This window comes from Pseudomonas indica NBRC 103045, assembly GCF_002091635.1.
In the GTDB taxonomy this organism is placed as follows: domain Bacteria; phylum Pseudomonadota; class Gammaproteobacteria; order Pseudomonadales; family Pseudomonadaceae; genus Pseudomonas_M; species Pseudomonas_M indica.
In genome coordinates this window covers 1-51,551 of the sequence record NZ_BDAC01000032.1, presented here as the reverse complement: position 1 = coordinate 51,551, position 51,551 = coordinate 1, and the positions used below count along the sequence as shown (strand labels likewise).

The window sequence follows — 51,551 nt, the reverse complement described above, 5'->3', positions numbered from 1 at the left end:
TTGCCCTTTCACTTTAGAGTGCCTGAGGAACATACAAGCCTGGATAAGCCCCAGCGCAATCCGGGAGCGCGGTGAATCCCCGGATTGCGCTCCGCTTATCCGGGCTGCAAATCCTGTGTAGGGGCGAATTTATTCGCCCGTCGGTGATGGGGTTGGTCGAATGAAGTCGGCCTACTGGGCCGAGGCGTAACTGGCCAGGACCATGCGATCGCGGCCGGTGGCCTTGGCCTTGTACAGCGCATCGTCGACGCGTTTGAAGAAGGATTCCGCGCTGTCCTGGCCGGGCTCGAAGCAGCCCACGCCGAGGCTGGCGGTCAGCGGCAGGGTGCGCCCCTGCACCTCGAAACCCCGGTGGATCAGGTTCTGCCGGAAGCTTTCGGCCAGCGACTGGGCCTGCTCCAGGCTGGTGTCCGGCATCAGCACGCCGAACTCCTCGCCGCCCAGGCGCAGCAGGGCGTCGCTGTCGCGGCGGAACACCTGGCGCATGCGCTCGGCGAAGTGTTGCAGGCAGAGGTCGCCGGCGGTGTGGCCGAAGTTGTCGTTCACGTGCTTGAAGTAATCGATATCCAGCAGCACCAGCGCCAGCGAGCCGCGCTGGCGCTGGGCTGCCGCGACCATGGACGGGAACAGGTTGTTGAACTGGTAGCGGTTACCCAGCTGCGTGAGGCTGTCAGTGCGGCTGAGGGTGTCGAGGCGGTCGCGCTGCTCGATCAGTTGCAACTCCAGCGCGAGGTTGCCGTGGTAGTCCGTATGGCTGCGGTTGAGCGCCAGCAGCAGGTAGCTGAAGTAGAAAGTCAGGGTCACCAGCTCGCCGAGATTTCCATCGTCCCGGCTCAGGCTGATCAGCCCGGGCAGGTACAGCAGCAGGATGGCCAGGGCGCAACAGCGGCGATTCATGGCGAAGGTGGAGACCATCGCCGTGCTGAAGGCGATGGTGCTGAGCGTGGCGATCAGCCGCGTGTCCCGGTAGGCCTCGTCGAGCAGCACCCAGGCCTGGACCAGGCCCCAGGCCAGCGAGGTGAAGTGGATCAACTGCCAGCGGCGCTTCATCCAGTGCCGCAGCAGATCGGGGTCATGGCTCGTCGGCAGGTCGTGCAGCCAGCGCAGGGCCAGGGTCAGGCCGAACAACAGGCCGAGCCCGAGGCCCGCAGGCCAGTTCGCCATGGGCGCCGCACTGAATCCCCAGACCAGCAGCCAGGCGAACAGGTAGTAGAAGCCGCCCAGGCGCGAGCGCGAACGCATGTCCACGGCTTCCCGCCACAGGGTAAAGGCGTCCAGCTGACGGGGAATCTCGGCGTCGGTCATCGGAATTTGTGATCACAGAACGGCAGGGTTGAGCATAGGCGCTTTGTATCACGCTAGATGCAAATTGCCACCATGTCATTTATCCGAAAGCCTGATTTTGACGGCCGGCGTCGGTCGCTCGTCAGGCTGAAACATAACTCGGACAGACTGCCTTCCACCCCAAAGCGCGAGAACCGCCGATGTACGCTGCCGCCAAGGGGCTGCTGGGAAAGCTGCCTGTCCTCGGTCCATGGAAATGGGCGCTGCTGCTCTTCGGTCTGCTGTCGTTCTATCAGGTGCGCCTCCTGCACCTCGACGAGCGGGTCTACTTCTGGCTGAGAACCGCCTGGCACTCGGGCGCTGAGGCGTCACGCGGTCTGCGCCTGCCGGAGTACCGGGTCCTCACTGAGGCGCTGGCGGTGGAGACGGTGGACAAGAACCTTTCCGGGCTGGCCTATGACGAGCGGCGCGACCGCTTCTGGGCAGTGGTGAACAACCCGGAGGAACTGATCGCCCTGGGCAAGGAGGGCGAATTCCTCGGACGCTATCCGCTCAGCGGGTTTTCCGACGTCGAAGACCTCACCTACCTGGGCGACGACCTGCTGCTGGTGATCGAGGAGCGCAGCCAGGCGCTGCTGGTGGTCCCCGTGCCGGAGCGCCCCGGTCCGCTGTTCCGTAGCGATGCGCGCAGCCTGACACTCAGCCTCGGCGAGGTCGACAACAATGGCTTCGAAGGCGTCGGCTACGACCGTGCCGGCGATCGCCTGTTCGTCGCCAAGGAACATTCGCCGATCAAGCTCTACGAGATTCGCGGGCTCAAGGCCAGCCTCGACGGCGCGTTCGGCCTGCAGGTGATCGATCGCGAGGCGTGGGTGAAGGACCTGCCGGCCCGCGACCTGTCGGCGGTGCATTTCGACGCGGGCAGCGGGCATCTGGTGTTGCTCAGCGACGAATCGAAGCTGCTGATGGAGCTGGACCGCAACGGCCGTCTGATTGGCCTGCGCTCGTTGTTCGGCGGTTTCGCCGGGCTCGACAACGGCGTGCCGCAGGCCGAAGGCATGACCTTCGACGAGCGGGGCAACCTTTACCTGGTCAGCGAACCCAATCTGTTCTACGCCTTCGGCCGGGGCGGCCGGTCAGCGGATCAGCCAGATACCGGCGCCGATCGGTAGCAGCCCGGCGAGTTTGCTGGGGCTGATCGGCACCGAAGTGGTCGAACATATCCGCATCAGGGTAACGATGCGCGGCCCCGCGCGGATGGCGATTTGCCAATTCCCTTGTCTTGGCTAGGGTTATGGGTTGAGCGGGCTCGCTTGTACCCGCTCCAAGCCTGATGCAGGAGAACAACGATGGATATGAACCGTCGGCAATTCTTCAAGGTCTGTGCGGTCGGCCTTGGGGGATCGAGCATGGCGGCGCTGGGCATGGCTCCACCGGCTGCCTTCGCCGACCAGGTTCGCCACTTCAAACTGGCGAGCACCCGTGAGACGCGCAACACCTGTCCTTATTGCTCCGTCGGCTGCGGGCTGATCATGTACAGCCAGGGCGACGGCGGCAAAAACGTGGTCCAGGAAATCATCCACATCGAGGGCGATGCCGACCATCCGGTCAACCGCGGCACCCTCTGCCCGAAAGGCGCCGGCCTGCTGGATTTCGTGCACAGCCCCAACCGGCTGAAGTACCCGCAGATTCGCGAGCCCGGCTCCAACGAATGGAAGCGCCTGGAGTGGGACGACGCCCTGGACCGCATCGCCAAGCTGATGAAAGAGGACCGCGACGCCAACTTCATCGAGCGCAACGAGCAGGGCCAGACGGTCAACCGCTGGCTGACCACCGGATTCCTCGCCGCCTCGGCATCCTCGAACGAGGCGGGGTACATCACCCACAAGGTGGTACGTTCCCTCGGCATACTGGGGTTCGATAACCAAGCGCGTGTCTGACACGGCCCGACGGTGGCAAGTCTTGCCCCGACGTTTGGCCGTGGCGCCATGACCAACCACTGGGCCGACATCCAGAATGCCGACCTCGTGCTGATCATGGGCGGCAACGCTGCCGAAGCCCACCCCTGCGGCTTCAAGTGGGTGACCGAAGCCAAGGCGCACAACAAGGCCCGGCTGATCGTGGTCGATCCGCGCTTCAACCGCTCCGCCTCGGTGGCGGACCTGTACGCGCCGATCCGCACCGGGACGGACATCGCCTTCCTCGGCGGGCTGATCTACCACTTGATCAGCAACGACAAGATCCAGCACGAGTACGTGCGCAATTACACCGATGCGTCGTTCATCGTGCGTGAAGGCTTCACCTTCGAGAACGGCCTGTTCAGCGGCTACGACGCCAGCCAGCGGCGCTACGGCGACAAGTCAGCCTGGGGCTACGAGATCGGCGAGGACGGCTTCGCCGTGGTCGATCCGACGCTCAGCCACCCGCGCTGCGTGTTCAACCTGCTCAAGCAGCACTACAGCCGCTATACCCCCGAGGTGGTCAGCAGCATCTGCGGCACGCCGAAGGAGCTGATGCTCAAGGTCTGGGACACCATCGCCGAGGCCTCCGCCCCGGACAAGGTGATGACCATCATGTACGCCCTCGGCTGGACCCAGCACTCGACGGGCTCGCAGATGATCCGCACCGGCGCCATGCTGCAACTGCTGCTCGGCAACATCGGCATGCCCGGCGGCGGCATGAACGCCCTGCGCGGCCACTCCAACATCCAGGGGCTGACCGACCTGGGCCTGCTCTCCAACCTGCTGCCGGGCTACCTCACCCTGCCCGGCGACGCCGAACAGGACTATGCCGCCTACATCGCCAAGCGCACGCAGAAACCGCTGCGGCCGGGGCAGCTTTCCTACTGGCAGAACTACGAGAAATTCCACGTCAGCCTGATGAAGGCCTGGTACGGCAAGAACGCCACCGCCGAGAATAACTGGGGCTACGACTGGCTGCCCAAGCTGGACACCCCCGGCTACGACGTGCTCAAGGTCTTCGACCTGATGTACCAGGGCAAGATCAACGGCTACTTCTGCCAGGGCTTCAACCCCATCGCCTCGTTCCCCAACAAGGCCAAGGTCGGCGCCGCGCTGGCCAAGCTCAAGTACCTGGTGGTGATGGACCCGCTGGCCACCGAGACCTCCGAGTTCTGGCGCAACGCCGGCGACTACAACGACGTCGACACGGCGGCGATCCAGACCACGGTGATCCGCCTGCCCACCACCTGCTTCGCCGAGGAAGACGGCTCCCTGGTCAACAGCGGGCGCTGGCTGCAGTGGCACTGGAAGGGCGCCGAGCCGCCCGGCCAGGCGCGCACCGACATCGCCATCATGGGCGGGCTGTTCCATCGCCTGCGCGAGCTGTATCGCAAGGAAGGCGGCGCCTTCCCCGACCCGATCCTCAACATCGACTGGAGCTACCTGCGCCCGGACGAGCCGGGGCCGGACGAGATCGCCCGCGAGTTCAACGGCAAGGCCCTGGCCGACGTCACCGACCCGGCCACCGGCGCCGTGCTGGCCAAGGCTGGCGAGCAACTGGCTGGCTTCGCCCAGCTCCGTGCCGACGGCTCCACCGCCAGCGGCTGCTGGATCTTCTGCGGCTCCTGGACCCAACTGGGCAACCAGATGGCGCGGCGCGACAACGCCGACCCCTACGGCATGGGCCAGACCCTCGGCTGGGCCTGGGCCTGGCCGGCCAACCGACGCATCCTCTACAACCGCGCCTCGGCCGACCCCTCGGGCAAACCCTGGGACCCACGGAAGAAGCGCCTGGTGTGGTGGAACGGCACGGCCTGGGGCGGCACCGACGTGCCGGACTTCAAGCCCGACTCGCCGCCGGACGCGGGCATGAACCCGTTCATCATGAACCCGGAAGGCGTGGCGCGGCTGTTCGCCGTGGACAAGATGGCCGAAGGCCCGTTCCCCGAGCACTACGAGCCGTTCGAAACCCCCATCGGTCGCAACCCGCTGCACCCGGACAAGCCCGGCGTGACCAGCAACCCGGCGGCGCGGGTGTTCCAGAACGACCTCGAACTGTTCGGCAAGGCCGACGAGTTCCCCTACGCGGCGACCACCTACCGGCTGACCGAGCACTTCCACTTCTGGACCAAGCACAGCCGTCTCAACGCCATCACCCAGCCGGAGCAGTTCGTCGAGATCGGCGAGGCGCTGGCCAAGGAACTCGGCATCCAGGCCGGACAGCGGGTCAAGGTGTCCTCCAACCGTGGCTTCATCAAGGCCGTGGCGGTGGTCACCAAGCGCCTCAAGCCGCTGACCGTGGACGGCAAGACCGTGCACCAGGTGGGCATCCCGCTGCACTGGGGCTTCACCGGCGTGGCCAGGAACGGTTACCTGACCAACACCCTGACCCCCTTCGTCGGCGACGCCAACACCCAGACGCCGGAGTTCAAGTCGTTCCTGGTGAACGTGGAGAAGGTGTGACATGGCCACTCAAGACATCATCGCCCGTTCCGCCACCACCACACCGATGCCCTCGGTGCGCCAGGTCGGCGAGGTGGCCAAGCTGATCGACACCTCCAAGTGCATCGGCTGCAAGGCCTGCCAGGTCGCCTGCTCGGAGTGGAACGACCTGCGCGACGACGTGGGCTCCAACCTGGGTGTCTACGACAACCCCATCGACCTCACCGCCGACTCTTGGACCGTGATGCGCTTCGCCGAGTACGAAAACCCGGCCGGCAACCTCGAATGGCTGATCCGCAAGGACGGCTGCATGCACTGCGAGGACCCGGGCTGCCTCAAGGCCTGCCCGAGCCCCGGCGCGATCGTCAAGTACGCCAACGGCATCGTCGACTTCAACCAGGACAAGTGCATCGGCTGCGGCTACTGCATCACCGGCTGCCCGTTCAACATCCCGCGCATCTCGCAGAAGGACCACAAGGCCTACAAGTGCACCCTCTGCTCCGACCGCGTGGCGGTGGGCCTGGAGCCGGCCTGCGTGAAAACCTGCCCGACCGGCGCCATCGTCTTCGGCAGCAAGGAAGACATGATCGAACACGCCGACGGCCGCATCGCCGACCTCAAGGAACGCGGCTTCGAGCACGCCGGCCTGTACGACCCGGCCGGCGTCGGCGGCACCCACGTCATGTACGTGCTGCACCACGCCGACCAGCCCTCGCTCTACAGCAGCCTGCCGGACGAACCGGCCGTCAGCCCGCTGGTGAGCCTGTGGAAAGGCGTGACCAAACCCCTGGCCCTGTTCGCCATGGGCGCCGCCGTGCTGGCCGGCTTCTTCCACTACGTGCGCGTCGGCCCGAACCGCGTCGAGGAAGACCCGGAGCCGGGAGAACCCATCGTCCACGAGGTCGACCCGTCGGTGCATGTGGTGGACCCGAAGGGTAGGGAGTGAGGAGTCGGGGCGTGATGGGTGAGGCGTGATGGGTGAGGGGTGAGGGGGAAGAGTGGGGCGTATCGGAGTCGGCGCCTGCACGGTCCGCCCCCTCTCCCATTCATGGGAGAGGGCCGAGGAGAGGGCGAAACGGACCTGCACCCAGCCATGAAGTACAGCCGGAAGCAGGCCCAGCGGCCTGAACGATTCGGGAGACCGCAATGAACGACGACATCGAACGCTACACCCCCTCCGAACGGAGCAACCACTGGGCCGTGGCGGTTCTCTTCATCCTCGCCGGCCTGTCCGGGCTGGCGCTGTTCCACCCGGCGCTGTTCGGCCTCTCCGCGCTGTTCGGCGGCGGCACCTGGACGCGCATCCTGCATCCGTTCCTCGGCCTGGCGATGTTCCTTCTGTTCCTGTGGCTGGCGATCCGCTTTGCCGGACACAACCGCATGAACGACAGGGACGCCCGCTGGCTGCGGCAATGGCGCGACGTGGTCGGCAACCGCGAAGACCGCCTGCCGGAGGTCGAGCGCTACAACGCCGGGCAGAAACTGCTGTTCTGGGTGCTGGTGCTGAGCATGCTGGTACTGGTGGTCAGCGGCGTGATCATCTGGCGGCAGTACTTCAGCGCAATGTTCGGCATCGAGACCCTGCGCTGGGCCAGCCTGCTGCATGCGGCGGCGGCCTTCGTGCTCATCCTCAGCATCATCGTCCACATCTATGCCGCCATCTGGGTCAAGGGCTCCGTGGGCGCCATGCTCTACGGCCGGGTCAGCCGCGCCTGGGCGCGCAAGCACCACCTCGGCTGGTACAAGGCGGTGGTGCGCGAACGCAAGTGAACGGGCCGGCGCGACAGCGGGTCGCGCCCATCTCCGAGCGGAACGGCGAATCGGCGTCTACGCTTTAGCCGGGGTGCATGAAGTAAGGAGTCCTGCGTGTCAGGCACCATTCTCGAGCCGGGCCAGATCGAAGCCGCGGCCAGCAAGCCGCCTTTCGTCCAACTGCCGCCGCGCAACCTCTTCGAGCTGCGCGCCGCGCGCCTGGACACGCTCGCCCAGAACCATCCGCTCTCCGCCTACCTGGCCCTGGCCGCCGCGATCTGCCGTGCCCAGCAGGCCGTGCTCGATGCCCCGCCGGATGTTCCCGCGCCGAACGCCCACCGCATCCGCGAATCCCTGGTCCACGGCCTGCCGCCCTTGGCCGCCGACACCCTGGTGCGTGACGACGGCTGGCTCGCCTTTCTCGACGCCGTGCTGCGCGCCTTTACCCTAGCGGCCGCCAATCCGGCCCTGGACGACGCCCTCGACCACTTGCGCAAAACCGGATCGAGCCAGCGCAAGGCCTGGGGCGTGGCCCTGGTCAGCGGCCAGTACGACCTGCTGCCGGCCGCGCTGGTGCCCTTCGTCGGCGCCGGCCTGCAGACCGCCTGGAGCCACTGGCTGCTCGGCCTCGACCTCGGCGAACTGCGCGAGCGCGAAGACCAGGCCTATTGCCCGTGCTGCGGCGCGCCGCCCATGGCCGGGGTGATCCGTCATCGCGGCCAGGTCAACGGCCTGCGCTATTTGGTCTGCTCCCTGTGCAGCGTCGAATGGCACTACGTGCGCCTGAAATGCAGCCACTGCCAGAGCACCAAGCGCCTCGACTACCTGCACCTCGACGGCTCGCCCCATGGCGTGCGCGCCGAGGCCTGCCCGAGCTGCAAGACCTACCTCAAGCAGCTCTACCTGGAACACGCCCCCGACGGCGAATGCCTCTCCGCCGACCTCGCCAGCCTCGACCTCGACCTGCTGCTGGCCGAACAGGGCTACCTGCGCCGGGCACCCAACCTGCTGCTGGCGCCGGGAGGGGAGGGATGACCAGCGCCCGCCTGCCCTCGGTGGACCGCCTGCTGCGCGCGCCGGCCTGCGCCCCGCTGCAACAGCGCTACGGCCGCGAAGCCCTGCTCGCCACCCTGCGCAGCCTGCTCGACGAACTGCGCGAGCCGGCGCGCCAGGGCCACCTGGCCAGCCTGGAACTCTCCGAAGCCGTGCTCGCCGGGCGTGCCGGCGAACGTCTCGCCGCCCAACACCGCAGCCGCGTGCGGCGGGTGTTCAACCTCACCGGCACCGTGCTGCACACCAACCTCGGCCGTGCCCTGCTGCCGGAAGAAGCGGTGGAAGCGATCTGCACGGCGGCGCGCTACCCGCTCAACCTCGAATTCGACCTCGCCACCGGCAAGCGCGGCGACCGCGACGACCTCATCGCCGGGCTCATCCGCGAACTGACCGGCGCCGAAGCCGTCACCGTGGTCAACAACAACGCCGCGGCCGTGCTGCTCGCCCTCAACAGCCTCGGCGCGCGCAAGGAAGGCATCATCTCCCGCGGCGAACTGATCGAAATCGGCGGCGCCTTCCGCATCCCCGACATCATGGCCCGCGCCGGCGTGAAGCTGGTGGAAGTCGGCACCACCAACCGCACCCACCCGCGCGACTACGAGGCCGCCATCGGTCCGCGCAGCGGCCTGCTGATGCGCGTCCACACCAGCAACTACAGCGTGCAGGGCTTCACCGCCAGCGTCGCCACCGCCGACCTCGCCGCCATCGCCCATGCCCATGGCCTGCCCCTCTTGGAAGACCTCGGCAGCGGCAGCCTGGTCGACCTCAGCCGCTGGGGCCTGCCCAAGGAACCCACCGTGCAGGAAGCCCTGCGCGACGGTGCCGACCTCGTCACCTTCAGCGGCGACAAACTGCTCGGCGGCCCCCAGGCCGGCCTCATCGTCGGCCGCAAGGACCTCATCGAACGGATCAAGAAAAACCCGCTCAAGCGCGCCCTGCGGGTGGACAAACTGACCCTCGCCGCCCTGGAAGCCGTGCTCGGCCTCTACCGCGACCCCGACCGCCTCGGCCAGCGCCTCACCAGCCTGCGCCTGCTCAGCCGGCCACAGGCGGACATCCGCGCCCAGGCCGACCGCCTCGCCCCGGCCCTCGCCGCCGTGCTGGGCGACACTTGGCGCGTCAGCGTGGAAGACGCCCTCGGCATGATCGGCAGCGGTGCCCAGCCGGTGGCGCGCCTGCCCAGCGCCGCCCTCTGCCTGCGCCCGCAGCAGCCCAGGCGCCTGCGCGGCCGCGCCCTGCACCAACTGGAAGAAGCCCTGCGCCTGCTGCCCATCCCGGTGCTCGGCCGCCTCGACGACGACGCCCTCTGGCTCGACCTGCGCCAGCTCGACGACGAACCGGCATTCCTGGCGCAACTCGCCGACCTCCGCAGGGAGGTACCGTGATCGTCGGAACCGCCGGCCACATCGACCACGGCAAGACCGCCCTCCTGCGCGCCCTCACCGGCCAGGAGGGCGACCGCCGCCCGGCCGAGCGCGAACGCGGCATCACCATCGACCTCGGCTACCTCTATGCCACCCTCGACGGCAACGAGCCCATCGGCTTCATCGACGTCCCCGGCCACGAACGCTTCGTCCACAACATGCTCGCCGGCGCCTGCGGCATCGACCTCGTCCTGCTGGTGGTGGCCGCCGACGACGGCGTAATGCCGCAGACCCGCGAACACCTGGCCATCGTCGAACTGCTCGGCATCCGCCGCGCCCTGGTCGCCCTCACCAAGATCGACCGGGTGGACGCCGCGCGCCTTGCCGAGGTCCGCGCCGAGATCGCCGCGCTGCTGGCGCCGGGGCCGCTGCACGGCAGCCCGATCCATGCCGTCTCCAGCCTGAGCGGGGAGGGCATCGACACCCTGCGCCAGGCCCTTATCGACCAGGCTCGCGCCTGCCGCCAGCGCAGCGACAGCGGCTACTTCCGCCTGCCCATCGACCGCGCCTTCAGCCTCACCGGCGCCGGCGTGGTGGTCACCGGCACCGCCTTCGCCGGCCGCGTGCGGGTGGGCGACGAACTGCTCCTGAGCCCCTCCGGGCGCCCCGTGCGAGTGCGCGGCCTGCACGCGCAGAACCGCGAAGCGAGCGAAGCCCACGCCGGCCAGCGGGCGGCCCTCAACCTCGCCGGCGAGCGCCTCGCCGTGGAGCAGATCCACCGTGGCGACTGGCTGCTGCACCCCGTGCTCCACGCCCCCACCAGCCGCATCGACTGCCTGCTACAACTGCTCCCCGGCGAGCCCCGCGACCTCAAGCACTGGACCCCGCTGCACCTGCACCTCGGCGCCCAGGACCTGACCGGCCGCGTCGCCCTGCTGGAAGGCGAAAGCCTCGCACCGGGCGGGCGCATGCTCGCGCAACTGCTGCTCAACGCCCCGGTGCATGCGGTACACGGCGACCGCCTGGTGATCCGCGACCAATCCGCCCAGCGCACCCTCGGCGGCGGCCTGGTCCTCGACCCCTTCGCCCCCAGCCGGGGCCGCCGCGCGGAAAACCGCCTCGGCCAACTGCGCGCCCTGATCGACGCCAGCCTGGAAAGCGCCCTGCCAACCCTGCTCGCCGAAGCCGAAAGCGGCCTCGACCCGGCCCTGCTGGAACGCCAGTTCAACCGCCCGCGATCCGGCTGGCACCTGCCGGACGGCCTGCTGGAAATCTCCACCCGCCTCGGGCCGCGCCTGTTCGACCGAACGCGCTGGCAAGCGCTGGGCGACCACCTGGTGGCGCGGCTGGCGCAATTCCACAGCGAACAACCCGACGAACTCGGCCCCGACCGCGACCGCCTGCGCCGCTACGCCTTGCCGCAACTGGAACGCCCCGTGTTCATCGCCCTGCTCGACGCCGCCATGGCTGTCGGCCGCATCGAAGCCAGCGGCCCCTGGCTGCACCGCCCGGACCACCGCGTGCGCCTCAGCGACGCAGAAGAAGCGATCAGGGAACGCCTCTGGCCCCTGCTCGAAGCGGGCGGCTTCGACCCACCCTGGGTTCGCGACCTTGCCCGCGAACTCGGCCAGGACGAAGCCTCCGTGCGCCTGCTCCTGCGCAAACTCGCCCGGCTCGGCCTGCTGCAACAAGTGGTGAAAGACCTGTTCTACCCGGATACGACCATCCGCCAACTGGCCAGCGAAGTCCTGCGCCTGGAAGATCAGACCGGCGTCATCCGCGCCGCTGCCTTTCGCGACCGCATCCACCTGGGCCGCAAACGCAGCATCCAGATACTCGAACACTTCGACCGCATCGGCCTCACCCGCCGCTTCGGCAACGAACGCAAAGTCCGCCGCGACAACGCCCTGGCCCACCCGGCCCCGGCCTGACGCAACGGCACGAACAAGGAAGGCACTCGCGCCCGGTGGCGCGGCCGGGCTTCAAACCCGGTGGGGGACGGCAGCCGTTCCCGGGTGGGTTCGACCCCCACTGCCTTCCGCCAGTTTTTGGGGAGCTTGAAGGAGGGCAGTTGCTGGTGTGGGTGGGGAAACCTGTGTTGTGGTGAGACGGGCTGAAAACGGCCAAGAGCAGTCATCGCCATGGCGCAATTTTCAGGCTCTAACTTTTGCCCTAATGTCGCAAGACTAGGCTCACCGTGGTATGGTCTGCGCTCTTTCCTGCTCTGACTGCTCAATACCTGACAGCATGAACGCCTCGAAAATTTCTGCCTGGCTGCCTACGCCGCCATAACGCTTAGCCCCCTCCCTGAGTCAGCTCGGCTTACCGACTGATTCGTCTTGCTGCGCCTGTAGCAAATCTGCCGTTCCACACGGCGCCACGTGACTCCTACAACTTGAACCTGACGCTTCCGGCACGCCGTCCTGGCATCGTGCTGTCGCGTCCATTGCCTTGGATTTACTGATGTTGCAGACAATCAAACAGAATTGGTTTTCGAATCTGAGAGGCGATGTGCTCGCCGGTCTCGTCGTAGCGCTTGCGCTGATTCCGGAGGCCATCGCCTTTTCCATCATCGCGGGTGTCGATCCCAAGGTCGGCCTGTATGCGTCGTTCTGTATCGCCGTTGTGATCGCTTTCGTTGGCGGTCGACCCGGCATGATTTCGGCGGCGACCGGGGCGATGGCGCTGCTGATGGTGACCCTGGTCAAGAACCATGGCTTGGAGTACCTGCTGGCAGCCACGCTGCTGTGTGGCGTGCTTCAGATCGCCGCCGGGTACCTTAAGCTCGGCTCGTTGATGCGCTTCGTGTCTCGTTCGGTGGTGACCGGATTTGTCAACGCGCTGGCGATTCTGATCTTCATGGCACAGCTACCTGAACTGACCAATGTCACCTGGCACGTTTACGCCATGACGGCTGCCGGCCTCGGTATCATCTACCTGTTTCCCTATGTACCCAAGCTCGGCAAGGTGATTCCCTCACCATTGGTGTGCATCCTGGTCTTGACCGCAGTTGCCATCTATCTCGGGCTGGATATCCGCACCGTCGGCGATATGGGCCAACTGCCGGATACGCTCCCGATCTTCCTGTGGCCTGACGTGCCACTGACCTTCGAGACCCTGGCGATCATCTTCCCTTACTCGGCAGCACTGGCTGTGGTCGGTCTGCTGGAGTCGATGATGACCGCGACCATCGTCGATGACCTGACCGATACCACCAGCGACAAGAACCGCGAGTGCAAAGGCCAAGGCGTGGCCAACATCGCTTCGGGCCTCATGGGCGGCATGGCCGGTTGCGCCATGATCGGACAGTCGGTGATCAACGTGAAATCCGGTGGCCGAACCCGCCTGTCCACCTTGATCGCGGGCGTCGTGCTGCTATTGATGGTGGTGTTTCTCAGCGACTGGGTCAGCCAGATTCCCATGGCCGCGCTGGTGGCGGTGATGATCATGGTGTCCATCGGTACCTTCAGCTGGGACTCGCTGCGCAATCTGCGCAAATTCCCGCTTTCCACCAACATCGTGATGGTGGCAACCGTGGTCGTGGTGGTCTTCACCCACAACCTCGCCTATGGCGTTCTGGTTGGGGTTCTGCTGGCTGCGATGTTCTTCGCCAACAAGGTCGGTCATTACATGGCGATCAGCTCAGAGTTGAATGAAGCCGCTGATCATCGAATTTATAAGGTGATTGGCCAAGTGTTCTTCAGCTCGGCCGACAAGTTCGTTGCGGCGTTCGATTTCAAGGAAACGATTAGCAAGGTGACCATCGACCTGAGTCGCGCTCACTTCTGGGATATCACTGCCGTCGCTGCTCTGGACAAGGTGGTGGTCAAGCTGCGCCGCGAAGGCACCGAGGTCGAGGTGCTGGGCCTCAATGAGGCCAGCGCCACTATCGTCGACCGTTTTGGTGTGCACGACAAACCCGATGCCATCGACCAACTCATGGGCCACTGACAAGGAGAACAACGATGACCTACGTTACCGCTTGCATTGACGGCTCCGCCTCCGCCCCTGCTGTTTGCGACTATGCGGCCTGGGCCAGCCAGCGCCTGGATGCCCCGCTCACCTTCCTGCATGTATTGGATCAACGCCAGTATCCGGTGTCCGCCAATTTGAGCGGCAATATCGGTTTGGGCAGTCGAGAGCATCTGCTGGATGAACTCGCCGCGTTGGACGAGCAACGCAACAAGCTGGCTCTGGAACAAGGCCTCGTCATGCTCGCTGCCGCGAAGGAGCGGGCCATCGCCGACGGCGTGAGTTCGCCGGAAACCAGGCAGCGCCATGGCGATCTTCTGGAAAGCCTGCGCGAGCTTGAAAACGACATCCGCGTGCTGGTGATCGGTCGCCAGGGCGAGTCCAGTGACGGTGCCGAACTACACGTCGGCAGCCAGTTGGAAAGTGTCATTCGCATCATGCACCGCCCCGTACTGGTAACACCGACCCGCTTCAAGCAGCCGGAAAGCGCGATGCTGGCCTTCGATGGCGGTGCGACCACGCGCAAGGGAGTAGAGATGCTGGCTGCTAGCCCTCTGCTGAAGGGATTGCCTATTCATCTGGTGATGGTCGCAACTGAGACGACAGAGAATGCAGTGCAGATGGAGGCGGCCTGTTCAACACTGACCTCGGCAGGACACAAGGTGCATACAGCCATCCGGACTGGGGAGGTTGAGCCCGCACTGCATGCCTACCAAGAAGAGCACGGTATTGATCTGCTCGTGATGGGCGCCTACGGGCATTCTCGAATCCGGCAATTCCTGGTGGGGAGCACCACTGCCCACATGCTGCGCACTACTACCACTCCGTTGCTTCTGTTGCGCTAGGTCGGTGAAGGGGGCAGCGCGCACTTGAAGGTGCGTGCCAATTTTCCTCATTTGCTGCCTGTCCCGACAGGCAGCTTATGGCCGGTTTGTGCCGGTTGCAACCGGCAGCCTTGAGCCGATCTCTGCCTGTGACGTATCTACCGCCCGCAGGCCAAATCGGATGCAAGTAGTGGTCAGTACCAATGCAATTGGCCGGTCAGATAAGTGCAATTGTGCAAATAACCAACTCAACCATCCCCCGATCCATCCTTATCCCCACGAACAGCCGGCACCCAATCGTCTCCGGGCATGATCCTGCGCATGAACTTGTCGAACATCGGTACGGTGAAGGCCGTGTCGCCGTGGTTCGGGCTCCAGATCATTCCTTTTGCAATCAGGCTGCTGCGGATGGGACCTAGCGATTGGACTTTTCGGTTGAGGACGGCGGCGATATCGCCTGAGCGGTGCGGCCCCGGCCCCAGCTCGGCCATGGCGCGCAGGTAGATCTTCTCGGCCAGGGTCATTCGGTCGAAGCGCACGCGGAAGAAGCTTTCGTCCAGCGATGCGATGACTTGGGCTGACGCGGCGTCTATGTCCTGTTCGGTGATTCTGGCGTCGTTGGCCAGGTCCCAGGTGTTCTTGCCCCACTCTTGGATGAAGTACGGATAGCCCTCGGTCAGATCGACCACCTTCTGTGTCGCGGCGGGTTCAACCCGGACGTGCTCGTCTTCCGCGGGTTTCGCAAAGGCGATACTGGCTTGTGGTGCGGGCAGGGGGCCTACATCCGGGTAGGTAAAGAGCCGCTCTGCATACGACTTGGCGTTTCCCGCCCGTCCTCGGAGCTGGGGGAGGCCGGCACCAATCAGGGTTACGGGTAAGGGAATCTGGGAGACGCGGTGCAGGGCGGTGATCAATGCCGCGAACTGGTCTTCGTCAACATACTGAAGTTCGTCGATGAAGAGGGCCAGGACGGTGCCCGAGGCTTTAGCCGCTTCACCCACCTGTTGCAGCAGGTCGATCAGGTCCCCTTCAAGATCGCCGTTGTCGGCCAAGCCGGGTTCGGGTTCGTAATCGATCCCGACTTCGATGTCTCCGAACTTTACGCGCAGGGCACCGACGAAGCCTGCCAATGCCCGAAGCCCCTTTATCGCTGCCTCCTTTGCCGCGTCTATCCGGCTCATGCGGATCAAGGCTACGCGAAGCTTGGGAGCCAGGATGGCGGGTAATGATCTGGATTCGGGAGCCTCGACGTAGACCGTTTGGATGCCGGCAGCTTCCGCGTCACGTTGCATTTGATTCAGGAGGACCGTTTTCCCGACACCGCGAAGGCCAACCATGATGACGCTTCTGGCTGGTCGGCCAAGCCGAATGCGCTCGAGTGCAATGCGGACCGTTTCGCGCAGTTCGTCGCGGCCAGCAAGTTCCGGTGGTCTGGTACCGGCCCCAGGGGAGTAGGGATTCCGGATAGGGTCCATTTTTATCTCTTTATGGTGAATTTATCTTTAATGGATAAACTATCCATAAATCGATAGCATTGCAAGGATCAAAAATGGCCTCAGGAGACATTCAACCGCTCTCTTCACAGGCCCTTAACCCCGCAACAAGCCGCCGCAAAGGCGGCTTCCAATCATAAACCCGCAAGCGTGCTCCCAGCACATCGGCCCGGTGCTGTCGGCGGCAGCGTGCCAGTGCTTCGGGGCTTGGTGCGGTGGCGCGGGTGTCTCGGAGGATGAAGCCGGCAGGCAGCACCCGTGTCCATTTATGGGAGACGGCAGCCCAGGGGACTTGCGGGCGGTAGAGGGTGTGGATGGGGAGGCAGAGGACGCGGCCGTCCGGTGCCTGTTCCACCAGGCAGAGCAGCCGGAGTTCGCGGCGGGTGGAGGTTTGGGGGTGTGGGGATGGGCTTCCCTGTCGCATGCGTTCACTCCTGTTCCATGAGCTGGCGCGTCAGCAGCGCCACGTTGACCATCAGGCGCCTGCCGACCTTGAGGCTGGGTATGTAGCCGCGTTCCAGCCAACTTCGTACGACGATGGGTTCGTCGCCCATGCCGATCCATTCGGCGAAGGACTGCCAGGGCATGAGGGGTGGGCATCCGATGAGCTTTTGCGGGTCCAGGCCTTCCGTATCCATCTGCTTTAATCCACTATATTCTGCACTAGTCATATTTCACTGCATTTATTGCAGTGCAATATATCCAAACAATGCCTGATCCTCAGGATCACTGCAATAATTGCAGTGCAAATTATTTAGAACGAAATGGAATCGATGCAGGCAAGAGCCCGGCTTCTTATAGATAAGGCCGGCTTCGAACAGTTGATCAGAGAGAGCGACATCGGTTTGGTCCGCTGGCAAACCGTGCGCTACAAGAACATCCGGATGAGCACCCAGGAGCTTGAGGTGCTGGTTCGGTTTTACCCGCAGTACGCCTTTTGGCTGGCCAGTGGCCGGATCGCTCCGGAGATTGGACAGACGAGTCCGGAGTACGATGCGGCGGCGGGCCTGTCGGGACAAGACTGATCGTTGGTGAGACGGGAAAAGCTCCTCCAGCTGGATATCCATTGGGCGCTGTTCTCAGGCATTGGAAATATTTACTCGTGGGAAATTATTTCCCATTTCCCTTAAAAGGGAAAGATATCCTTTGGTGAAAATTTATCCATTATGACGACGTCTGCTGATAGAGCTCGCCTATTGATCAAAAAAATAGGCCCGAAAAAGGCCAGCAATCATGGCGGGGATTACGAGCGCTGGAGAAGCGTCAGCAAGGGAGCGGTCCGGGTCAGCACGGAAGAAATCGATATTCTGGTAAATATTTTCCCGAAGTACGCACTCTGGCTCGCCAGTGGCAGGATTGCTCCAGAGATCGGGCAGACGAGCCCTGAGTACGATGAGACGCAGCGTGAACCACTCGAGCCAGTTTCCAGCCCGCATGAATCCATGGGATCGACGCGAGACAGGGCTCTCCCATTGCTTCGGATGATGGGCCCCAAGAAACTCAGTCAGCTTGGGGGGCCGAATTACGAGCGTTGGAGGAACATCAGCAAAGGCGCGATCCGAATGAGTACCGAAGAGCTTGGTGTGCTGGTCAAGATTTTTCCCCAGTACGCTCTCTGGCTGGTTAGCGGCCAAGTTGTCCCGGAGATTGCGCAAACCTGTCCTGAGTACGATGGGGCTCATCTTGAGCCATCATCACAAGATGATGGCCGAGGCTGAATCGTGGATGAGATCCTGGATAGGGCAATACGATTGCTCCGAATGGTGGGGCCAAAGAGGCTCAGTCAGCTTGGCGAAACAAGCCATGAACGGTGGAAAACCATCAGCAAGCGCGCCGTCAGAATGAACACCGAAGAAATCGATGTGCTGGTGAAGATTTACCCGCAGTACGCGCTCTGGCTCGCCAGCGGCCAGATCGCCCCGGAAATCGGGCAGACGAGCCCCGAATACGACGAAGCGCACCCAGGCGTGCCGGCATCCGGCAAGGCCCCCGGGAAATCACCGAGCTGAGGTTTGCCCGGAACCGGTAGGGGCGGATTTATCCGCCCGCGGTGCTTCGTTGGGCGAATGAATTCGCCCCTACACCTGGGCCATTCTTGTGGGAGCGAATTCATTCGCGACTGACGCGGCAGCATCGTCATCCCATCGCGAATGAATTCGCTCCTACGGTCGAGGTGTGGTGCATGCGCACCGATTCGGCCCGCCATTCGGAAACTTGACCGTTATGGCCGCCACGGCGGTATCCGTGACGAGAAAGCGGCCATCTTAAAGGGCGCTCCTGTAAAGCGGTTTAAGAAAGCCGTGCCGCGCAAGGCCTTGTGCCAGGGCCGATGGAATGACTGTGTAGGCTCGCTCCCCGTTGCGGGAGATGAAGATGAAATCCCATGAAGTGCTCTGTGCGGCCATGTCGTGCAGCAAGCGCAAGAAGGGTTTGGGGAAAGTATCCGGAGAATATTTGAAGCTGGTCCCGAAGGCCTTTCCCTCAAATGTGCATTCAAGTTTGAAGCTGCCTTGGGTCCCCGCCTTGGGGGCATACCGGATATCTCCCAAGGGCATACCCGAGTAGTGTGCGATCTGCGCGAGCGCGTGGCCGTAGCCTTTCTTGTCCGCCTCGTAGATGTAAGGGGCATAGCTGGTGATAAGGGTATTGTGATCTTGAAAAAGATTTGCAATGTCCCATGCCGATCGGGGGGCGAGAGGGCCACGAGCCTCTACGGGAATATCTTTTGCGCGGCGATATTCACGGAATTTGGCGGCTACCGTGGGATGCCATTCTCGGGCGTTATCCAGCTGAACTTTGTAATAGTGCTCATTGAGGTAGCCATTTGTCCGTAGTAGTGCGATGAGTTCCTCGCGGACTTCACTGGGCAAGGTGGTTACAGCCTTGTCCTTGGGAGGGAAGCAATATTGATAGGCGATGATCGGCGCATCCGGTGTTTCGGGTTCGGCTGCGCCAGTATCGACGGAGAGCGTATCGCCACCCGCAAGAACATCCAGCAGCTCGTCTTCTTCCATGATCCTTATGCCCAGGGATTCAGCTTTGCCGGTCTTATCGGCCCCTGGTTTTGCGCCCATCACTAAGAGCGTGGTTTTGCCATTGACCGATTTCTGAACCTTGCCGCCTTTCTGGCTGATCAACTCTTCCAGCGCCGGGCGGGTGTAGTCGGCGAAGGTTCCAGTGACCACCACGTACTGCCCCACAAACCCCGAGTTGGGGGCGGGAAGCCATTTCCAGGAACCGGCGGCGTAGTCGTCCAAATACTCGCCCTGACCATCCACGTAGAAAGTTCCGCCAGAGCTGGAGTCGAAAGCGCTGATCTCGACCCCGACCGCGCCGAGGTAACGGAAAAAATCCACCAGTACCTCGACCTCGAGTGAACTGGATGATTCGAATATCAGATGGAGTACGCCGTTCTGGTCGCGTAGTTCGATGGGGGAGGCCAGGATGTCGTCGACGTCATACAGTTTCTCCTCGGCATCCATGGCCTCGACCGCCTCGTAATCCTGTGCATTCACATAGTCCACGAACTGGCGAATGGCTGCTTGGGAAGTGGCGTTGTCCGACTGTACATACACATTCAAATAGAGCGATGACATAACGGTTCATCCTTGGGAAAGAGCCATGCAGGGGTGAGATCATAAAGCCATCACAATTTAACAGGCCGCGTGTAGGCCCAGCATGACGAAGCGCACACGGACGTGCCGACGTCCGGCAAGGCCCCAGGGAAATCACCGAGCTGAGATCGAATGAATTTGCCCTACAGAAGAAGTGTTCGCCGTGTGTCTGCGGGTGGCGCCTGTTCGCGAGCAGTGCTCGCTCCTACGGTCGAGGTGTGGTGCGTTTGCTTGGTTTCGGTGGTGAAGCCGGCCCAGGCCGTTATCCCGGTAACTCGGGCAGTGCACTGGCCATCAGAAGTCCTCCGACCGGCTCTTGGGCAGGCGGACGCGTTTGTCCCCGGCCGTGTCCAGGAATCGGGAGGTGAAGGCCGGGTCTTCATTCAGGCTCTGGAAAACCCGGTCGGTGATGCCCAGTGTGAACAAGGCCATCATGAAGTCGCGCAGGGATACACCCTCGGCATTCCCTGCCTCGATATGCCGTACGGCACGCAGGGAGATATCTGCTTGTTCGGCCAGATCGACCTGCCGGATGCTCAGGCGAAGCCTGGCTTCTTTTACCAGAAGGCCGATTTTGTGCAGGGTCGTGGTGCACTGGACAGGAAAGAAGCCTTTCATAAGGTTGCCTGTGGTGGTGCCTTAGGCTGGATAACGGTATCCAGAATAGCACCTTATGAATTCGCTCGAAATTTAAGGTGCTGTTAAATACGATCTTATCTTGGATAGGATCTCATTGGATGAAACCTTAAACTTGGACTTCTATGGTCGATGCAGCCTCAGGCGAACGCTTGGGCCAGCTAGGCGAATGAATTTGCCCCTACGGGAGAGGTCGGGGCATGCTTCGGTGACATAAACCGGTTCGGTCCAGGCTGTGGTTTCAGCAATCTCTGTTATCCGTTTTGTCTGATCTTCGAGGCCGGCCGTGTGCCGCGCTTTTTGGTTATGGTGCGCGTCTCTGTCGGAATGATGGGGGCGCTCCTGATCGAGCCGAGCGTCATCTTCATACCGAACAGTCGCAGAATGCCGTTGAGGGTGTTGAGGGTCGGGTTGCCTTTGTCGCTTTCCAACTGGTAGAGCGCTCTCGTCGAGATTTTGCACATGGCGGCGAAGGTTTCTTGATCGAGGCCGGTCATCTCTAGGCGCAGACGACGTATCGACGTTCCCAGCGTCTCCTTGCCCAGTGTGTTCTGCAGTTGGATGTCTTCGAGCAGTTTCTGGCGCTCTTCGGGCGTGAGGATATTCATAGCAGGCCCCATTCACCCAGGCGGGTATCCAGGTTGTTGAGGGGGATCGAACGAGCCTTCAGTACTTCTTCCGGAAGGTCCGTCAGAAGGCTGGGAAGGGCTCGAAATTCCTGGGCTGCGCCTTTCAAACGACGCATCAGGGTATCCGGGGCGATCAGCCCCTTGAGGGCCGCAGATACAGCTTCCCAGTTGGGCGAGCCTTGCCGCTCGCTCTCCCATTTGGTGACCCGCGTGACGCCCTCCGGATCAAGCACCATCGGAGCGAGGTCGTAGATGGGCGCCAGCTGGAAACGTTGTTGGTAACGGATGACCGAGGTATTCCGGCCATGGTTATCCGAGTTACCCAGGATGCGGTTGAGCAGGTCGCGCCGCACGTACTCGAATACCAAATCCTCGATTTCGTCGGTTTGCTGGTTTTCCCGCCAAAGGTTGGCCAGGCGATACAGCACCTCTTCATGCTTCATCGGGGAGCCTGGAACGGTGTTCCCGCAGATCGAGTAGATCGACTCCATGGGAAGGCGTTCTACCCTGCCATTGATGATGCGTCTGTCGAAGCGGGGCATCCAAAGGCTGGGTTTTTCAGCCTCTTCGAGCGCCAGCCCGTCCGTTGAGAGGGTATTCAGTCCCAGCGTCGAGATCGCTTTGTAGTAGTGGTATTCGGCACGCAGGATGTTCTTGTCACGCTCGGTCACTCGGTTGCGGGCGAATTTCACGAGCCAATGGCGTTTGACGTGATCATCCGGCAACACGGCATCGGCATGCAGCCCACCGTTGGCATCCTCGGCCATGAGCAGCTTCGGCGCTTCGCCCTGGGCGCCGGTGGCGCCGCCGATAGCCGCGCCCAGCTCGTAGGCGTATTCCAGAAATTCGTTCGTTCTCTCTACGACCTCCGCGCGCGAAAAAGCGATGGTCCGCCCCTGGTCTATATGCTCGAAGGATTCCTTTACCCGCAGATGTCCGATGGGCGCGGGAGAACAACGCTTCAGGAGAAAAAACTCCATGTCCATCCCCTCCGGCTTTTCGTTGGAAAAGCGGGCCTCCAGCGATCTCCGGGCGGCACCGGCAGGCACGATGTCATAGACGAACGCCGGGTAGCCGATGCCGCGAGCGATCGTCCAGTTCATCGGCACGTTCACGCTAACAGCGTTCTCGAAAATCGAATCGATTTTGTCGAGGAATTGCAGGAGATAGGCTTGGTGGTAGGCGACCGAGCAAGCCCCCTCGGCGACCTTTCTGGAGTTTTCTACAGTGAGCACCAGAGCGTCGTGCCATTGGCCGTCGACGTAGGTTTGTATTGTGAGTTGTTCGGGCATATCGCGGATTTTTGAGTCAGAACTTTAATGCTGAAAAGGTATCTCGTTTTGCCAATATCAGCAATAAAGTGCCGGAATTATGCTGATAGAGTATTTTAGTCAGCATTATAGTGCTGGTTATAAGGGGTTTCGAAAGCCTCCCCGTATAAGGCTGAGCAATGCAGGTTCCGAATCGCTTTAAGGCGGACGAATGAATTTTCCCCTACGGTAGGGCAGCGGCGTTGTAGTCCGGATAAGCCCCAGCGCAATCCGGGATTGGCCCGCGCCGGACTACGGCTGGGCGTCGGGTATCACCGGGCCGCCTTGGTCCGGGGCGGACATGGCGGCTTGTTGGCGGCCGAGGAGGGTGGCGACGAAGGCGTCCTTGCCGCGTGTGTAGGCCTCGCGGTCGTGGGGATAACGTTCGGCCAGTTCGTGCTTGAGGCAGGCGTAGGCCTGGGCGTCTTCGGGGTGGGTGCGCAGATAGTCGCGGAACAGCAGGTGGCGGTCGGCTTCGTCCAGGCCCATGACGTGGACGTGGTGGGTGCGGCCCTGGCCGAAGGGTGGCATGCCTTTGACGAAGAACATCCGCTGGGTCGCCGGGTTGCTGCGCCAGAACTGGTAGCCAAGCGCCTCCAGTGGTTCGACCAGGCGCTGCCAGTCGGCGTCCAGCGGGGGAATGAGCAGGATGTCGATGATCGGCTTGGCCGCCAGGCCCGGCACGGCGGTGCTGCCGAAGTGTTCCAGGCGCACGCCGGCGATGCCGCGCTCGGCCAGGGCGTCGCGGATGCGGGCGGCTTCTTCGTCGTAGCGCTGCGGCCACTCTTCGCGGGGGGCTTCGATGCGGATCGGGTCGTCCGCAGCGTTGCTCCACTGCTGGCCATCGAAGGTAGGGGGCGTCAGGTCGTTCATGGGCGTAATACTGTCCACTTAAGCGTGATTAGTCCCTCGCCCCTTTGGGGAGAGGTGAGCCGGCAGTTTCTCGGTGTTTTCGACCCTCTCCCCCAGCCCCTCTCCCGTAAACGGGAGAGGGGAGCAAACGTGCATGACTTAACGTGACCAGCATTACGTTCATGGGGGCGTCCTTGATGGTGGGCAGCCCCTTTACTGACCGTGTCGGAGGCTAGTCGGTTCGCAGCGCTTGCACGCCGTTGTCGGCGGGGTCGAAGCCGTCCTGGCGCATGCGTTCGGCGAAGGCCGCCACGGCTGCTTCGCCCTGGAGGAAGGCGGAGCGCTGGGTGGGCCAGTCGTCCGGGCGCAGGCGCACCATCCAGCCTTCGCCGTAGCAGTCGCGGTTGATCAGGCCGGGGCGTTGCAGCAGGGCGTCGTTGGCTTCCAGCAGTTCGCCGGCCAGCGGGCTGCGCGCCGAGGCGGCGGCCTTGGCGAATTCCACCACGCCGAAGCTGCGCTCCGCCTCGATGCGGGTGCCGGGGCGCTTGGCGGTGAAGGCGAAGATCTGCCCGTAGAGCGCGCAGCCGTAGGCGGTGAGACCGAGGGTGACGCTGCCGTCCGCCTCTTCGCGCAGCCAGAGGTTGTGAGCGGGGGCGTAGAGCAGCCCCTCGGGGAAGTCCAGGCCGTGCAGGTTCACAGGCTGAGCACCTTGTCGCATTCGAGGATGAGTTGCGCCAGCTCGCCGCCGCTGGCGATTTCATCCAGTTCGTCGATCAGCGCCTCCGGGTCCAGGGGCACGCCGGGTTGGCGACACATCAGCAGGCGGGCGCCGGCGTGCTTCGCCTGCTGGATGAAATGCAGCACGGGCTCGCCGCCTTCCACGGCGCGCAGGCTTTCCGCGACGGTTCGGTGGGCCAGTTGGGTGGCTTCGCCGGTGAGGTAGAGGGTGACGTTGGCGTCCATGCAGGCGAGCAGGGTGGCGACGTGGAAGGGTGCGGCGCAGCGCGCGGGCGTGCTCGGGCCGCTGGCGACCAGAATGAGGACCCGCTGCGCATCAACCAAGGGCTTTCTCCAGGCGGATCAGGGCGACCCGCTGGCCCTGCGGGTCGCTGCGTTCGACGACTTCCTTCGGCGTATAGCCGAGCCGGGTGTAGAGCAGCAGCCCGGCGGCGTTGGCGTTGAAGCAGGAGATGTCCAGGCGGCGGGCATCGAAGTGCTCGCGGGCCTGTCGCTCCATCACGCCGATGAGGTAGCGCGCCACGCCCCGGCTGCGGGCCCAGGGGGCGATCATCAGGTTGCCGAGGGCGCAGCTTTCGCCGGGATGCCATTGGTAGAAGTTGGCGTAGCCGGCGGGGCGGCCGTCGAGCAGTGCAAGGGTACTGCCGCGCCGCTCGGCGCGGGCGGCGGCGAGCTGTTCGACGGTGAGTGGCCAGGTGCCCTTGGGGTAGGCGAAGAAGAGTTCGTCCGGTGTCTGCACGAAGTCGACCACTTGGCGTAGGTCGTCGTCCGTGGCGGGGCGGTGGGTGAGGTTGGGCGTGTCCACGGCGGCCTCAGTGCGGCGGGTATTGGGAGAGGACTTTCGCCACCGTTTCGCGGATGGCGGCGGCGCGCTCGTTCGGGTTCGGCTGGGCGCTGCGCATGATCTGCTCGCCGCTGCCGCGCCAGACCAGCTTGCCGTCCTTGCCGTCGTAGAGGTCGATCTGCAGGGTGCCGACCTGGTAGTCGAGGGTACGCGTCTCGCTGTAGCCCGGTCCGCCCCAGTAGCCGTTCCACGGCCCGCCCCAGAAGCCGCCGTAGTGGGTGGTGACTTCGTCGCGGCGCTTGTCGACGATCAGCCAGACCTGCACCTTCACGTCCCCCGCCCTGCCGGCCTGTGCCGGGCGCAGGCCGCGCTGGTCGAGTTGCTCGGAGACTGCCTCGCGGATGCGTTGTTCGGTGAGATCGCTCTTCAGGCGCGGGTCGTCGGGGCGGTATTGCAGTGCGGGTTCCTGCCAGCTCCAACTGCGGTAGGCGGCGAAGTCGCGGTTGGGGTCGAAGTCCCGCTCCAGCCGGGTGGTCTGGCAGGCGGCCAGGAGCAGGATGAGGGGCAGTAACAGCAAGCGGGAAAACATGGTGCTTCTCCGGTGACGTCTTTCCCTATCCAAGCGCAAGGCGCTGGAGCGGGCAAGGGGAAAGTGGAGAAGCGGGGTACCGGTGTTTCGTTCAGAACACCGGCGCCCCGGTGTGTTAGAGCGTGGGCGTCCAGGTGAGCGACAGCAAGCCGGTGCGGCCTTCTTCGCGGTAGCCGTAGCGGCCGTCCATCCGGCCGTAGGTGGTGCTGAAGTAATCGCGGTCCAGGAGGTTGTCCACCTTGGCTTCCCAGCGCAGTTCCGGGGTCATCTGCCAGCCGGCGCGGACGCCCAGGACGCCGTAGCCCGGTACTTCGATGGTGTTGGCGGCGTCATCGAAGCGCTGGCTGACCAACTGCCAGCCGAGCCCGGCCGAGAAGTCGCCGAACTCGCGGTCCAGGTAGAGGCTGAAGGTGCGTTTGGCGCGGCGTTGCAGCGTGTGCCCGCTGTCGCGGTCGCGCGGGTCGATGAGGCCGGCGCTGAGGCGGGTGTGCCAGCCGAACAGCGTCTGGTTCCAGCTCGCTTCGAGGCCGTTGATGCGGGCGGTGGCGACGTTCTGCGGGATGAAGTTTTCATCCAGGGTGATCATGTCGCGGATGTCGGTCCGGTACAGCGAGACGTCGAAGCTGCCGTCGTTGGCGAGCTGATGGCGCCATTGCAGTTCGTAGGTCTTGGAGCGCTCCGGTTTCAGGTTGGGGTTGGCGCTGGCGAAGCAGCCGAACGACGAGCAGAAGTCGGGGAAATACAGGTCGTTGAAGGTCGGCGCGCGGAAGCCTTCTCCATAGGACAGCATCACCTCGTCCAGTGTGCCGACCGGTACGCGCAGGGCGGCGTTCCAACTGTTCTCGCTGCCGAACTGCTCGTTCTTGTCGTGCCGCAGGCCCAGTTCGGTGCCGAACCACTCGTCCTGGTAACGGTGCTGGATGAAGGCCGCCTGGTTCCAGCGCTCGGTCTCGTTGAAGGCCGTGGTGCTGTGCAGTTTGTCTTCGTACCAGTCGAGGCCGGCCAGCAGTTGGTGCTGCTCGGTGAGCTGCAGGGTGTTCTGCCAAGTGGCGGAGTCGCGGTAGGTGTTGAAGGTGAAGTTGCCGAAGGGGTTGGTCGGGTCACTGGTGTCGCGCTTGTCTTCGCTGTGGCCGAGGGACAGCTTGCTGGTCCAGACGTCGTTGAACCGTGCCTGGAGATAGCCGGACGCGCTGCTCAGCAGGAAGTCGTCGCTGGGCTGGCCAGAGGCGAAGGCGTTGGCGTCGTCGTATTCGGCCTGGCCGCGCTGGTCGAGCACAGTCAGGCCCGCTTCCAGGCTGTCGTTGAGCTGGTGGCTGAGGCTGAAGCTCAGGGCGCGGTTGCGGAAGGCATCGCGGTCGGCGTCGCCGCCGAGGTTGTCGCGGGTCCGGTCGATGCCGCGGGTGTCATCCATGCTGGCGCCGAGGTTGAAGGTGGTGGCGGCGTCGCCACCGGAAAGCCCGAGGCTGCGCTCGAAGGTGTTGTGGCTGCCGGCCGCGATCCGCAGGCGGGGCTGCAAGCCGGGTTCGCCCCGGCGCGTGAAGATCTGCACCACGCCGCCGATGGCATCGGAGCCATAGAGCGACGAGCGGGGGCCGCGGGTGACTTCGACCCGCTCGATCTGGTCGATGGCGAGGAATTCCAGGCTCGGCGTACCGCTGGAGGCGCTGCCGATCCGCTGTCCGTCCACCAGTACCAGGGTTTGCGCGGGTGAGGTGCCGCGCAGGAACAGGCCGGTCTGGCTACCGCGTCCGCCGCTCTGCACCAGCGACGAGCCCGGCACCCGCCCCAGCAGTTCCGGCACGCTGCGCACCTGCAGGCGCTCGATGTCCTTGCGGGTGAACACGGTGGTGGCGGCGGTGGCCTGGCGCTGCGGCTCCACCTGACGGCCGGAGGTGACCACCAGGGCGGGGAGCTTGAGGGCGTCGTCGTAGGTTTCGGGTTCGGCAGCGAAGCCGGTGACAGGCAGCAGCGCAACGGCCAGGGTGAGTCGGGACAGTTTCATGGATCAACCTCAAAAGTGGGAAAGACTTTCGAGGAGGGCAGGCAAGGGCGGACGCAGGGCGCCGACGCTTGACGATGCTGCCCTCCGCAACATCGTTCGCAGTCGATCGAGGCAGGTCTCCGGGCTGCCGGCGCCTACGCTCCCACCTTCCCGAGCGGCGTGCTCAGTGGCGATCGGGAGCGCAGCGATCCTGGGGATCGCGGCCGGTTACCGTTGCGGGGGCAGCGCAGGCATCGCCGGATGGCTCACCTGCTTCCCTTTTCACGCCTTTGGCCTTTGCGGCCTAGGGCGACCTCGGTCAATCACGCCCGCCGCCTGGATGGTGGCGGGTAACGCACAATCAATCGTTCGATCTGGCCAGGCGCGCGCGCACCGCAGCTTCGATGCCGACGGCGTCGAGGCCGCACTCGGCGAGCATCTGGGCCGGCTTGGCGTGCTCGACGTAGTAGTCGGGCAGGCCCAGGTTGAGCACCGGGACGCGCAGACCCTCGCGGGCCAGGAATTCATTCACCGCACTGCCGGCGCCGCCCATCACGGCGTTTTCCTCGACGGTCACCAGCAACTCGTGGCTGTCTGCCAACTGGCGTACCAAGGCCTCGTCCAGCGGCTTGACGAAGCGCATGTCGGCGACGGTCGCGTCCAGCCCTTCGGCCACTTTGAGCGCATCGGCGAGTTGCACGCCGAACACCAGGAAGGCCACGCCCTGGCCCTGGCGGCGGACGACGCCCTTGCCGATTTCCAGCGGCTCCAGGCCGGGCTCGATGGCGGCGTTCGGCCCGCTGCCGCGCGGGTAGCGCACGGCGGCCGGGCCTTCGAACAGGTAGCCGGTGGTGAGCAGGCGGCGCATCTCGTTCTCGTCGCTGGGGGTCATCACCAGCATGCCGGGGATGCAGCGCAGGTAGGAGAGGTCGAAGCTGCCGGCGTGGGTTGGGCCGTCTTCGCCCACCAGGCCGGCGCGGTCGATGGCGAACAGCACGTCGAGGTTCTGCACCGCGACGTCATGGACCAACTGGTCGTAGGCGCGCTGGAGGAAGGTGGAGTAGATCGCCACCACCGGCTTGGCGCCTTCGCAGGCCATGCCGGCCGCCAGGGTGACGGCGTGCTGCTCGGCGATGGCGACGTCGAAGTAGCGCTCCGGGAAGCGCTCGCTGAAGGCGACGAGGTCCGAGCCTTCCTTCATCGCCGGGGTGATGCCCATCAGGCGGGTGTCGGCGGCGGCCATGTCGCACAGCCACTGGCCGAACACGTTGGAGTACTTCGGCCCGCCGGCCTGTTTCGGCGCCGCGCCCAGGGGCTCCAGCTTGGTGATCGCGTGGTAGCCGATGGGGTCGACTTCGGCCGGGGCGAAGCCCTTGCCCTTCTTGGTGATCACGTGGAGGAACTGCGGGCCTTCCAGGTCGCGCATGTTGCGCAGGGTGGCGAGCAGGGTCGGCAGGTCATGGCCGTCGATGGGGCCGATGTAGTTCCAGCCCAGCTCTTCGAACAGCGTGCCGGGGACCAGCATGCCCTTGGCGTGTTCTTCGGTCTTGCGGGCGATTTCCCAGGCGCCGGGCAGGCGCGAGAGGACCTTCTTGCTGCCTTCGCGCATGCTGGCGTAGGTGCGGCTGGAGAGGATCTTCGCCAGGTAGTTGGACAGCCCGCCGACGTTGCGCGAAATGGACATGTCGTTGTCGTTGAGCACCACCAGCATGTCGGCCTTCACGTCCGAGGCGTGGTTCAGCGCCTCGAAGGCCATGCCAGCGGTCAGCGCGCCGTCGCCGATCACCGCCACGCTCTTGCGCTTGCTGCCTTGCAGGCGGGCGGCGATGGCCATGCCCAGGGCGGCGCTGATGGAGGTGCTGGAGTGGCCGACGCCGAAGGTGTCGTACTCGCTTTCCGAGCGGCGCGGGAAGGCGGCGATGCCGTCCTTCTGGCGCAGGGTGCTCATGCGTTCGCGGCGGCCGGTGAGGATCTTGTGCGGATACGCCTGGTGGCCGACGTCCCAGACCAGCCGGTCGTCGGGTGTGTCGAAGACGTAGTGCAGGGCGATGGTCAGTTCGATCACGCCGAGGCCGGCGCCGAAATGCCCGCCGGTCTGCCCGACCGTGTACAGCAGGTACTGGCGCAGCTCGTCGGCGAGCACCTCGAGCTCCGCCTCGCCCAGCAGACGCAGCTGCTGCGGGGTGTCGGCACGGTCGAGCAGCGGCGTTTCGGGGCGCTCGCGGGGGATCTCGTGGAACGTCTTGGGCATCAGGCGGATCGTTATAGGCGTAAAAGATGCGGCAGTTTACCCGATGCATACATCACAGCCCAAACGTCCCGTCACCGAGCGGTCAGGCAGGGTAGTGGCGCGCGAGAAAGTCCAGCAATAGCGCGTTCACCCGCTGCGGCTGTTCGCCTTGCAGCCAGTGGCCGCAGTTCGGCAGGCGGTGTTGTTCCAGGCGCGGTACGACGTCGGCCATGCGTTTGAGGGTGTGGGCTTCCAGGCGGGCCACCGGGTCGTTGTCGCCGACCAGGAACAGCGTCGGCGGTGTCACCAACTGGCCGGCGAAGGGGGCGGTTTCCTCCCGGTTGCGTTCGAAGTTGCGGTACCAGTTGAGTGGGCCGTGGAAGCCGCGCGCCAGGCTCTGCCGGTAGGCGTCGAAGGTGTCGGCGTCGCACCAGGCCGGTAGCGGCGGGTGTGCGGGGAGGCCGTCGAACAGGCCGTGGCCGGCCGGGCGGTCGTGCAGCAGGGGCCGGTCGAGTTCGCCGAGCAGCAGGCGCAGGCTGCGTTCGATGTCGGCATCCAGTTCGGCTTCGGCCACGCCCGGTTCCTGGAAGTGCAGGATGTAGTTGAAGCGTCCTGCGCTGGCTTCGCGGATGATCTCGGTGGCCGGGCGTTTCGGCCGTCCGCCGTAGGGCACCGAGAAGGCGCCGAGGGCCTGGACCCGCTCCGGCGCCCGCAGCGCCAGGTGCCAGGCGACCACCGCGCCCCAGTCGTGGCCGACCACGCAAACCGTGCGTTCGCCCAGGGTGTCCATGGCGCCGAGGATATCATCGCACAGGGTCAGCAGGGCGTAGGCGCCGATCTCCCGTGGCGCGCTGCTCTGGCCGTAGCCGCGCATCTCCGGGGCGTGTACCCGGTAGCCGGCGGCGGCCAGCGCGTCGATCTGCGGGTGCCAGGCGTACCAGCACTCGGGGAAGCCGTGCAGCAGCCAGACCGGGCGGCCGTTCGCCGGGCCGGCCGAGTAGAGGCTGAGCTGGATGCCGTTGACGTCGAGCCGTTGGTGTTCGTAGTCGCGCATGGGGTTCACCAGGTGTCGATGAAGGGGCGTTTCTTGCCGTCCCAGCGTGGCGGTTGGGGCACGGAATTGAGGCCGCGTATCAGCCAGGCGCGGGTTTCCGCCGGGTCGATCACGCCGTCGATTTCCAGGTAGCTGGCCATGTTGAGGCCCTTGCCTTTGTCGTAGGCCTTGGCCACCAGCTTGTCGAACAGCGCCTGGCGGGCCGTCTCGTCCGGCTGGGCCGCCAGCTCCTTGGCGAAGCCCAGGCGCACCGCGCCTTCCAGGCCCATGGCGCCGAATTCGCCGGTGGGCCAGGCGAGGGTGAACAGCGACGAATGGAAGCTGCCGGCGGCCATGGCCTGGGCGCCGAGCCCGTAGCCCTTGCGCAGCACCACGGTGAAGAACGGCACCGTCAGGCTGGCGGCGGCGACGAACATGCGCGAGACGTGGCGCAGCGTGCCCTGTTTCTCCGCCTCCGGGCCGACCATGAAGCCGGGGGTGTCGCAGAGCGACAGCAACGGGAGGTCGAAGGCATCGCAGAGCTGCATGAAGCGTGCGGCCTTGTCGCCGGCAGCCGAGTCGATGGCACCGCCCAGGTGGGCGGGGTTGTTGGCCAGCAAGCCGAACGGCCGCCCTTCGATGCGGACGAGGGCGGTGATCATGCCCGGCGCGAACTGCCGGCGCAGCTCCAGCACCGAGCCGCTGTCGGCGAGGGTTTCGATGAGCTGGCGGATGTCGTAGACACGCAGGCGGTTTTCCGGGATCGATTGGCGCAGCAGGCGCTGGTCGGCGCACTGCCAGTCGTCGAGCGGGCCCTGGAAATAGGACAGGTATTGCCGCGCCACCCGCACCGCGTCGGCCTCGTCCTCGACCAGCACGTCGATCACCCCGTTCGGCGCCTGCACGCTGACCGGGCCGACCTCTTCCGGGGCGAAGCGGCCGAGGCCGCCGCCCTCGATCATCGCCGGGCCGGCCATACCGAGGCTGGCATCCTTCGCCGCGATGATCACGTCGCAGCAGCCGAGCAGCGCGGCGTTGCCGGCGAAGCAGCGGCCGGAAACGATTCCCACCAGCGGCACCAACCCCGACAGCCGGGCCATGCCGACGAAGGTGTGGCAGTCGAGGCCGGCGACGCCGACGAAATCGGTGTCGCCCGGCCGCCCGCCGCCACCCTCGGCGAACAGCACCAGCGGCAGTCGCCATTGCTCGGCGAGTTGCAGCAGGCGGTCGGTCTTCTTGTGGTTCATCACCCCCTGGGTGCCGGCGAACACCGTGTAGTCGTAGGCCAGCGCCATGCAGCGTGCCGCCTCGGCGCCGAAGCGTTCGGCGTTGACCGTGCCGATGCCGGCCACCAGGCCGTCGGCCGGGCTGAGCTGCAGCAGTTCTTCCGCCGAGCGGCGCCGGCGCTGGGCGGCCAGGGCGAGGGCGCCATATTCGTTGAAGCTGCCCGCGTCGAGCAGGTCGGCGAGGTTTTCGCGGGCGGTGCGCTGCCCAGTGCGGCGCCGTTTCGCCACGGCTTCCCGGCGGCGCTCATCGCGGGTCAGGGCGTGGCGTTCGAGGACCTCGGCGAGGTCGGCGCGGATGTGGTCGAGGTCGAGCTGCTCTTCGCTGGCCAGCGCCGGGCCGTCCACGTCCGCCGGTTCGAGAAACAGCAACGCGGTGCCCTCGAACAGGCTGGCGCCGGGTTCGGCGGCCAGCGCCCGGACGATGCCGCTCTGGCGGGCCTTGACCACGAATTCCATCTTCATGGCTTCCAGCACCGCCACCGTCTGGCCCACGGCGACGGCGTCGCCGACCTGTACGTCCAGGCTTACCAGCACGCCCTGGCTCGGTGCCGCCAGCGGCAGGCAGCCGGGTGGGGCATCGGCCTGGTGCGGGCGGGTTTCCGTAGCGGCCTCGACGGGGACATACAGGTGCGGGTGGGCCTGCGCCTGGGGTGCCAGCAGTTCGGCGATGTGGCGCTCGATGAAGCGGGTGTCGACCCGGTTGTCCGCCAGCTCGGGACGGCGCAGCAGGTTTTGCAGGAAATGGATATTGCTCGCCACGCCTTCCAGACGGAACTCGCAGAGGGCGCGGTAGGTGCGGCGCAGGGCGGAGGCATGGTCGTCGCCGTGGACGATCAGCTTGGCCAGCAGCGAGTCGTAGCTCGGGGACGTGGTGTAGCCGGCGTAGCCGTAGCCATCGACGCGGATGCCCGGCCCGCTCGGCGGCTCATAGGCGGCGAGAGTGCCACCGCTGGAGCGGGCGCTGCCGTCCGCCTGCATGCTTTCCAGGTTGATCCGCAGTTGAATCGCGCTGCCACGGGTCGCCGGCGGCTGCGCCAGGCCCAGTTCGTCGAGACGGGCGCACGCGGCGAGGCGCAGCTGGGCGTGCAGCAGATCGACGCCGGTGATGGCCTCGGTCACGGTGTGTTCGACCTGGATACGCGGGTTGGCCTCCATGAACACGAAGTCGCCGCGCGCCGCGTCCACCAGGAACTCGAAGGTGCCGATGCCCTGGTAGTGGGTGGCCTCCGCCAGGGTCAGGGCGGCGTCGAGGATGCGTTGGCGCAGCGCGGCGTCGAGGCCCGGACTGGGGGCGAGTTCGATGAGCTTCTGGTGGCGCCGTTGCAGGCTGCAATCGCGTTCCCATAGGTGGGTGACACGGTGGCCGTCGCCGATCACTTGCACCTCGATGTGCGGGGCATTTTCGATCAGCCGCTCGACGTAGAGGTCGCCATTGCCGAAGGCCGTGCGTGCTTCGGACTGGCAGCGGGCGTAGGCCTCCTCCAGCTCGCTCGCCTCGCGGACTGCGCGCATGCCGCGCCCGCCCCCACCGGCCAGGGCCTTGAGCATGATCGGCCCGTCGGCGAGAAAGGCGCGGGCGTCCTCCAGGCGGGTCGCCCGGTTGCTGCCGGCCGCCAGCGGCACGCCGCAGCGCTCGGCCAGCTCACGGGCCCTGGCCTTGTCGCCGAAGACTTCCAGCACCTCCGGCGCCGGGCCGATGAAGCGGATGCCGGCCTCGGCGCAGAGGCGGGCGAAGGTCGCGTTTTCGCTGAGGAAGCCGTAGCCGGGATGCAGGGCGTCGCAGCCCTGGGCCAGGGCGATGTCGATCAGTTGGCGCATGTCCAGATACGCTGCCGCGCCGCGTCCGGCGAGCGGCACGCTGAGATCGGCCTTGCGGGTGTGCAGCGAGCCGGCGTCGTCTTCGGCGTGCACTGCCACGCTGCGGATGCCCAGCTCGGCGGCGGCGCGGGCGATACGGATGGCGATCTCGCCACGGTTGGCGATCAACAGGGCGGCAAAGGGCATGCGACGGCTCCGGCGTCTCTTTTTGTTAGAGAGTCCAGCTTAGGAGGCCATCGAGGGATCGGAAACCAAGCCCAACCCGCCGAATACGCGGGTATTCAGCGGTCAGCAAGGGTAGGGCGGATCAGTTGCGCCGTTCGACGATGAAACGCGCCAGTTCGCGCAGCGGCTCGGCGGCATCGCCGAAGGCACGCAGGGCGTGCAGGGCCTGGTCGCGCAGGTCTTGGGCATAGGCCTTGGCCGCGTCGAGGCCGAGCAGGGCGGGGTAGGTGGGTTTGTCGTTGGCCTGGTCCTTGCCCTGGGTCTTGCCCAGGGTGGCGGTGTCGCTTTCCACGTCGAGGATGTCGTCCTGCACCTGGAATGCCAGGCCGATAGCCTGGGCGTACTGGTGCAGGGCTTTCAGCGCGATGTCGTCGGCCTGGCCGCTGGCCAGGGCGCCGAGCTGCACGCTGGCTTCGATCAGCGCGCCGGTCTTGTGCCGGTGCATGGTTTCCAAGGCCTGGCGGTCCAGCTTGCGGCCTACCGAGCCGAGGTCGATGGCCTGGCCGCCGACCATTCCGGCCGGGCCGGCAGCGCGCGCCAGGGCGGTGATCATCGCCAGGCGCAGTTCGATTTCGCGCGGGTTGCCGCGCGGGTCTGCGAGCACTTCGAAGGCCAAGGTCTGCAAGCCATCGCCGGCGAGGATGGCGCAGGCTTCGTCGAACGCCTTGTGGGTGGTGGGCTGGCCACGGCGCAGGTCGTCATCGTCCATGGCCGGCAGGTCGTCATGGACCAGCGAGTAGGCGTGGATCAGCTCCACCGCGCAGGCCGCGCCGTCGGCCCGGCCGACATCGCCGTCGAGGGCTTCGCAGGCGGCGTAGACCAGCAGCGGACGGACCCGCTTGCCGCCGTTGATCACGCTGTAGCGCATGGCTTGGTAGAGGCGCTCCAGCTCCGGGTGGGAGGGCTGGAACAGATTGGCCAGGGCGGCATCGACACGCGCCTGGCAGCGCGCCTGGTAGGTCTCGATCATGCGTCGGAATCCGTCTCGAAAGGCGCTTCCTCCAGCTCGCCGTCGCGCTCGAGGAGAATCTGCACCTTCTGCTCGGCCTGGCTCAGCGCGGCCTGGCAGTCGCGGGTCAGGCGGATGCCCTGCTCGAAGGCGGTCAGCGAGTCTTCCAGCGACAGCTCGCCACTCTCCAGGCGCTCGACCAGGGCTTGCAGGTCGGCGAGTGACTGTTCGAAATCGAGGGCGGCTTTCTTGCGGGCCATGGCGGCGGTCTCGGCGGGTCTGGAACGGGCGCGACACTAGCAGAGCCGCGCCGGACGGGCAAATCGACGGGCGCCCGCTCAGCCGGCGAAATAGGTGGCGTAGAAGTAGTAGAGCGTCATGGCGCTGCCGACCAGGATCACGAAGGCGCGCAGCAGACGCGGCGGCAGCCGTTCGCCGAGGGCGCCGCCGACGTAACCGCCGAGGGTGGCGCCGACCAGCAGGATCGCCAGCTCGCTCCAGCTCACCCGTCCGGCCACTACGAAGGTTACGGTGGCGATGCTGTAGATCACTGCCGAAATGAGGTTCTTCAGCGCGTTGGCGCGGGCCAGCGGATGGCCTTCGATGGAAAAGGCGGCGAGCTGGAGGATGCCCATGCCGGCGCCGAAATACCCGCCGTAGATGGATACGCCGACGTGGGCACCGATGGACAGCGGCGTGTGCGGCGGACGCTCGGCTTCCTGGCGCCGCGCCGCGAGCCAGCGGCTGAGCCAGGGGCTGGCGGCGAACAGGGCGGTGGCGGCGAGCAGCAGCCAGGGGATCAATACGCGGAACACCGAATCGCCGCCGGCAAGCAGCAGCAGTCCGCCACCCAACCCGCCGAGCAGGCCGGCGATCAGCAGCGGCAGCAGGTAACGCCCCAGCGGCCGCAACGAGCCGCGCGCGGCCCAGGCCCCGGCGAGGCTGGCCGGCCAGAGGGCGACGGCGTTGGTGGCGTTGGCGGTGACCGGCGGCAGGCCGGTGGCGAGGAGAGCGGGAAAGGAAAAGAACGTACCGCCACCAGCCAGGGCATTCATGCCGCCGGCGGCGAAGCCGGCGAGGACCAGCAGCAGGAGATCGATCAGGCTCATGGATGGCTCGCACAAAAAAGGTGCAGCTTATCAGTTGTACGAAGTCGCGGGCGAACCTGTATCCACTTTGTAGCAACCGGTAAATTCTGGGTAAACGCCCGCCGCGAAAGGCCGCGCTGTGCTTTGATCGCCATCGGTTTCAGCGAGAGGGGTAGTTATGCGGACGGGATGGAAGGGGATTATGGGCGGTGTGGTCCTGGCAACATTGGCCGCCTGCGGGCAGGCGGCCGACGAGCGACAGCCGCCACCGGACGACGGCAAGCCACGCATGCCGCCGCCCGAGGCTTTCGCGGCCTGCGCCGGGAAAACCGAAGGCGCTGCCGTGTCGTTCACCGGCCGGGACGGCAAGCGGGCGATGAAGGGTGTCTGCCGCGATTTCGACGGCAAGTTGGCGGCTGCGCCGGATCATCCACCGGGCGGCCCCGGCGGCGGTGATCGCGAAGGCCCGCCACCCGGCCCACCGCCGGGTGAAGAAGACGAGTGAGTTGCGATGCCCAGGGCGAGAACCCTGGGCATCGTGCGTTTTGTGGAGCGTTTTTCTCGTCTTCGTAGGGGCGAATTCATTCGCCCAAACCCACCCTCGCCGGACGAATGAACCCGCCCCTACGGTTCGGTCGTAGCCCGGGTAAGCGCAGCGCAATCCGGGAAAACCATGGGGCTCACTTAGGCCGCCAGAGGCGCAGGTAGGCGTCCTCGTAGCTGCTATCCAGCTCGATGGTGATGGTTTCGCTCTGGCGCAGGACCTCGGTGGTGATCAGCAGCGGTTGGGCGACGAAGCCGCTGGGCGGTTCGCCGGCGAAGGCGCGGTTGAGCTCGTCCACCAGTTGCCAGCCATGGGCGCCGAGGGGTTCGGCGATGGTGGCGATCTGTTGCGACAGTCCGGAGTAGATCCGCCCCAGCGCTTTGGAGGAGCCGTCGCCGGCCGAGATGAGGCGGATGTCCTTGCGCCCGAGCCGGGCCAGGGGCAGGTGCATATGGTCGAAATACACGTCGTTGATCGCCAGGGTGTGAGTCCAGGCCGCGCCGAAGCGCTGCTGGAGCTGCTCGACCCGTTTTTCCACGTCCGTCGATGCCCGGGAAATGGCCAGGTCCTCGACACTCAGCACCCGGCAGTTCGGGCAGGCGGCCACACGTTCGGCCATGCGCTGGGACTTGGCGGTGGCGATGGCGAAGTGGCTGTCGGTGAAGATCACCACACCGACCGGGCCATCGCCGATCACCAATTCGGCGGCCATGTCCGCGACCACCAGCGGATCGGTGGTGACATTGCTGAACAGCCATTCGTTCGGTCCCGGATGGTCGCCGGCGTGCCAGCCCACCACGGGAATGTCGCGCTGCTGGAGGAGTTTGGGTGGCGTACCCAGTGCAGCCAGTCCAAAACCCCCCAGCACCACGCCGTCCGGCGCCTCTCGCAGGGCCTGGTCGGCGATACGCCGCAGCTCGTCGGCATCGCCCCGCCCGTCCAGCGCCCGCACCTGCCAACCGAGCAGCTTGGCCGCGCGCTCGAAGCTCCGGTACACGCCCACCACACCGCCGTTGCGGAAGTCGGAGGCGAGGAATATCACCCGCTTGTCCGATACCGCCGCGGGCCCTTTGTCCGGGCCCGACCACTGGCTATGACCTACCGCCACCACCATGCCGAGCAGGCAGGCGAACAGCACATGACGTACGGCGCCGAGTTTCATGGCAGCCCTCTCTCACCGGGAGTCGATGCCACGGCTGGTACTCGTCGGAGGGGCAGTGGCTTTTCGCTGTTAAGCATAGTGGCAGGTGGCAATCATTGCGCTGAGACTTTGGGAGGTCCATTCCAGCGGGGCGTAAGCCTGAAGACGCATCGCGCAGCTGCGATTCGGCCGGGGGAACGACTGACGGTCAGTCAGCGGAGCGGGATGCTGACTACTCTGATTAATCCCACGCCGGATTCGTGGGGCGGATGATGAGTCCTGCCAAGTCGGAGACCATGGGCAATTGTCCGGGCCGCCGGCTGCGACGACAGGACTCCCAGGAGCGATCTCGATAAATCCTGCTCAGGGCAGCTTGTTCCGGTCGCCAGGACCTGTCCATGAGAGCCGAGCGCCTCAGTGCCCTGACTCCTTCGGCCATGTTCCGCATGGCCTCAATCGAAACAAGGAGATCACCATGTCCTTCCAATACAAGCGCCTCGACAAGAACGATGCTGCCGTCTTGCTGGTCGATCACCAGGCGGGGCTGCTCTCGCTGGTGCGGGACATCGAGCCTGACAAGTTCAAGAACAACGTGCTGGCGTTGGGCGACCTGGCCAAGTATTTCAAGCTGCCGACCATCCTCACCACCAGTTTCGAGACCGGTCCCAATGGCCCGCTGGTGCCGGAGCTGAAGGAGCAGTTCCCCGAGGCGCCCTACATCGCCCGCCCTGGCAACATCAACGCCTGGGACAACGAGGACTTCGTCAACGCGGTCAAGGCCACGGGCAAGAAGCAGCTGATCATCGCCGGCGTGGTCACCGAAGTGTGCGTTGCGTTCCCGGCCCTGTCCGCGCTGGAGGAGGGCTATGAGGTGTTCGTGGTCACGGACGCTTCCGGTACCTTCAACGAAATCACCCGTGACGCCGCCTGGCGCCGCATGGAGGCGGCCGGCGCCCAACTGATGACCTGGTTCGGCGTGGCCTGCGAGCTGCACCGCGATTGGCGCAACGACATCGAGGGCCTGGCGGCGTTGTTCTCCAACCACATCCCGGATTACCGCAATCTCATCAGCAGCTACAGCACGCTGACGTCGGCCAAGTGACCGCCTGCCTCGGTGGCCGTGCCTCGGAGCGTGGCTGCCGGGCGTTTTCCCCAGGCAATAAAAAAGCCGGCTTGTGGCCGGCTTTTAGGGGGTAGCTTTGGCTTATTTTTGATAAGCCGCAACTGCCTTCATGATTTCTGCGCGGGCTTCTTCGGCGTTGCCCCAGCGCTCGACTTTCACCCACTTGCCTTTTTCGAGGTCTTTGTAGTTCTCGAAGAAGTGCTTGATCTGCTCCAGGAGCAGGGCGGGCAGGTCGGTGTATTCCTTGATGTCCACGTACAGTTGGCTCAGCTTGTCGTGCGGGACGGCAACCAGCTTGGCATCGCCGCCGGCTTCGTCGGTCATGTGCAGCACGCCGACCGGACGGGCGCGGATCACGGAGCCCGGCGCCACCGGGTAGGGAGTCACGACCAGGACGTCCAGCGGGTCGCCGTCGTCGGCCAGGGTGTTGGGGATGTAGCCGTAGTTGGCCGGATAGAACATCGGGGTCGCCATGAAGCGGTCGACGAACAGGCAGTCGGTGTCCTTGTCGATCTCGTACTTGATCGGCGCATGGTTGGCCGGGATCTCGATAGCGACGTAGATGTCGTTCGGCAGGTCTTTGCCGGCCGGGATCTTGCTGTAGCTCATGGGGCGACTCCCTGGATGGGCCAAAAAAGTGGCCGCGATTATAGGCACATTCCCTGGCCGTTTCCACGACAAAGGCGTACGCCATTGGTCTTGGTTTCGGTGTCTTTGGTTCCCTGCGTTCAGCTCTCTCGATAGTCCGGGTGCTCGGCCTGCAACTGGCGCAGGCGGGCCAGCGGGTCCTGGCGGTAGAAGGCCTTGAGCTGGGCATAGACCGCCGGGTAGGCCTGGTCCAGCAGGTCGGGGGCGCTGAAAAAGTATTCGCTGGTGACGGCGAAGAACTCCGCCGGGTCTTCCGCGGCGTAGGGATCGATGGCGGTTTCCGCGTCCGGATCGCGGTCGAGCTGGGCGTTGAGGTCGTCGTAGGCGGCCTGCATGGCGGCGGCCCAGTCGCCGATGCGCATGTCGCGGTGCAGCGGCGGCAGGCCGTTGGCGTCGCCGTTGAGCATGTCCAGCTTATGCGCCAGTTCGTGGATCACCAGGTTGTAGCCCTCCCAGCCGCCGCTGGCCTGGACGCCGGGCCAAGCCAGGATCACCGGGCCCTGGGACCAGGCTTCGCCGCTGCGCTCGTCGTCCCATTCGTGCTCCACGCCGGCGGCGTCGCGGTGGCGCTGCGGGCTGACGAAATCGTCCGGGTAGAGCACCAGCTCATGGAAGCCCTGGTACCAGTCGAGGTCGGGCAGGTGAAGCAGCGGCAGCTCGGCCTGGGCGGCCAGCAACAGGCGTTCCTCGGTGCCGAGTTCGACGCCGGGGAGGGCGGTCAGATGCTTGCCATGAAGGAAGAGCACACTGCGTTCACGCAGCCGCTGGTCTTCCGCCGCGCTGAGTCCGTCCAGCAGCGGTAGCCGCTGCCGGACCCGGGCCCAGAGCTGCGGGTCGACGGGATGCTTGGCAAGGATGCGCTGGCGGCGCCAGGCACGGAACGACCACATGGAAATGACCTCGGAAACGCGACGCCTGCCACCTTAAGCGGCGCGCCAGAGGCCGGCAAGCGGCACAAAGGCTGCAAGACCGGAGGCGAATCACCTTGTCGAGGAGGGCCGCGATGCTGCTGCAACTCATCGAACATCCCGCCGTCAGCCTGGCCCAGGGCCATGGACTGGATCTTCCGACCCAGGCGGCGCGGGCCCGGGCCACCTGGATGGCCGGACGCCAGGGACGCTCGCCCCTGCTGCTGGTCGCGCTGCTCTGGGCCCGCAATTGCCCCGATGTGGTGCAGGTGCTGGACGATCACCTGGATGCGCTGTTCGCCGACTTCAGTTGCACCCCGGAAAGCTGGAGCGAATCCCAGGCCGCTCGTCAGGTGCTGGCGGCGTTCAATCTGCAGCTATTCCGCAGCGCTCGCGAGGGCGAGGGCGTTGCCGACCTGAGCGCCGGGCTGTTGCTGGTCCAGGCCGGCGAGGCACAGTTTCTCCAGGCTGGCGCCATTGGCTTGCTGCGCTACCAGGGCGGCGCCTTGCAGACCTTGGCCGGGCGCGAAGGCGTGCCATTGGGCGCCCAGGCCGAGCTGGCGCTGGTGCAGCACAACCTGGCGCTGAACCGAGGCGAGGCCCTGTTGCTGGCGCCGCAGCCGTTGCTCGAAGTGACCGATCTGCAGGATTTCCAACGCAACTGCCGGGAACTGCGCAGTGGGCAGTTGTGCACGCTGCTCGAACCTTTCCTGATGGCACCCGGCGCGGCGGTGCTGTTGCTCCCGGGCGCGGCGGACAACCGTCCGCCACCCGCTCCGGTCGAGCACTGGCCGGCCCCGGCCGAGGGGCGGAGTGGCGACTGGCTGGACGGCTGGCAACTACTCGAAGCCTGTCCCTACGGCCCGCCCCGTCGGGTCTTTCGTGCCCGCGACGGCAGTGGTCGTGAGGCGCTGCTGTGGCTGGCCGAAACAGAGGCCGACGAGGCGTTCTGGCAGCGCGAGTGGGTGTTGCGGCGCAGCTCGGTGCCGAGCCTGCCGCGGGTGCTGTCGTCCCATGAGCCGCGGCGCCATGCGTTCCAGTTGTTCGCCCTGGCGGAACCGGGCATGCGCAGCCTGGCCGACTGGATGGCGGCGGGTGGCCCGCTGGAGCCGGAAAAGGTGCATGCCGTGCTGCTCCAGTTGATCGAGGCGGTGCGGGTGTTGCAGCGACGCGGCATGCAGGGGCTGTGGCTGAGCCCGCGGCAAATCCTGATGAATGCGCAGGGGCGTGTGCTGTTGCTGCCGGAACATGCGGCGATCCTGCCGGGTGTCGGACGCCAGCCGATCCCGCCCGATGCCGTGCCGTTGGCGCCGGAGCTGCGCAACGGCCGGCGAGCGGATGGCCGCGCCGATCAGTTCGCCCTGGCGGCTCTGGCCTATTGGCTGCTCAGCGGTCAATGGCCGGAAGTGGCACGGCCGGAGCAGAGCCTGAACGGTCAGTACGTGCCCCTGGCGCGCTTCAACCGGCGCCTGCCGCCGGGGTGGGATGGCGTGTTGGCGCGTGCCCTGGCGCCGCAGGCACGGGTTCGCTTCGAGGCGTTGTCGGAGTTCCAGTTGGCCTTGGAGCGGCCCAAGCCGACCGCTGCCATGCGTCCCCGTCGATGGTCGCGGCGTTGGCGGTTGGCTTTGTTGGCGGTGTTAGGGCTTCAACTGGCGTTCGGGCTTTGGCTGAGCCTGGGGTGATCCATGGGCGAATGAATTCGCCCCTACAGGGCACCTCTAAAAACTACCTGCGTTGTCATCACTGCGTTAAAAACAAGCTCGAATGCGAGCCCAGGCTAGGCGCCCCCATCAAAATGCTCATTTACAGCTCGTAAACTGCGCTTTTTCGCTTGTTTTTGTGGGGCCGCCGAGGCCTTGTGCTGACTGCCTCGCCTACGTTTTTAGAGGTGCCCTACAGAGGGTCGGGCCTGCATCTGTAGGGCCGAATTCATTCGGCCGACGGGGCCGGGGGCGACTAACCCGCGCTTCGCCAGCGGAGCGGGCTCCTATCAAGAGCCCACGGTGGCCGGTCATTCGTCGTTGTTGATCGGCAGCACGTAGTTCTTGAACTGCTTGTCTTCCTTGAATCCGATGGATTCGTAGACCTTCTGCGCCACTTCGTTGTCGGCGTTGGTGGAGACGCGCATGCGTACCGCGTTGGTCTCCTTGGCCATTTTCTTCGCCGTTTGCAGCAGGCGGTCGGCCACCAGTTGGCGGCGGGCCTCTTCGGTGACGTAGATGTCGTTGAGAATCCATACGCGCTTGAGCGACAGGGACGAATAGCTCGGGTAGAGCTGGCAGAAGCCGAGGATTTTGTCCTCGTCGTCCGGCATGGCCAGGTAGATCACCGATTCCTTGCGGCGCAGGCGGGTTTCGAGGAATTTGCGCGACGAGTCGGGGTAAGGCAACTCGCCATAGAACTCGCGGTATTTGACGAACAGCGGGGTCAACTGGTCCAGGTGCTCGAGGGTGGCTTGGACGATGCGCATGGGGAGTCCTCGACGTCATGATGTGGGCTGGCCAAGCAACGCAACTGCTTTGCCATTGCGTTCGATGCTGCATCAAAGGTTGTGGAAAGCGCAATCCAAGCAAGCGTTTGATTACGGATTGAGCGCCCGGAATGAGCCGCCGTCCGCATGTCCGGCGGCTTTTCCGTTCAGGTATCGAGGCTGGGGAGGAGGAAATTGCCGCGTGTCGGTGCGCCGCCTTCGCCTTCCAGGCTGTGCATTTCCGCTTCATCCTTCAGGTTGACCCCGGAGAGCTGTCGCCGGCAGGCCTCGCGCATCAGGTAAAGCAGCCGGTGCGCCGCCATGCCGTAGCTGAGCCCTTCCAGGCGCACGTTGGAAATGCAGTTGCGCCAGGCATCGGTCAGTCCGACCCGCGGGCCGTAGGTGAAGTACAGGCCGAGGCTGTCCGGCGAGCTGAGACCGGGGCGCTCGCCGATCAGGATCACCGTCATCTTCGCCTTGAGCCGTTCGCCGATCTCGTCGGCCACCGCCACCCGGCCCTGGCGGACGAGGACGATGGGCGCCAGCGACCAGCCGTCGCCGGCCATCTGCTCATCCAGGCGTTGCAGGAAGGGTGCGGCGTGCCGGTGGATGGCCAGGGCCGAGAGCCCATCGGCGACGACGATGGCCAGGTCGTAGCCCTCGGGATGGGTGGCGGCGTGTTCATCCAGCAACCGTGCCGAGGCGTCGTCCAGGCGGCGACCGAGGTCGGGACGTTGCAGGTACTGGTCGCGGTCGCCGGCCGCGCTATGCAGCAGCAGGGTTTCCCGGCCACGGGCGGCCAGTTGCCCGGCGAGGGTTTCCGGCTCGAAGGGCAGGTGCACGGCGTCGCGCGCCTGGGCGTGGGCGAACTGGAAATCCAGTTGCGCGCCGGTCGGCAGGCTGGTGCCGGCACGGCCGAGGGCAATCCGCGCCGGGGTCAGGTTGCGCAGTTGCTGCCAGGGATTCTCGGTGGCGGGGGTGCGGTCTTTCATCTCGCGTCTCGCTTCTCATGTAGGGGCGAAGTCATTCGCCCGCGGTGCCGTCAGCCCAACTGCGCCAGCGCTTGGCGGAACGCCGACGGCAGTTGCTCGCCGAGGCACACGCGGCCGTCGCGCTGGATGAGGATGCCCATCCGTTCCAGCCAGGCCTCGAATTCCGGCGCCGGCTTCAAGCCCAGGGTCTGGCGGGCGTAGAGGGCGTCGTGGAAGGAGGTGGTCTGGTAGTTGAGCATCACGTCGTCGGAGCCGGGAATGCCCATGATGAAGTTGATGCCCGCCACGCCCAGCAGGGTGAGCAGCATGTCCATGTCGTCCTGGTCGGCCTCGGCATGGTTGGTGTAGCAGATGTCGCAGCCCATGGGCACGCCGAGCAGCTTGCCGCAGAAGTGATCCTCCAGGCCGGCGCGGATGATCTGCTTGCCGTTGTACAGGTACTCCGGGCCGATGAAGCCGACCACGGTATTCACCAGCAGTGGCTTGTAGGCGCGTGCCACGGCGTAGGCGCGGGCCTCGCAGGTCTGCTGGTCGACGCCATGGTGGGCGTTGGCCGACAGCGCGCTGCCCTGGCCGGTCTCGAAGTACATGAGGTTGTCGCCGAGGGTGCCGCGCTTTTGCGAGAGGCCCGCCTCGTAGCCTTCCTGGAGAATCTTCAGGCTGATGCCGAAGCTGGCGTTGGCCGCCTCGGTGCCGGCGATGGACTGGAACACCAAGTCCAGCGGCACGCCGCGCTCGATGGCCTCTATCGAGGTGGTGACGTGGGTCAGCACGCAGGCCTGGGTGGGAATCTCGTAGCGCTGGATGATGGCGTCGAGCATTTTCAGCAGCTCGGCGATGCCGGCCATGCTGTCGGTGGCCGGGTTGATGCCGATCACCGCATCGCCGTTGCCGTAGAGCAGGCCGTCGAGGATGCTCGCGGCGATCCCGGCCGGATCGTCGGTGGGGTGGTTCGGTTGCAGGCGGGTGGCCATCCGCCCGCGCAAACCGATGGTGTTGCGAAAGCGGGTGATCACGCGGATTTTCTGCGCCACCAGCACCAGATCCTGCACCCGCATGATCTTCGATACCGCCGCCGCCATTTCCGGCGTCAGGCCCGGCGCCAGGGCACGCAGGGCGGCTTCGTCGGCCTGCTCGGAAAGCAGCCAGTCGCGGAAGCCGCCGACCGTGAGGTGGCTGACCGGGGCGAAGGCGGCACGGTCGTGGCTGTCGATGATCAGCCGGGTGACTTCGTCGTCTTCGTAGGGGATCAGCGCTTCGTCGAGGAACTGCTTGAGCGGGATGTCCGCCAGGGTCATCTGTGCCGCGACCCGCTCGGCGTCGCTGGCAGCGGCGACCCCGGCGAGGAAGTCGCCGGAGCGCGCCGGGCTGGCCTTGGCCATGACCTCGCGCAGGCTGTCGAAGCGCCAGGTCTCGCCACCGATGGAATGGGAAAAGCTGGACATAGGGTTCTCCACGACGCCGCGCCGGTCCCGTCGCAAGACCGGCGCGGCGGAGTTGTCACTTGAGCGCCGCTTCGGCCTTTTCGATGGCGGCGAATTCCTCTTCCGGCGTGCCGGCCACCAGGTGGTGACGGCTGTAGAAGGCGAAATAGGCGATCAGCACGCCATAGATGATAGCCGCGCCGATCACCACCCGCGGATCGACGAGGAAGCCGGCCACCACCGCGACGCACGCCAGCACCAGGGCGACGCCCGAGGTGAGGATGCCGCCGGGCGTGCGGTAGGGGCGGTGCATTTCCGGACGGCGCAGGCGCAGCACGATGTGCGCGGCCATCATCAGTACGTAGGAAATAGTGGCGCCGAACACCGCCACCAGGATCAGCAGGTCGCCCTGGCCGGTCAGCGACAAGGCGAAGCCGATGATGCCGGGCACCACCAGCGCCAGCACCGGCGCCTTGCTCTTGTTGGTCAGCGACAGGCTGCGCGGCAGGTAGCCGGCGCGGGAGAGGGCGAAAATCTGCCGCGAGTAGGCGTAGATGATCGAGAAGAAACTGGCGATCAAGCCGGCCAGGCCGACCAGGTTGACGAAGCCGCTCATCCAGGTGGATTTGCCGTAGGCGGTGGTTAATGCCTCCACCAGCGGGTTGCCGGAGGCGACCAGGGTATTGGCGCCGGCGCCGCCCGGACCGACCAGCAGGATCAGCCCGGCGAAGGCCAGCAGCACCAGCATGGCGCCGATCAGCCCGCGCGGCATGTCGCGCTGCGGGTCCTTGGTCTCTTCGGCGGCCAGCGGTACGCCTTCCACGGCGAGGAAGAACCAGATCGCATAGGGGATCGCCGCCCAGATACCGACGTAGCCGAACGGCAGGAACGCACTGGCGCCAGCCGCTTCGGTCACCGGGATGTCGAGCAGCTTGTCCACCGAGAAATGCGGCACCATCCCGACGATGAACACCGCCAGGGCGATGGCGGCGACGGCAGTGATGATGAACATCAGCTTCAGCGCCTCGCCGACGCCGAAGATGTGAATGCCGATGAACAGCACATAGAAGGCCAGGTAGATCATCCAGCCGCCGAGGCCGAACAGCGACTCGCAGTAGGCGCCGATGAACACCGCGATGGCCGCCGGGGCGATGGCATATTCGATGAGGATCGCCGTGCCGGTGAGGAAGCCGCCGAGCGGGCCGAAGGCGCTGCGGGCGAAACCGTAGCCGCCGCCGGCGGTGGGGATCATCGAGGACAGTTCGGCCAGGGCGAAGCACATGCACAGGTACATGGTGGCCATCAGCAGGGTGGCGACGAACAACCCGCCCCAGCCACCCTGGGCCAGGCCGAAGTTCCAGCCGGCGTAGTCGCCGGAAATCACGTAGGCGACCCCGAGGCCCACCAGCAGGACCCAGCCGGCGGCGCCTTTCTTCAGTTGGCGATGGTGGAAGTAATCGGCACTGACCTGCTCGAAATCGGTGCCTTGCCCGACGGGGGCTGCACTGCTTTGTTCAAGAGCCATGGGTTATGTCCTCGTTATGGCCGCACAGGCAGGATGCCCTGCGGTACACGCAAGCGCTTTCGGTGCGCTGGCACCGATCGGAAAGCAACGGCGGTGCCAAGCCGGCGGGCGTCCGGTCCGGCGGCTTGGCAAGGATGGCGCCCGCTTCAGGGCGCAGCGTCCCCGCAAGCTGAAGCCGGGCTTCCATGGCCCAGCTTCAGTCGGAGATGCCTTGAAGGACTAGAAGAAGCCCAGCGGATTGATGTCGTAGCTGACCAGCAGGTTCTTGGTCTGCTGGTAGTGATCGAGCATCATCTTGTGGGTTTCGCGGCCGACGCCGGACTTCTTGTAGCCACCGAACGCGGCGTGGGCCGGGTACAGGTGGTAGCAGTTGGTCCACACACGGCCGGCCTTGATGCCGCGGCCCATGCGGTAGGCGCGGTTGATGTCGCGGGTCCAGACACCGGCGCCGAGGCCGTACTCGGTGTCGTTGGCGATGGCCAGGGCTTCGGCTTCGTCCTTGAAGGTGGTGACGCCCACCACCGGCCCGAAGATTTCCTCCTGGAACACACGCATCTTGTTGTGACCCTTCAGCAGGGTCGGCTGGATGTAGTAGCCGCTCGCCAGGTTGCCTTCCAGCTTGGCCACTCCGCCGCCGGTCAGCACTTCCGCGCCTTCGCTCTGGGCGATTTCCAGGTAGGAGAGGATTTTCTCGAACTGCTGCTGCGAAGCCTGGGCGCCGACCATGGTGTCGGTGTCGAGTGGGTCGCCGCGCTTGATCTGCTCGACCTTCTTCATCACCTCAGCCATGAACGGCTGGTAGATGGATTCCTGCACCAGCGCGCGGGACGGGCAGGTGCAGACCTCGCCCTGGTTGAAGAAGGCCAGGACCAGGCCCTCGGCAGCCTTTTCGATGAAGGCCGGCTCGGCCTGCATGATGTCTTCGAAGTAGATATTCGGGCTCTTGCCGCCCAGTTCCACGGTGCTCGGAATGATGTTGTCGGCAGCGCAACGCAGGATGTGCGCGCCCACCGGTGTCGAGCCGGTGAAGGCGATCTTGGCGATGCGCTTGCTGGTGGCCAGCGCCTCGCCGGCCTCCTTGCCGAAGCCTTGCACCACGTTCAGCACACCTGGCGGCAGCAGGTCACCGATCAGCTCCATCAGCACGCAGATGCCCAGCGGCGTCTGCTCGGCCGGCTTGAGCACCACGCAGTTGCCGGCAGCCAGGGCCGGGGCGAGTTTCCAGGCAGCCATCAGCAGCGGGAAGTTCCACGGGATGATCTGCCCGACCACACCCAGCGGCTCGTGGATATGGTAGGCCACGGTTTTATCGTCGATCTCGGCGGCGGCGCCTTCCTGGGCACGGATGCAGCCGGCGAAGTAACGGAAGTGGTCGGCGGCCAGCGGGATGTCCGCGTTGAGGGTTTCGCGCACCGCCTTGCCGTTGTCCCAGGTTTCGGTGACGGCGAGCAGTTCGAGGTTCTGCTCGATGCGGTCGGCGATCCTCAGCAGGACGTTGGAGCGCTCCTGCGCCGAGGTGCGGCCCCAGGCATCGGCGGCGGCGTGAGCGGCGTCGAGGGCTTTGTCGATGTCTTCGGCGGTGGAGCGGGGGAATTCGGCGATCGGCTGGCCGTTCACCGGAGAGGTGTTGGTGAAGTACTGGCCCTTCACCGGCGGGACGAACTCACCGCCGATGTAGTTGCCGTAGCGCGACTTGAAGGAAACGATGGCGCCGGGGGTACCGGGTTGGGCGTAACGCATGGTGATTCTCCTGGCTCTTGTGTTTATCGGAGAGGGCGCTCGGTGACCTGGGGACAGTCCCCGAGCGGGTGCAATGCCAGGAGCAAGGGCCGGGCCATTCGGCGTAAGGAACCGTGCTAGAGCGTTCGGCAGCGCTTCGCATGACGGCCGCTCGCTCATGCCGTGGCGGAAGCGGGACAGCGAAGGTGACAGTTTGTACCGCCCTCGATACGGTGCATGACTCATTGGTCAGCTCGACGTTGCAAAGCCGCGGGGGCTGGGCGATGCTGATTCGTGGCGCGGGAATCCCGCGTCCCCAGCGGAGAACAATGAGATGCATGCGAATCACCTGATCCGCCATGCGCAGCAGGTTCTGACGGTGGCCCAGGGCAAGGCGCAGGCCAGCGGTCCGGCGGCCGATCCATCGATTGCCCGCTCCTGGCTGCGTTGCCTGGAGCAATACCACCTCGACCCCGCCCTGCCGATGGCGCCCGCGGTGCTGGAACACGGCCGCATGCTGGAATGCCGCGAGCGCCTGCAACAGGTGCTGGAAATCGCCAACGGCGAAATGAACAGCCTGTACCGCCAGCTCTCCGGCTCCGGCCACGCCGTACTGCTCACCGATTCCCGCGGAGTCATCCTCAATTGCGTCACCGCCGCCGCCGAGCGGCCGACCTTCGAGCGCGCCGGCCTCTGGCTCGGTGCCGACTGGAGCGAGGCCCGCGAAGGCACCAACGGCATCGGCACCTGCCTGGTGGAACGCCAGGCGCTGACCATCCACCAGGACGAACATTTCCGCAGCCGCCACACCGGCCTGACCTGCTCGGCGAGCCCGGTGTTCGACCCCTACGGCGACCTGCTCGCGGTACTGGACGTTTCCTCGGCGCGCCATGACGTGTCGCGGCAGAGTCAGTTCCACACCATGGCGCTGGTCAACCTCTCGGCGAAGATGATCGAGAGCTGCTACTTCCTGCGCCGCTTCGAGGGCGAGTGGCTGCTGCGCTTCCACCTGCAGGCCGACTACGTGGGGCTGTTCAGCGAAGGGTTGCTGGCGTTCGACGGCGAAGGGCGGATCAAGGCGGCCAACCAGAGCGCGCTGAACCTGCTCGGCGGTGCCCGCGAACAGTTGCTCGGGCAGCCGCTGGAAGCCTTCTTCGATTGCCGGCTGGACGACCTGCTCGGCCGTGCCAGCCCGCAGCCCGCCGCGTCCTGGCCGTTGCGCACGCGCCAGGGGCGCCTGCTGTTCGCCAGCCTGCGCGGCCAGCCACGCAGCCTGCCGGTACCGCCGCCGGCCGCACCGGTCGACGTGCAGGCGAAGCCCGCCGCATCGGGCCTGTGCCTGGGCGATGAGCGGCTGCGCAACGATTTCCGCCGGGCCCTGCGCGTGTTCGAGCGCGACGTGCCGCTGCTGCTCCACGGCGAGACCGGCTCCGGCAAGGAAGCCTTCGCCAAGGCGGTGCACCAGGCCAGTTCGCGGGCGGGCAAACCCTTCGTCGCGCTGAACTGTGCGGCGATCCCGGAAAGCCTGATCGAGAGCGAACTGTTCGGCTACCGCGGCGGCACCTTCACCGGCGCACGCAAGGAAGGGATGCGCGGCAAGCTGCAACAGGCCGACGGCGGCACCCTGTTCCTCGACGAAATCGGCGACATGCCGCTGGCGTTGCAGACCCGCCTACTGCGCGTGCTGGAAGAGCGCCAGGTGGTGCCCATCGGCGGCGAGGCGCAGACGGTGGACGTGCGCATCGTCAGCGCGACCCACCGGGCCCTGGACGAGCGCGTGGCGGCCGGCACCTTCCGCGAAGACCTCTACTACCGCCTCAATGGCCTGGTGCTGGACCTGCCGCCCCTGCGCGCGCGCAGCGACAAACCGGAATTGCTGGAACACCTGCTGGCCGAGGAAGCGCGCGGCGAGGACATCCGCCTGGAACGCGCCGCCCGCGAGGCACTGCTCGCCTACGACTGGCCGGGCAACGTGCGCCAGTTGCGCAACGTACTGCGCACCCTGGCGGCCCTCTGCGAAGACGGCCGCGTGCGCCTGGACGACCTGCCCACGGAAATCCGCCAGGCCCTCGACGCCAGCCAGGCGGAAGAAACCGCCGTGGGCCCGCTGGAAGAGGCGGAACGCACCACCCTCATCGCCGCCCTCGACAGCCAGCGCTGGCACATGACCCGCACTGCCGAGCAACTCGGCATCAGCCGCAACACCCTGTACCGCAAGCTGCGCAAGCACGGCATCGGGACGCGGGGGTGAGGCCTCGTGTGGAGTCACGCGAGGCGAAACTATCTAGCGCTGGCGTGCCCTTTGGAATGCGGCCTCGTGCAAACCCGCCGCATCGCTCAAGAGCAGGTAGACCGCCGCGAAGGCATCGCCATCCTCCACGGGCTGTTCTCCACACATGAACAGCAGCGCCAGCCGGCGCGCCGCCTCCAGGCGTTGCTGCCCGGCTTCGTAGGGTTCATCTACGGCGAGGTCGGCATCGACGAACAGCACGGGCCGGCCGTTGGCGGCGAAGGTGGGTAAGGGACGGTAGTCAGGCATGGTGCACCTCCAGAACACAGAGGTAACCGGAAAAGACCGTTGCTTGGTGGCTTGCATGGAACAAGCAGGAATAGCGCATTTGTGGCACTCCTTCGTGGAATTAAGGAACCACCGCCAAACCTTCTCACGAGTTTGGAGGCGGACCGTGCGAGGGTGAGAAACCGGCCCACGAAGATGCCGGCCAGGCCGAAGCCTGCCTCACACGGCCCGCCATAGAAATGCGACAGCCTGTGCTTGTCACTCAGGCTGCTCAGCTATGGCGCTACCGCGCCTTCGTGGATTTCAGGTTCTCACACCTGGTCACGGCACCAACCGTGACGCGGCGGACTCTAGCCGCTCAGTGAGCACCAGGCAAGCACCTCACCCTTCACTCTCTCCACCTCACCCACCACCCCTGACACCGCTCGCAAATCCAAACATCCAGGCTTGCCCCAATCTTTGGGATTCGCCCATCCTGCGGCCACGGAACACTCAAGGAGGAGCCACGCCATGTTCCATGCTGCCAACCAACCCCACTTCAGCCTCGCCATCGACAGCCTCGAACACGACCTGCAAGTGCTCGAATTCCACGGCAACGAGGCGATCAGCACGTCCTACCGCTTCACCCTCGG

The 51,551-nt window shown here is 65.5% G+C and carries 44 protein-coding genes, 1 tRNA gene and 1 riboswitch; of the genes, 17 read left to right on the top strand and 28 right to left on the bottom strand.

From position 1 onward, the window contains the following. Positions 1-171: 171 nt before the first annotated feature. On the bottom strand, positions 172-1,305 hold the full coding sequence (locus PIN01S_RS24560) for a GGDEF domain-containing protein (RefSeq protein ID WP_084339545.1): 1,134 nt from the start codon (positions 1,303-1,305) through the stop codon (positions 172-174). Positions 1,306-1,484: 179 nt separating this feature from the next. Here PIN01S_RS24560 and PIN01S_RS24555 point away from each other — a divergent pair, with 179 nt between their 5' ends. The 10 genes from PIN01S_RS24555 to PIN01S_RS24505 all read left to right on the top strand — a co-directional run bounded on the left by PIN01S_RS24555 (position 1,485) and on the right by PIN01S_RS24505 (position 14,673). Then, entirely contained in the window at positions 1,485-2,456 is a 972-nt protein-coding gene (locus tag PIN01S_RS24555) for an SdiA-regulated domain-containing protein (RefSeq protein WP_084339544.1), read from the top strand. 177 nt (positions 2,457-2,633) lie between these two features. Beyond that, entirely contained in the window at positions 2,634-5,708 is a 3,075-nt protein-coding gene (gene fdnG, locus PIN01S_RS24545) for a formate dehydrogenase-N subunit alpha (RefSeq protein ID WP_139198633.1), read from the top strand. 1 nt (position 5,709) lies between these two features. Next, positions 5,710-6,633, top strand: coding sequence for a formate dehydrogenase subunit beta (gene fdxH / locus PIN01S_RS24540; RefSeq protein WP_084339541.1), 924 nt, complete (start codon positions 5,710-5,712; stop codon positions 6,631-6,633). A 200-nt stretch (positions 6,634-6,833) separates the two neighbouring features. Beyond that, the gene (locus tag PIN01S_RS24535; protein WP_084339540.1) at positions 6,834-7,457 is read left to right on the top strand and encodes a formate dehydrogenase subunit gamma; all 624 of its coding nucleotides are present in this window, start codon (positions 6,834-6,836) and stop codon (positions 7,455-7,457) included. Between the two features lie 96 nt (positions 7,458-7,553). Then, a complete protein-coding gene (gene fdhE, locus PIN01S_RS24530) occupies positions 7,554-8,474 on the top strand; it encodes a formate dehydrogenase accessory protein FdhE (RefSeq protein ID WP_084339539.1) in 921 nt (306 codons plus the stop codon). Then, positions 8,471-9,877, top strand: a complete 1,407-nt coding sequence (gene selA, locus PIN01S_RS24525) for an L-seryl-tRNA(Sec) selenium transferase (RefSeq protein WP_084339538.1) — start codon at positions 8,471-8,473, stop codon at positions 9,875-9,877. The genes fdhE and selA overlap by 4 nt, the downstream gene beginning before the upstream one ends. Next, positions 9,874-11,787, top strand: coding sequence for a selenocysteine-specific translation elongation factor (gene selB / locus PIN01S_RS24520; RefSeq protein WP_084339537.1), 1,914 nt, complete (start codon positions 9,874-9,876; stop codon positions 11,785-11,787). The genes selA and selB overlap by 4 nt, the downstream gene beginning before the upstream one ends. A 17-nt stretch (positions 11,788-11,804) precedes the next feature. Then, positions 11,805-11,900, top strand: a tRNA-Sec gene (locus PIN01S_RS24515). A gap of 419 nt (positions 11,901-12,319) precedes the next feature. Continuing rightward, a complete protein-coding gene (locus PIN01S_RS24510; RefSeq protein ID WP_084339536.1) occupies positions 12,320-13,807 on the top strand; it encodes a SulP family inorganic anion transporter in 1,488 nt (495 codons plus the stop codon). Between the two features lie 14 nt (positions 13,808-13,821). Beyond that, positions 13,822-14,673, top strand: coding sequence for a universal stress protein (locus tag PIN01S_RS24505; protein WP_084339535.1), 852 nt, complete (start codon positions 13,822-13,824; stop codon positions 14,671-14,673). A gap of 227 nt (positions 14,674-14,900) precedes the next feature. On the opposite strand, the gene PIN01S_RS24500 is transcribed toward PIN01S_RS24505, so the two are convergent. Both PIN01S_RS24500 and PIN01S_RS24495 read right to left on the bottom strand, forming a co-directional pair. After that, positions 14,901-16,127: an ATP-binding protein gene (locus PIN01S_RS24500; protein WP_084339534.1), complete on the bottom strand. Its 1,227-nt coding sequence runs from the start codon at positions 16,125-16,127 to the stop codon at positions 14,901-14,903. A 446-nt stretch (positions 16,128-16,573) separates the two neighbouring features. Further along, complete coding sequence (locus PIN01S_RS24495; protein WP_084339533.1) at positions 16,574-16,783, bottom strand: hypothetical protein; 210 nt, start codon at positions 16,781-16,783, stop codon at positions 16,574-16,576. A gap of 126 nt (positions 16,784-16,909) precedes the next feature. Between PIN01S_RS24495 and PIN01S_RS24490 the strand changes: the two genes are divergently transcribed. The 3 genes from PIN01S_RS24490 (at position 16,910) to PIN01S_RS24475 (ending at position 18,154) form a co-directional block, all read left to right on the top strand. Continuing rightward, positions 16,910-17,170: a hypothetical protein gene (locus PIN01S_RS24490; RefSeq protein WP_084339532.1), complete on the top strand. Its 261-nt coding sequence runs from the start codon at positions 16,910-16,912 to the stop codon at positions 17,168-17,170. A gap of 171 nt (positions 17,171-17,341) precedes the next feature. Next, positions 17,342-17,863: a hypothetical protein gene (locus tag PIN01S_RS27485; protein ID WP_342029068.1), complete on the top strand. Its 522-nt coding sequence runs from the start codon at positions 17,342-17,344 to the stop codon at positions 17,861-17,863. A gap of 3 nt (positions 17,864-17,866) precedes the next feature. Beyond that, entirely contained in the window at positions 17,867-18,154 is a 288-nt protein-coding gene (locus PIN01S_RS24475; RefSeq protein WP_244506034.1) for a DNA-binding protein, read from the top strand. Between the two features lie 255 nt (positions 18,155-18,409). Here PIN01S_RS24475 and PIN01S_RS24470 read toward each other — a convergent pair whose 3' ends face one another. The 16 genes from PIN01S_RS24470 to PIN01S_RS24395 all read right to left on the bottom strand — a co-directional run bounded on the left by PIN01S_RS24470 (position 18,410) and on the right by PIN01S_RS24395 (position 35,928). After that, positions 18,410-19,741, bottom strand: coding sequence for a BRCT domain-containing protein (locus PIN01S_RS24470; RefSeq protein ID WP_084339531.1), 1,332 nt, complete (start codon positions 19,739-19,741; stop codon positions 18,410-18,412). Between the two features lie 312 nt (positions 19,742-20,053). Next, entirely contained in the window at positions 20,054-20,377 is a 324-nt protein-coding gene (locus PIN01S_RS24465) for a helix-turn-helix domain-containing protein (protein ID WP_084339530.1), read from the bottom strand. Between the two features lie 272 nt (positions 20,378-20,649). Further along, positions 20,650-21,003: a helix-turn-helix domain-containing protein gene (locus PIN01S_RS24460; RefSeq protein WP_084339529.1), complete on the bottom strand. Its 354-nt coding sequence runs from the start codon at positions 21,001-21,003 to the stop codon at positions 20,650-20,652. Then, on the bottom strand, positions 21,000-22,316 hold the full coding sequence (locus PIN01S_RS24455) for a HipA domain-containing protein (protein ID WP_084339528.1): 1,317 nt from the start codon (positions 22,314-22,316) through the stop codon (positions 21,000-21,002). The genes PIN01S_RS24460 and PIN01S_RS24455 overlap by 4 nt, the downstream gene beginning before the upstream one ends. A gap of 270 nt (positions 22,317-22,586) precedes the next feature. After that, positions 22,587-23,207, bottom strand: a complete 621-nt coding sequence (locus PIN01S_RS24450; protein ID WP_084339527.1) for a GrpB family protein — start codon at positions 23,205-23,207, stop codon at positions 22,587-22,589. Positions 23,208-23,418: 211 nt separating this feature from the next. Continuing rightward, positions 23,419-23,904 (bottom strand): glycine cleavage system protein H, encoded by a 486-nt coding sequence (locus PIN01S_RS24445; RefSeq protein ID WP_090257351.1) that lies wholly within the window; start codon positions 23,902-23,904, stop codon positions 23,419-23,421. Further along, a complete protein-coding gene (locus PIN01S_RS24440; RefSeq protein ID WP_084339525.1) occupies positions 23,880-24,248 on the bottom strand; it encodes a DsrE family protein in 369 nt (122 codons plus the stop codon). Before PIN01S_RS24440 ends, PIN01S_RS24445 begins: the two co-directional genes overlap by 25 nt. After that, entirely contained in the window at positions 24,241-24,729 is a 489-nt protein-coding gene (locus tag PIN01S_RS24435; protein ID WP_084339524.1) for a GNAT family N-acetyltransferase, read from the bottom strand. Before PIN01S_RS24435 ends, PIN01S_RS24440 begins: the two co-directional genes overlap by 8 nt. A gap of 7 nt (positions 24,730-24,736) precedes the next feature. Next, positions 24,737-25,297, bottom strand: a complete 561-nt coding sequence (locus PIN01S_RS24430) for a DUF4136 domain-containing protein (RefSeq protein WP_084339523.1) — start codon at positions 25,295-25,297, stop codon at positions 24,737-24,739. Positions 25,298-25,412: 115 nt separating this feature from the next. Further along, complete coding sequence (locus PIN01S_RS24425) at positions 25,413-27,299, bottom strand: TonB-dependent receptor domain-containing protein (protein WP_084339522.1); 1,887 nt, start codon at positions 27,297-27,299, stop codon at positions 25,413-25,415. Positions 27,300-27,392: 93 nt separating this feature from the next. Beyond that, a riboswitch (cobalamin riboswitch) is annotated at positions 27,393-27,611 on the bottom strand. A 28-nt stretch (positions 27,612-27,639) separates the two neighbouring features. Continuing rightward, positions 27,640-29,529 carry a 1-deoxy-D-xylulose-5-phosphate synthase gene (gene dxs, locus PIN01S_RS24420; protein ID WP_084339521.1) on the bottom strand — a complete coding sequence of 630 codons (1,890 nt, stop codon included), beginning with the start codon at positions 29,527-29,529 and terminating at the stop codon, positions 27,640-27,642. A gap of 82 nt (positions 29,530-29,611) precedes the next feature. Next, complete coding sequence (locus PIN01S_RS24415; protein WP_084339520.1) at positions 29,612-30,562, bottom strand: alpha/beta fold hydrolase; 951 nt, start codon at positions 30,560-30,562, stop codon at positions 29,612-29,614. Positions 30,563-30,567: 5 nt separating this feature from the next. Then, complete coding sequence (locus PIN01S_RS24410) at positions 30,568-33,831, bottom strand: acetyl-CoA carboxylase family protein (RefSeq protein WP_084339519.1); 3,264 nt, start codon at positions 33,829-33,831, stop codon at positions 30,568-30,570. 121 nt (positions 33,832-33,952) lie between these two features. Next, positions 33,953-34,840: a (2E,6E)-farnesyl diphosphate synthase gene (ispA, locus tag PIN01S_RS24405; protein ID WP_084339518.1), complete on the bottom strand. Its 888-nt coding sequence runs from the start codon at positions 34,838-34,840 to the stop codon at positions 33,953-33,955. Further along, a complete protein-coding gene (locus PIN01S_RS24400) occupies positions 34,837-35,079 on the bottom strand; it encodes an exodeoxyribonuclease VII small subunit (protein ID WP_084339517.1) in 243 nt (80 codons plus the stop codon). Before PIN01S_RS24400 ends, ispA begins: the two co-directional genes overlap by 4 nt. 78 nt (positions 35,080-35,157) lie before the next feature. After that, positions 35,158-35,928 (bottom strand): sulfite exporter TauE/SafE family protein, encoded by a 771-nt coding sequence (locus PIN01S_RS24395; RefSeq protein ID WP_084339516.1) that lies wholly within the window; start codon positions 35,926-35,928, stop codon positions 35,158-35,160. 181 nt (positions 35,929-36,109) lie between these two features. On the opposite strand from PIN01S_RS24395, the gene PIN01S_RS24390 reads away from it, so the two are divergent. Further along, positions 36,110-36,412: a hypothetical protein gene (locus PIN01S_RS24390; RefSeq protein ID WP_090257353.1), complete on the top strand. Its 303-nt coding sequence runs from the start codon at positions 36,110-36,112 to the stop codon at positions 36,410-36,412. 175 nt (positions 36,413-36,587) lie between these two features. Here the strand turns inward: PIN01S_RS24390 and PIN01S_RS24385 are convergent, their stop codons facing one another. Continuing rightward, a complete protein-coding gene (locus PIN01S_RS24385) occupies positions 36,588-37,613 on the bottom strand; it encodes a substrate-binding domain-containing protein (RefSeq protein ID WP_084339514.1) in 1,026 nt (341 codons plus the stop codon). Between the two features lie 454 nt (positions 37,614-38,067). Here PIN01S_RS24385 and ycaC point away from each other — a divergent pair, with 454 nt between their 5' ends. Then, complete coding sequence (ycaC, locus tag PIN01S_RS24380; protein WP_084339513.1) at positions 38,068-38,694, top strand: isochorismate family cysteine hydrolase YcaC; 627 nt, start codon at positions 38,068-38,070, stop codon at positions 38,692-38,694. 102 nt (positions 38,695-38,796) lie between these two features. Here the strand turns inward: ycaC and ppa are convergent, their stop codons facing one another. Together ppa and PIN01S_RS24370 are read right to left on the bottom strand one after the other, a co-directional pair. Continuing rightward, positions 38,797-39,324 (bottom strand): inorganic diphosphatase, encoded by a 528-nt coding sequence (ppa, locus tag PIN01S_RS24375; protein ID WP_084339512.1) that lies wholly within the window; start codon positions 39,322-39,324, stop codon positions 38,797-38,799. Between the two features lie 119 nt (positions 39,325-39,443). Beyond that, positions 39,444-40,253 (bottom strand): M90 family metallopeptidase, encoded by an 810-nt coding sequence (locus PIN01S_RS24370; protein ID WP_084339511.1) that lies wholly within the window; start codon positions 40,251-40,253, stop codon positions 39,444-39,446. A gap of 113 nt (positions 40,254-40,366) precedes the next feature. Here PIN01S_RS24370 and PIN01S_RS26600 point away from each other — a divergent pair, with 113 nt between their 5' ends. After that, positions 40,367-41,953 (top strand): serine/threonine-protein kinase, encoded by a 1,587-nt coding sequence (locus PIN01S_RS26600; RefSeq protein ID WP_090257355.1) that lies wholly within the window; start codon positions 40,367-40,369, stop codon positions 41,951-41,953. Positions 41,954-42,282: 329 nt separating this feature from the next. Here the strand turns inward: PIN01S_RS26600 and PIN01S_RS24345 are convergent, their stop codons facing one another. From PIN01S_RS24345 to exaC, 5 genes are all read right to left on the bottom strand, one after another. After that, a complete protein-coding gene (locus tag PIN01S_RS24345; RefSeq protein ID WP_084339506.1) occupies positions 42,283-42,741 on the bottom strand; it encodes a GNAT family N-acetyltransferase in 459 nt (152 codons plus the stop codon). A 167-nt stretch (positions 42,742-42,908) separates the two neighbouring features. Beyond that, positions 42,909-43,733, bottom strand: coding sequence for an ethanolamine ammonia-lyase subunit EutC (eutC, locus tag PIN01S_RS24340; RefSeq protein ID WP_084339505.1), 825 nt, complete (start codon positions 43,731-43,733; stop codon positions 42,909-42,911). Between the two features lie 50 nt (positions 43,734-43,783). Beyond that, a complete protein-coding gene (locus PIN01S_RS24335) occupies positions 43,784-45,178 on the bottom strand; it encodes an ethanolamine ammonia-lyase subunit EutB (protein ID WP_084339504.1) in 1,395 nt (464 codons plus the stop codon). A gap of 55 nt (positions 45,179-45,233) precedes the next feature. Next, positions 45,234-46,682 (bottom strand): ethanolamine permease, encoded by a 1,449-nt coding sequence (eat, locus tag PIN01S_RS24330; protein WP_084339503.1) that lies wholly within the window; start codon positions 46,680-46,682, stop codon positions 45,234-45,236. Positions 46,683-46,901: 219 nt separating this feature from the next. Then, entirely contained in the window at positions 46,902-48,422 is a 1,521-nt protein-coding gene (gene exaC, locus PIN01S_RS24325) for an acetaldehyde dehydrogenase ExaC (protein WP_084339502.1), read from the bottom strand. Between the two features lie 313 nt (positions 48,423-48,735). Between exaC and PIN01S_RS24320 the strand changes: the two genes are divergently transcribed. Then, the gene (locus tag PIN01S_RS24320; protein WP_084339501.1) at positions 48,736-50,652 is read left to right on the top strand and encodes a sigma-54-dependent Fis family transcriptional regulator; all 1,917 of its coding nucleotides are present in this window, start codon (positions 48,736-48,738) and stop codon (positions 50,650-50,652) included. Positions 50,653-50,685: 33 nt separating this feature from the next. On the opposite strand, the gene PIN01S_RS24315 is transcribed toward PIN01S_RS24320, so the two are convergent. Then, the gene (locus PIN01S_RS24315) at positions 50,686-50,940 is read right to left on the bottom strand and encodes a hypothetical protein (protein WP_084339500.1); all 255 of its coding nucleotides are present in this window, start codon (positions 50,938-50,940) and stop codon (positions 50,686-50,688) included. Positions 50,941-51,551 lie beyond the last annotated feature (611 nt).

Coding starts and splice junctions, on each gene's coding strand:
- ispA (WP_084339518.1), bottom strand. CDS start 34,840: ATGATCGAGACCTACCAGGCGCGCTGCCAGGCGCGTGTCGATGCCGCC.
- eutC (WP_084339505.1), bottom strand. CDS start 43,733: ATGAAAGACCGCACCCCCGCCACCGAGAATCCCTGGCAGCAACTGCGC.
- PIN01S_RS24335 (WP_084339504.1), bottom strand. CDS start 45,178: ATGTCCAGCTTTTCCCATTCCATCGGTGGCGAGACCTGGCGCTTCGAC.
- PIN01S_RS24500 (WP_084339534.1), bottom strand. CDS start 16,127: ATGGACCCTATCCGGAATCCCTACTCCCCTGGGGCCGGTACCAGACCA.
- PIN01S_RS24320 (WP_084339501.1), top strand. CDS start 48,736: ATGCATGCGAATCACCTGATCCGCCATGCGCAGCAGGTTCTGACGGTG.
- eat (WP_084339503.1), bottom strand. CDS start 46,682: ATGGCTCTTGAACAAAGCAGTGCAGCCCCCGTCGGGCAAGGCACCGAT.
- PIN01S_RS24445 (WP_090257351.1), bottom strand. CDS start 23,904: ATGCGACAAGGTGCTCAGCCTGTGAACCTGCACGGCCTGGACTTCCCC.
- PIN01S_RS24535 (WP_084339540.1), top strand. CDS start 6,834: ATGAACGACGACATCGAACGCTACACCCCCTCCGAACGGAGCAACCAC.
- PIN01S_RS24430 (WP_084339523.1), bottom strand. CDS start 25,297: ATGTTTTCCCGCTTGCTGTTACTGCCCCTCATCCTGCTCCTGGCCGCC.
- PIN01S_RS24315 (WP_084339500.1), bottom strand. CDS start 50,940: ATGCCTGACTACCGTCCCTTACCCACCTTCGCCGCCAACGGCCGGCCC.
- PIN01S_RS24390 (WP_090257353.1), top strand. CDS start 36,110: ATGGGCGGTGTGGTCCTGGCAACATTGGCCGCCTGCGGGCAGGCGGCC.
- PIN01S_RS24490 (WP_084339532.1), top strand. CDS start 16,910: ATGGAATCGATGCAGGCAAGAGCCCGGCTTCTTATAGATAAGGCCGGC.
- PIN01S_RS24400 (WP_084339517.1), bottom strand. CDS start 35,079: ATGGCCCGCAAGAAAGCCGCCCTCGATTTCGAACAGTCACTCGCCGAC.
- PIN01S_RS24560 (WP_084339545.1), bottom strand. CDS start 1,305: ATGACCGACGCCGAGATTCCCCGTCAGCTGGACGCCTTTACCCTGTGG.
- PIN01S_RS24555 (WP_084339544.1), top strand. CDS start 1,485: ATGTACGCTGCCGCCAAGGGGCTGCTGGGAAAGCTGCCTGTCCTCGGT.
- PIN01S_RS24345 (WP_084339506.1), bottom strand. CDS start 42,741: ATGCGCATCGTCCAAGCCACCCTCGAGCACCTGGACCAGTTGACCCCG.
- PIN01S_RS24410 (WP_084339519.1), bottom strand. CDS start 33,831: ATGCCCTTTGCCGCCCTGTTGATCGCCAACCGTGGCGAGATCGCCATC.
- selA (WP_084339538.1), top strand. CDS start 8,471: ATGACCAGCGCCCGCCTGCCCTCGGTGGACCGCCTGCTGCGCGCGCCG.
- exaC (WP_084339502.1), bottom strand. CDS start 48,422: ATGCGTTACGCCCAACCCGGTACCCCCGGCGCCATCGTTTCCTTCAAG.
- PIN01S_RS24510 (WP_084339536.1), top strand. CDS start 12,320: ATGTTGCAGACAATCAAACAGAATTGGTTTTCGAATCTGAGAGGCGAT.
- PIN01S_RS24395 (WP_084339516.1), bottom strand. CDS start 35,928: ATGAGCCTGATCGATCTCCTGCTGCTGGTCCTCGCCGGCTTCGCCGCC.
- PIN01S_RS24465 (WP_084339530.1), bottom strand. CDS start 20,377: ATGAAAGGCTTCTTTCCTGTCCAGTGCACCACGACCCTGCACAAAATC.
- PIN01S_RS24505 (WP_084339535.1), top strand. CDS start 13,822: ATGACCTACGTTACCGCTTGCATTGACGGCTCCGCCTCCGCCCCTGCT.
- PIN01S_RS24495 (WP_084339533.1), bottom strand. CDS start 16,783: ATGGATACGGAAGGCCTGGACCCGCAAAAGCTCATCGGATGCCCACCC.
- PIN01S_RS24455 (WP_084339528.1), bottom strand. CDS start 22,316: ATGCCCGAACAACTCACAATACAAACCTACGTCGACGGCCAATGGCAC.
- ppa (WP_084339512.1), bottom strand. CDS start 39,324: ATGAGCTACAGCAAGATCCCGGCCGGCAAAGACCTGCCGAACGACATC.
- fdxH (WP_084339541.1), top strand. CDS start 5,710: ATGGCCACTCAAGACATCATCGCCCGTTCCGCCACCACCACACCGATG.
- PIN01S_RS24425 (WP_084339522.1), bottom strand. CDS start 27,299: ATGAAACTGTCCCGACTCACCCTGGCCGTTGCGCTGCTGCCTGTCACC.
- PIN01S_RS24470 (WP_084339531.1), bottom strand. CDS start 19,741: ATGTCATCGCTCTATTTGAATGTGTATGTACAGTCGGACAACGCCACT.
- PIN01S_RS24415 (WP_084339520.1), bottom strand. CDS start 30,562: ATGCGCGACTACGAACACCAACGGCTCGACGTCAACGGCATCCAGCTC.
- dxs (WP_084339521.1), bottom strand. CDS start 29,529: ATGCCCAAGACGTTCCACGAGATCCCCCGCGAGCGCCCCGAAACGCCG.
- PIN01S_RS24450 (WP_084339527.1), bottom strand. CDS start 23,207: ATGAACGACCTGACGCCCCCTACCTTCGATGGCCAGCAGTGGAGCAAC.
- PIN01S_RS24370 (WP_084339511.1), bottom strand. CDS start 40,253: ATGTGGTCGTTCCGTGCCTGGCGCCGCCAGCGCATCCTTGCCAAGCAT.
- PIN01S_RS24385 (WP_084339514.1), bottom strand. CDS start 37,613: ATGAAACTCGGCGCCGTACGTCATGTGCTGTTCGCCTGCCTGCTCGGC.
- ycaC (WP_084339513.1), top strand. CDS start 38,068: ATGTCCTTCCAATACAAGCGCCTCGACAAGAACGATGCTGCCGTCTTG.
- PIN01S_RS24460 (WP_084339529.1), bottom strand. CDS start 21,003: ATGAATATCCTCACGCCCGAAGAGCGCCAGAAACTGCTCGAAGACATC.
- PIN01S_RS26600 (WP_090257355.1), top strand. CDS start 40,367: ATGCTGCTGCAACTCATCGAACATCCCGCCGTCAGCCTGGCCCAGGGC.